This is a genomic window from Kitasatospora sp. NPDC002965, from assembly GCF_040611255.1.
Lineage (GTDB): Bacteria > Actinomycetota > Actinomycetes > Streptomycetales > Streptomycetaceae > Kitasatospora.
Window position 1 is genome coordinate 57,672 of the sequence record NZ_JBEXNT010000010.1, and the last position, 57,671, is coordinate 115,342.

The 57,671-nt window shown below is 73.1% G+C and carries 44 protein-coding genes, 1 pseudogene and 2 riboswitches (2 of these 47 cut by a window edge); of the genes and pseudogenes, 30 read left to right on the forward strand and 15 right to left on the reverse strand.

Annotated features, from left to right (window positions below; genetic code table 11):
* Positions 1 to 533, reverse strand: partial view of an AAA family ATPase gene (locus tag ABZY91_RS06880; RefSeq protein ID WP_355400355.1) — the 5' portion only. The gene continues 214 nt to the left of window position 1, outside the view; 533 of the gene's 747 nt are visible here — the first part of the coding sequence; its start codon is at positions 531 to 533; its stop codon lies beyond the left edge, outside the window.
* Positions 534 to 1,305: 772 nt separating this feature from the next.
* Here ABZY91_RS06880 and ABZY91_RS06885 point away from each other — a divergent pair.
* The 4 genes from ABZY91_RS06885 to ABZY91_RS06900 all read left to right on the forward strand — a co-directional run bounded on the left by ABZY91_RS06885 (position 1,306) and on the right by ABZY91_RS06900 (position 5,188).
* Entirely contained in the window at positions 1,306 to 2,856 is a 1,551-nt protein-coding gene (locus ABZY91_RS06885) for an AMP-binding protein (RefSeq protein WP_355400357.1), read from the forward strand.
* Positions 2,857 to 3,004: 148 nt separating this feature from the next.
* A complete protein-coding gene (locus tag ABZY91_RS06890; protein WP_329950555.1) occupies positions 3,005 to 3,190 on the forward strand; it encodes a hypothetical protein in 186 nt (61 codons plus the stop codon).
* A 140-nt stretch (positions 3,191 to 3,330) separates the two neighbouring features.
* On the forward strand, positions 3,331 to 4,299 hold the full coding sequence (locus tag ABZY91_RS06895) for an aldolase (RefSeq protein ID WP_355400359.1): 969 nt from the start codon (positions 3,331 to 3,333) through the stop codon (positions 4,297 to 4,299).
* Between the two features lies 1 nt (position 4,300).
* Positions 4,301 to 5,188 carry a dihydrodipicolinate synthase family protein gene (locus ABZY91_RS06900; protein ID WP_355400361.1) on the forward strand — a complete coding sequence of 296 codons (888 nt, stop codon included), beginning with the start codon at positions 4,301 to 4,303 and terminating at the stop codon, positions 5,186 to 5,188.
* 66 nt (positions 5,189 to 5,254) lie between these two features.
* Here the strand turns inward: ABZY91_RS06900 and ABZY91_RS06905 are convergent, their stop codons facing one another.
* The 4 genes from ABZY91_RS06905 to ABZY91_RS06920 form a co-directional block, all read right to left on the reverse strand.
* Positions 5,255 to 5,830, reverse strand: coding sequence for an XRE family transcriptional regulator (locus ABZY91_RS06905; protein ID WP_329875733.1), 576 nt, complete (start codon positions 5,828 to 5,830; stop codon positions 5,255 to 5,257).
* 83 nt (positions 5,831 to 5,913) lie between these two features.
* Positions 5,914 to 6,852, reverse strand: a complete 939-nt coding sequence (locus tag ABZY91_RS06910) for an ABC transporter ATP-binding protein (RefSeq protein WP_329875821.1) — start codon at positions 6,850 to 6,852, stop codon at positions 5,914 to 5,916.
* A 133-nt stretch (positions 6,853 to 6,985) separates the two neighbouring features.
* Positions 6,986 to 9,796 carry an FtsX-like permease family protein gene (locus ABZY91_RS06915; protein ID WP_355400363.1) on the reverse strand — a complete coding sequence of 937 codons (2,811 nt, stop codon included), beginning with the start codon at positions 9,794 to 9,796 and terminating at the stop codon, positions 6,986 to 6,988.
* Positions 9,793 to 13,167, reverse strand: a complete 3,375-nt coding sequence (locus tag ABZY91_RS06920) for an FtsX-like permease family protein (protein ID WP_355400365.1) — start codon at positions 13,165 to 13,167, stop codon at positions 9,793 to 9,795. Before ABZY91_RS06920 ends, ABZY91_RS06915 begins: the two co-directional genes overlap by 4 nt.
* Positions 13,168 to 13,504: 337 nt before the next feature.
* Here ABZY91_RS06920 and ABZY91_RS06925 point away from each other — a divergent pair, with 337 nt between their 5' ends.
* From ABZY91_RS06925 to ABZY91_RS06935, 3 genes are all read left to right on the forward strand, one after another.
* Positions 13,505 to 14,218, forward strand: coding sequence for an ABC transporter ATP-binding protein (locus tag ABZY91_RS06925; RefSeq protein ID WP_355400367.1), 714 nt, complete (start codon positions 13,505 to 13,507; stop codon positions 14,216 to 14,218).
* Positions 14,219 to 14,894: 676 nt separating this feature from the next.
* On the forward strand, positions 14,895 to 15,677 hold the full coding sequence (locus tag ABZY91_RS06930) for a sulfite exporter TauE/SafE family protein (protein WP_355400369.1): 783 nt from the start codon (positions 14,895 to 14,897) through the stop codon (positions 15,675 to 15,677).
* A gap of 351 nt (positions 15,678 to 16,028) precedes the next feature.
* Positions 16,029 to 16,430 (forward strand): SAV_915 family protein, encoded by a 402-nt coding sequence (locus tag ABZY91_RS06935; RefSeq protein ID WP_355400371.1) that lies wholly within the window; start codon positions 16,029 to 16,031, stop codon positions 16,428 to 16,430.
* Between the two features lie 163 nt (positions 16,431 to 16,593).
* Here ABZY91_RS06935 and ABZY91_RS06940 read toward each other — a convergent pair whose 3' ends face one another.
* Positions 16,594 to 17,136 (reverse strand): EF-hand domain-containing protein, encoded by a 543-nt coding sequence (locus ABZY91_RS06940; RefSeq protein WP_329875720.1) that lies wholly within the window; start codon positions 17,134 to 17,136, stop codon positions 16,594 to 16,596.
* A 423-nt stretch (positions 17,137 to 17,559) separates the two neighbouring features.
* Here ABZY91_RS06940 and ABZY91_RS06945 point away from each other — a divergent pair, with 423 nt between their 5' ends.
* The 6 genes from ABZY91_RS06945 to ABZY91_RS06970 all read left to right on the forward strand — a co-directional run bounded on the left by ABZY91_RS06945 (position 17,560) and on the right by ABZY91_RS06970 (position 24,842).
* Positions 17,560 to 19,482 (forward strand): prolyl oligopeptidase family serine peptidase, encoded by a 1,923-nt coding sequence (locus ABZY91_RS06945; RefSeq protein ID WP_355400373.1) that lies wholly within the window; start codon positions 17,560 to 17,562, stop codon positions 19,480 to 19,482.
* Positions 19,479 to 19,640 carry a hypothetical protein gene (locus ABZY91_RS06950; protein ID WP_329875716.1) on the forward strand — a complete coding sequence of 54 codons (162 nt, stop codon included), beginning with the start codon at positions 19,479 to 19,481 and terminating at the stop codon, positions 19,638 to 19,640. The genes ABZY91_RS06945 and ABZY91_RS06950 overlap by 4 nt, the downstream gene beginning before the upstream one ends.
* Before the next feature lie 79 nt (positions 19,641 to 19,719).
* Positions 19,720 to 21,666 (forward strand): RiPP maturation radical SAM C-methyltransferase, encoded by a 1,947-nt coding sequence (locus ABZY91_RS06955; protein ID WP_355400375.1) that lies wholly within the window; start codon positions 19,720 to 19,722, stop codon positions 21,664 to 21,666.
* Complete coding sequence (locus ABZY91_RS06960) at positions 21,647 to 22,318, forward strand: DUF5825 family protein (RefSeq protein WP_355400377.1); 672 nt, start codon at positions 21,647 to 21,649, stop codon at positions 22,316 to 22,318. Before ABZY91_RS06955 ends, ABZY91_RS06960 begins: the two co-directional genes overlap by 20 nt.
* 30 nt (positions 22,319 to 22,348) lie before the next feature.
* On the forward strand, positions 22,349 to 23,548 hold the full coding sequence (locus tag ABZY91_RS06965; RefSeq protein WP_329875710.1) for a cytochrome P450: 1,200 nt from the start codon (positions 22,349 to 22,351) through the stop codon (positions 23,546 to 23,548).
* The gene (locus ABZY91_RS06970; protein WP_355400379.1) at positions 23,541 to 24,842 is read left to right on the forward strand and encodes an MFS transporter; all 1,302 of its coding nucleotides are present in this window, start codon (positions 23,541 to 23,543) and stop codon (positions 24,840 to 24,842) included. The genes ABZY91_RS06965 and ABZY91_RS06970 overlap by 8 nt, the downstream gene beginning before the upstream one ends.
* A gap of 250 nt (positions 24,843 to 25,092) precedes the next feature.
* Here the strand turns inward: ABZY91_RS06970 and ABZY91_RS06975 are convergent, their stop codons facing one another.
* Complete coding sequence (locus ABZY91_RS06975; RefSeq protein WP_355400381.1) at positions 25,093 to 25,488, reverse strand: helix-turn-helix domain-containing protein; 396 nt, start codon at positions 25,486 to 25,488, stop codon at positions 25,093 to 25,095.
* Between the two features lie 53 nt (positions 25,489 to 25,541).
* Here ABZY91_RS06975 and ABZY91_RS06980 point away from each other — a divergent pair, with 53 nt between their 5' ends.
* From ABZY91_RS06980 to ABZY91_RS07005, 6 genes and pseudogenes are all read left to right on the forward strand, one after another.
* Entirely contained in the window at positions 25,542 to 26,429 is an 888-nt protein-coding gene (locus ABZY91_RS06980; protein ID WP_355400383.1) for an NAD(P)-binding domain-containing protein, read from the forward strand.
* Positions 26,430 to 26,607: 178 nt separating this feature from the next.
* Positions 26,608 to 26,775, forward strand: a pseudogene (locus tag ABZY91_RS06985) (hypothetical protein); the annotation flags it as partial.
* 343 nt (positions 26,776 to 27,118) lie between these two features.
* A riboswitch (cobalamin riboswitch) is annotated at positions 27,119 to 27,324 on the forward strand.
* 88 nt (positions 27,325 to 27,412) lie between these two features.
* On the forward strand, positions 27,413 to 28,399 hold the full coding sequence (locus ABZY91_RS06990; protein WP_355400385.1) for an ABC transporter substrate-binding protein: 987 nt from the start codon (positions 27,413 to 27,415) through the stop codon (positions 28,397 to 28,399).
* Positions 28,396 to 29,475 carry an iron chelate uptake ABC transporter family permease subunit gene (locus ABZY91_RS06995; RefSeq protein WP_355400387.1) on the forward strand — a complete coding sequence of 360 codons (1,080 nt, stop codon included), beginning with the start codon at positions 28,396 to 28,398 and terminating at the stop codon, positions 29,473 to 29,475. The genes ABZY91_RS06990 and ABZY91_RS06995 overlap by 4 nt, the downstream gene beginning before the upstream one ends.
* Positions 29,472 to 30,290, forward strand: a complete 819-nt coding sequence (locus ABZY91_RS07000; RefSeq protein WP_355400389.1) for an ABC transporter ATP-binding protein — start codon at positions 29,472 to 29,474, stop codon at positions 30,288 to 30,290. Before ABZY91_RS06995 ends, ABZY91_RS07000 begins: the two co-directional genes overlap by 4 nt.
* Entirely contained in the window at positions 30,287 to 31,027 is a 741-nt protein-coding gene (locus ABZY91_RS07005; RefSeq protein ID WP_355400391.1) for a (2Fe-2S) ferredoxin domain-containing protein, read from the forward strand. Before ABZY91_RS07000 ends, ABZY91_RS07005 begins: the two co-directional genes overlap by 4 nt.
* 159 nt (positions 31,028 to 31,186) lie before the next feature.
* Here the strand turns inward: ABZY91_RS07005 and ABZY91_RS07010 are convergent, their stop codons facing one another.
* Positions 31,187 to 32,047, reverse strand: coding sequence for a CbtA family protein (locus ABZY91_RS07010; protein WP_355400393.1), 861 nt, complete (start codon positions 32,045 to 32,047; stop codon positions 31,187 to 31,189).
* A 17-nt stretch (positions 32,048 to 32,064) separates the two neighbouring features.
* A complete protein-coding gene (locus tag ABZY91_RS07015) occupies positions 32,065 to 32,289 on the reverse strand; it encodes a CbtB-domain containing protein (RefSeq protein ID WP_355400395.1) in 225 nt (74 codons plus the stop codon).
* Between the two features lie 61 nt (positions 32,290 to 32,350).
* Positions 32,351 to 32,437, reverse strand: a riboswitch (cobalamin riboswitch).
* A gap of 176 nt (positions 32,438 to 32,613) precedes the next feature.
* Between ABZY91_RS07015 and ABZY91_RS07020 the strand changes: the two genes are divergently transcribed.
* From ABZY91_RS07020 to ABZY91_RS07035, 4 genes are all read left to right on the forward strand, one after another.
* On the forward strand, positions 32,614 to 33,222 hold the full coding sequence (locus ABZY91_RS07020) for a histidine phosphatase family protein (RefSeq protein WP_355400397.1): 609 nt from the start codon (positions 32,614 to 32,616) through the stop codon (positions 33,220 to 33,222).
* 415 nt (positions 33,223 to 33,637) lie between these two features.
* Positions 33,638 to 35,038: a hypothetical protein gene (locus tag ABZY91_RS07025; protein WP_355400399.1), complete on the forward strand. Its 1,401-nt coding sequence runs from the start codon at positions 33,638 to 33,640 to the stop codon at positions 35,036 to 35,038.
* A 241-nt stretch (positions 35,039 to 35,279) separates the two neighbouring features.
* Positions 35,280 to 36,428 carry a three-Cys-motif partner protein TcmP gene (gene tcmP, locus ABZY91_RS07030; RefSeq protein WP_355400401.1) on the forward strand — a complete coding sequence of 383 codons (1,149 nt, stop codon included), beginning with the start codon at positions 35,280 to 35,282 and terminating at the stop codon, positions 36,426 to 36,428.
* Between the two features lie 360 nt (positions 36,429 to 36,788).
* Complete coding sequence (locus ABZY91_RS07035) at positions 36,789 to 37,016, forward strand: hypothetical protein (protein ID WP_355400403.1); 228 nt, start codon at positions 36,789 to 36,791, stop codon at positions 37,014 to 37,016.
* 19 nt (positions 37,017 to 37,035) lie between these two features.
* On the opposite strand, the gene ABZY91_RS07040 is transcribed toward ABZY91_RS07035, so the two are convergent.
* Positions 37,036 to 38,391: a hypothetical protein gene (locus ABZY91_RS07040; RefSeq protein ID WP_355400405.1), complete on the reverse strand. Its 1,356-nt coding sequence runs from the start codon at positions 38,389 to 38,391 to the stop codon at positions 37,036 to 37,038.
* A gap of 372 nt (positions 38,392 to 38,763) precedes the next feature.
* Here ABZY91_RS07040 and ABZY91_RS07045 point away from each other — a divergent pair, with 372 nt between their 5' ends.
* The gene (locus tag ABZY91_RS07045; protein WP_355400407.1) at positions 38,764 to 40,554 is read left to right on the forward strand and encodes a prolyl oligopeptidase family serine peptidase; all 1,791 of its coding nucleotides are present in this window, start codon (positions 38,764 to 38,766) and stop codon (positions 40,552 to 40,554) included.
* Here the strand turns inward: ABZY91_RS07045 and ABZY91_RS07050 are convergent.
* From ABZY91_RS07050 to ABZY91_RS07060, 3 genes are all read right to left on the reverse strand, one after another.
* Positions 40,532 to 41,866, reverse strand: a complete 1,335-nt coding sequence (locus ABZY91_RS07050) for a helix-turn-helix transcriptional regulator (RefSeq protein WP_355400409.1) — start codon at positions 41,864 to 41,866, stop codon at positions 40,532 to 40,534. The genes ABZY91_RS07045 and ABZY91_RS07050 overlap by 23 nt on opposite strands.
* 288 nt (positions 41,867 to 42,154) lie before the next feature.
* On the reverse strand, positions 42,155 to 43,354 hold the full coding sequence (locus ABZY91_RS07055; protein WP_355400411.1) for a hypothetical protein: 1,200 nt from the start codon (positions 43,352 to 43,354) through the stop codon (positions 42,155 to 42,157).
* Between the two features lie 207 nt (positions 43,355 to 43,561).
* Positions 43,562 to 45,151 carry an FAD-binding oxidoreductase gene (locus ABZY91_RS07060; protein WP_355400413.1) on the reverse strand — a complete coding sequence of 530 codons (1,590 nt, stop codon included), beginning with the start codon at positions 45,149 to 45,151 and terminating at the stop codon, positions 43,562 to 43,564.
* 360 nt (positions 45,152 to 45,511) lie between these two features.
* Between ABZY91_RS07060 and ABZY91_RS07065 the strand changes: the two genes are divergently transcribed.
* The 5 genes from ABZY91_RS07065 (at position 45,512) to ABZY91_RS07085 (ending at position 53,633) form a co-directional block, all read left to right on the forward strand.
* Complete coding sequence (locus ABZY91_RS07065) at positions 45,512 to 46,033, forward strand: MarR family transcriptional regulator (RefSeq protein WP_329875677.1); 522 nt, start codon at positions 45,512 to 45,514, stop codon at positions 46,031 to 46,033.
* A gap of 223 nt (positions 46,034 to 46,256) precedes the next feature.
* The gene (locus tag ABZY91_RS07070) at positions 46,257 to 46,724 is read left to right on the forward strand and encodes a hypothetical protein (protein WP_355400415.1); all 468 of its coding nucleotides are present in this window, start codon (positions 46,257 to 46,259) and stop codon (positions 46,722 to 46,724) included.
* Positions 46,725 to 46,810: 86 nt separating this feature from the next.
* The gene (locus ABZY91_RS07075) at positions 46,811 to 47,677 is read left to right on the forward strand and encodes an NmrA family NAD(P)-binding protein (protein ID WP_355400417.1); all 867 of its coding nucleotides are present in this window, start codon (positions 46,811 to 46,813) and stop codon (positions 47,675 to 47,677) included.
* A 369-nt stretch (positions 47,678 to 48,046) separates the two neighbouring features.
* Positions 48,047 to 52,102, forward strand: a complete 4,056-nt coding sequence (locus tag ABZY91_RS07080) for a Pls/PosA family non-ribosomal peptide synthetase (protein ID WP_355400419.1) — start codon at positions 48,047 to 48,049, stop codon at positions 52,100 to 52,102.
* Between the two features lie 154 nt (positions 52,103 to 52,256).
* Entirely contained in the window at positions 52,257 to 53,633 is a 1,377-nt protein-coding gene (locus ABZY91_RS07085; RefSeq protein WP_355400421.1) for a M1 family metallopeptidase, read from the forward strand.
* A gap of 96 nt (positions 53,634 to 53,729) precedes the next feature.
* Here the strand turns inward: ABZY91_RS07085 and ABZY91_RS07090 are convergent, their stop codons facing one another.
* The gene (locus ABZY91_RS07090) at positions 53,730 to 55,040 is read right to left on the reverse strand and encodes a DUF3533 domain-containing protein (protein ID WP_355400423.1); all 1,311 of its coding nucleotides are present in this window, start codon (positions 55,038 to 55,040) and stop codon (positions 53,730 to 53,732) included.
* A 161-nt stretch (positions 55,041 to 55,201) separates the two neighbouring features.
* On the reverse strand, positions 55,202 to 56,830 hold the full coding sequence (locus ABZY91_RS07095; protein ID WP_355400438.1) for a carbohydrate binding domain-containing protein: 1,629 nt from the start codon (positions 56,828 to 56,830) through the stop codon (positions 55,202 to 55,204).
* 430 nt (positions 56,831 to 57,260) lie between these two features.
* On the opposite strand from ABZY91_RS07095, the gene ABZY91_RS07100 reads away from it, so the two are divergent.
* Positions 57,261 to 57,671 carry the beginning of a serine hydrolase domain-containing protein gene (locus ABZY91_RS07100; RefSeq protein ID WP_355400425.1) on the forward strand. Its footprint extends 969 nt past the window's final position, so the window shows 411 of its 1,380 coding nt (coding positions 1–411); its start codon is at positions 57,261 to 57,263; the stop codon falls past the right edge of the window.

Here is a 57,671-nt window from a genome sequence, read left to right on the forward strand (position 1 = left end):
TGCTGCCCGGCCAGGGCGGTGGCGGCGCCGACGTCGAGCAGGACGAGGTGCAGCTCGCGTCCCTGGCGGGCGGCCGAGCGGGCGAGCCAGCGGCGCATCCACGCCCGGCTGCCGCAGTCGTGGACCAGCAGCGGCCCGCCGCGGGAGACCGACCGGCGGAGCAGCCGCACGTGCTCCAGCCGTGCCCACGGCCGGTAGACGCCGTACGGCAGGCGCGCGGGCATGACGGCGGCGCAGGCCTCGTGGACGGCCCTCGGGTCGACGGTGGCGGCCGACGGCGCCCCGGCGGACCACCGGCGCAGCAACGTGCTCTTGCCGCTCCCGGGCAGGCCGGAGACGACCACGACGGCGTCGCCCGGGTACTCGACGGCGAACGGCTCGCCGGCTTCGCCGCGCAGGTCGACCAGCCCGCGCGGTGCCATCGTCACGCCCACGCCCACGCCCGCCGCCGGGGTCGGCCCCGTCCGGCTGCCGGTCCGCGGCCGGACCGCCGTCGGGCCACCCGCGCCGGTCGACCCGTCCACGGTGCTCACCGGCGCTCTCCCGGGAGACCCCCGCCGCCGGGCCGGGGAGACGGGGGTGCCCCCGTCCTCAGCGTGGCGGCGGGTCCTCGGCCCGGATCCGGGGAGCGGCGGAGCGGACGCCGGGACCGTGGACGGACCGCGTCGCCGGTCGGGGCCGCCGGTGGGACTGCCGTGCCTGTGGGGTGTTCCATGATCCTGACCTCAACGCTGCTCGAAGCATCCTGCCCGCCGGGCAGGCGGACGGACTGTACGCCCATCGAGGGCCGGCACGTCCTCGCGTGGCGATCGCACGCCGAATTCGGGCCGAGGAACGGGAACCCGCCCCGGCGAACCGGCCGAGGGCGCGCGTCCGTCCCGCAGGACGGGAGGAATCCCCGACCTGGGGGGCGGGAAGGGTGCCGGCCCTCCCGTCCGTGCCCGACCCGGCACGATAACAATCCACAACAGTCCACGTCGGAGGCCGGGTCCCCGGTTCCGGTGGCGTGCCGCGGTGTGCCGCGGGCCGGCCCCACGAAGCCGGTGCGGTCCGCCGGACCGGCCACGGACGGACCGGCCACCGACGGACCGGCCACGGACCGGCGCCTCCGCCGCGACGGCCCGGACATACCGGGCAGGCGCGCTCTATGGTGGTGGCCGACATGATGGTCCATCAGTTCACCGACCCGCTCGGCACGGTGAGCGGCGGGCCGACCGGGGCCGGGCTCGGCACGACGGGCGCACGGCGGACGGGTGGCGGGTGCACGGCGGTGCACGGCGGTGCACGGCGGGCGGAGGGCTGGACGTGGCGGGGACACTGCGGGAGGCCGCGGGGGCCGGTGCGGGGACGGCGACGTACACCGGGCTGGTCCTGGCCGGGCTGACGCGCGATCCGGGGCGGGTGGCACTGCGTCACGGGGCGGAGGCGCTCACGGCGGCCAAGTGCCTCGCCGGGGTCTACCGGCTGGCCCGGGCCCTGCTGGCGACCGGCCTTCGGCGCGGGGACGGCGTCACCGTCCTGGCCGGGAACCGCCCCGAGACGGTACTGGTGCGGCTGGCGGCCAACCTGATCGGCTGCCGGGTCGCGATGCTCTACACCGACCGCCCGGTGGCGGACCAGATCGCGATGGCCGAGTCGGCGGGAACGGCGGCGTTCGTCTTCGATCCCGCGCGGTTCGGCGCGGCCGCCGCGCGGATCGCGGCCGAACTGCCCTCGGCCGAACTGCTGGCGCTCGGACCGACCGGCCCGGGCACGGACCTGCTGGAGCTGGCCGCGCCGCTGCCGGCCGAGCCGGTGGCGCCCCGGTTCCGGCCCGAGGACGTGATGGCGGTCCGGTTCACCGGAGGGTCGACCGGGCGGCCGAAGGGGGTCCTGCGCCGGTTCGTCCGCCCGCCGCGGCCGGAGCTGGTGGCCGCCACGTGCTTCCTGCTCTGCACGGCGCTCTGCCACGGCGGCGGCACCACGGCCGACCTCGCGCTGGCGGCCGGCGGCACGGTGGTACTCCAGGACGGATTCGCGGCGGAGGAGGTGCTGGCGGCGGTGGAGCGGTACCGGGTGTCCCGGATCTACCTGCCGCCGCACCTGCTGTACCGGCTGCTGGACCACCCCGCGCTGGACCGGGCCGACACCGGCAGCCTGCGCCGGGTCACGTACACCGGATGCCCGGCGACGCCCGGCCGGCTGGCCGAGGCGACGCGCCGACTGGGCCCGGTCCTGCACCAGACCTACAGCCTGACCGAGTGCGGGCCGGTGACCAGGCTGACGCCGGACGAGCATCGCGACCCGAGGCTGTTGACCACCGCCGGGCGGCCCTTCCCGGACACCGACGTGCGGATCCTGGACGCCGAGGACCGGCCGCTGCCGCCGGGAGCGACCGGCCGGATCTGGGTGCGCACGCCCACCGCGATGCAGGGCTACTGGCGCGACCCGGAGCTGACCGCCAGGGTCCTCCGCGACGGCCTGCTGGACACCGGCGACCTGGGCAGTCTGGACGGGGCCGGCTACCTGACGGTGGCGGGGCGGCGCGATCCGATGGCGATCGTGGACGCGCACAACGTGTTCCCCCGCGACGTCGAGGAACCGCTGCTGGCGCACCCCGCGGTACGGACGGCGGTCATGTTCGCCACGACCGGACCGGACCGGCTCCAGCGGGCGCACGCCGCCGTGACCGTGCTGCCGGGCAGCGGGGTGACGGCGGAGCAGTTGCACCGGTGGGTGCGGGACCGGAGCGGGCCGCTCTGCGACCCGGCGACGATCCTGGTCCTGCCGGGCATCCCCCTCACCGGGACCGGCAAGCCGGACCTCGGGGCCCTGCGGGCGCTGGCCGTCCCACCAGGGGCGCACGTGCCGGAATAGTGCGCCTCCCGCGCTTCGACCGCCCGCGCACGCCACCGTTCGCGCGGCGGACGCGATGCGGAACCGCCCGTGAACACTCGACCTGGCGGGCCGGTCTGCCGATATCCCCGGCGGTACCCTTCGCGCCGCCCTCCAGGAGGCACCTTCCGTGACCTGGCTCCGCGTCCTGACCGCGCTCGGCATCCTCGCCGTGGCGGCCAGCGCCCTGATCGTCTTCGCCCTCTGCACGGCCGCGGCCCGGGGCGACCGCACCGACCGCGGCGCCCCCCGGGGCGGTCTCCGCGAGGACGCCGAGCAGTCCGGACTGATCCGGCGCACGGGCGGGGAGAGCTGACCACCGGTCCGGCCCCCGCCGGGTGACCCCGGCAGGCACCTCCGCCGACCGTCACCCTCGGTGGCGGCGCCCGGGCACCCGGTACGCCGGCCGGTACGCCGACCGTTCGGCGTCGACACGAGGACACAAGGTGTCCTAAGGTGAACGACGTGTCCTTCGTCGATCCTCCGGCGCACGACACCGACGCGCCGCACGCCGGCGGCGCGCCGCACCCCGGCGTCCCCGACGGACCCGGTGTCCCCGCACGAAGGAGAAGCACCGTCATGGCCGAGACCCTGACCGCCGCCAAGGCGGACCTGGTCGACCTCGCACACCGCAGGATGCAGAGCGCCATCCCCGACAACGACTGGACCGTCCGCCAGAAGCTCGCGCTCACCTGCCGGATCCTCTTCGACGCCGGCCACGACTCCGGGCTGGCCGGTCAGATCACCGCCCGCGCCGAGCGGCCCGGCACCTACTACACCCAGCAACTCGGGCTCGGCTTCGACGAGATCACCGAATCCAACCTGCTCCTGGTGGACGAGGACCTCAACGTCCTCGAAGGCGGGGGCATGGCCAACCCGGCCAACCGCTTCCACAGCTGGGTGTACCGGGCCCGCCCGGACGTCAACTGCATCATCCACACCCACCCGCTGCACATCTCCGCACTGTCGATGCTGGAGACCCCGCTGGTCGTCTCCCACATGGACCTCTGCCCGCTGTACGACGACTGCGCGTTCCTCGAGAAGTGGCCCGGCATCCCGGTCGGCAACGAGGAGGGCGAGATCATCTCGGCCGCGCTCGGCGACAAGCGGGCGCTGCTCCTGGCCCACCACGGACAGTTGGTGGCCACGGGCACCGTCGAGGAGTCCTGCACCCTCGCCGTGCTCTTCGAACGGGCGGCCCGGCTCCAGCTGCTGGCCTCCGCGGCCGGCCGGATCCAGGAGATACCGGAGCTGCTCGCCCGCGAGGCCCACGACTGGACCTCCACCCCCAAGCGGGGCCAGGCCAACTTCGCCTACTACGCCCGGCGCGCCCTGCGGGCCGGCCACGGCGACGCACTCGTCCCGCCCGGCTCCCCCGACTCCCCCCACGCCCACGACACCCACGACACGAACGGCGGTGCCTGAGATGACGAGCCTCACCCTGGAAGGGATCATCGCCTACCCGGTGACCCCGTTCGCCGCCGGTGACGGCGGCGTGGACACCGACGCTCTCGCCGCCCTCGTCGACCGCCTGATCGTCTCCGGCGTCCACGCCGTCGCACCGCTCGGCTCGACCGGCGAGAGCGCCTACCTCGACGACCAGGAGTGGTACACCGCCGCCGAGACCGCGCTGGCGGCGGTGGCCGGACGGGTGCCCTCGGTCGTCGGCGTCGCGGACCTCACCACCCGCAACGCGGTCCGGCGCGCCCGCTTCGCCGAACAGGCGGGCGCGGACGCGGTGATGGTGCTGCCGGTGTCGTACTGGAAGCTGGACGAACGCGAGGTGATCCGGCACTTCACCACGGTGGCCGAGGCCGTCTCGGTGCCGGTGATGATCTACAACAACCCCGCCACCAGCGGGATCGACCTCTCCCCCGAGCTGATGGTCTCCCTCGTCGACCGGGTGGAGAACATCACCATGGTGAAGGAGAGCAGCGGCGACGTGCAGCGGATGCACCGGCTCTCCCAACTCACCGACGGCGCACTGCCGTTCTACAACGGCAGCAACCCGCTGGCGCTGGAGGCGTTCGCCGCCGGCGCGGCCGGCTGGTGCACCGCGGCGCCGTGCCTGATCCCCGAACCGGTGCTGGAGCTCTACCGTGCCGTCCGGGCCGGCGAGCTGGACACCGCCCGCAAGGTGTTCTACCGCCAGCTGCCGGTCCTGGAGTTCATCCTGCGCGGCGGCCTGCCCACCACCGTCAAGGCCGGCCTGGCGCTGCGCGGGCTGGACGTCGGCACGCCGCGCCGCCCGCTGCTGCCACTGGACGAGGAGCGGACCGGCCGGCTGGCCGAGCTGCTCGCGGCGGTCGGCTGACGCCCGTCGCCCCCGGGACCCGCCCCCGGGACCTCGCGTGAGGGCCGTCGCATCAGGGTCCTCGTGTCAGGGCAGGGTGGGAACGCGGTCCGCCGGGCCGGCCGGGTCGTCGTGGATCACCACGAGGACCGCGGCCGGCCCGGCGCCGGTGGAGCGGCAACGGTGCGGCAGCGCCGAGTTGAAGTAGACGCTGTCGCCCGGCTCCAGCCGCACGGTCTGCTCCGGGAACTCCAGCTCGACCGTCCCCTCGTGGACGAAGAGGAACTCCTCGCCCGCGTGGGACTTGAACGGCGAGTCACCCAGCTCGGTCGGCGGGTGCATCATGAACGGCACCATCTGCTTGCCGGTCAGCCCGGTCGCGATGCCCTCGTAGTGCGGGGTCCCCGGGCCGGTGCCCCCCGCCATCGGCGTCCGCTCGCCGGCCCGCACCACGGTCACCAGCTCGGGCTCCACCTCGTCCGAGAACAGCCGGCTGACGTCCACGTCCAGCGCGTGCGCGAGCTTGAGCGCGGTGGAGATCGACGGGTCGCTGAGGCCGCGCTCCACCTTGGACAGGTAGCTCTTGGTCACCCCGACCTTGGCCGCCAACGCCTCCAGGCTGAGCCGGTTCTGCTTCCTCAGCACCCGCACCCGGCTGCTCATCGCGCCACCTCTCGCCCCGGAACGTCCCGGTCCAGTATCCCATCCGCGCCCGCCGCGACTCCACCGCGCCCGCGCCGCGGCCCTCAGTGCCCTTCGAGGTCGTCCGGGCGGACGGAGATGTGGTCGGGAGCGAGCTCCACGGCCACCCGGTGCTCCATGCCGAGCGCCTCCAGGAACTTCGCCGGCAACTGCACCCGGCCGGTGCGGTCCAGCATCACGTACTCGGTCTCGTTCACCGACTCCTCGCCGTGCTCGTCGGTGAGCGTGCGGCGGAGCACCTCGCTGCTGGTCCGGCCGTCGCGGATCGCGACGGTGCGCCGCACCTCGCCGGCCACCATCGGGTCGTGGGTGACGATCACGACCGTGGCGCCGAGGTCCCGGTTGACGGTGCGGAAGGCCTCGAAGATGCTCGCCCCGGTGTCCGAGTCGAGCTCACCGGTCGGCTCGTCGGCGAGCAGCACGGGCGGGTTGTTGGCCATGCCGACCGCGATGGCGACCCGCTGCTGCTGGCCGCCGGACATCTCGGAGGGGCGCCGGTGGGCGAGGTCGCCGATCTCCAGGGCCTCCAGCAGTTCGGCGACCCGGGCCGCCTGGCGGCGGGAGGCGCTCCGGGTGGAGCGGCTGCCGCTCAGCTGCATCGGCAGAGCGATGTTCTCGGCGGCGGTGAGGAAGGGCAGCAGGTTGCGGGCGGTCTGCTGCCAGATGAAGCCGACCACCTCGCGGCGGTAGCGCAGGCGCTCGCGGGCCGACATCTCCAGCAGGTCGCACCCCGCCACCGTCGCGGTGCCGGCGGTCGGCACGTCGAGGCCCGCCAGGATGGTGAGCAGCGTGGACTTGCCGCTGCCGGAGGCGCCGACCAGGGCGACCAGGTCGCCCTTCCGGATGGTCAGTTCCAGGCCCTGGAGGGCCTGCACCTCGACGCCCTGGGCGCTGAAGATGCGGACCAGGCGGTCGCAGACGATGGCCGCGTCCGCATCTCCGAAGGCCTTGGGCGCGGCGGCGGCACGCGCCCGTTCCTGCAGTTCCTGGAAGGTGGGGACCGGGACGGCCGTCTGTTCCTGGGCGCTGCTGTTCACCCCTGCACTCCTCTCGTCGACGCTGTGCTTCTGTCGCGGTCACACTGTCGTGCTTCCGTCGTGTGCCGGACCGGGACGCTCATTGCTGGTCCCCCGCCCGGAGTTCGGTGGCGATCTGGCGGCGGCCGGAGACCAGTGCCTCCGCGACCACGCCCGCCGAGACGAGGGCCGCGAGGCCGACCGTCTGGAGCAGGACCGGCGGGACGGCGACCGGCAGGCCGGCCGGGATCGCCGCGCCGACCAGGGTGGACAGGTCGAACGCCGGGCCGAGCAGGGCGACCGCGGCGACCGCGACCAGCCCGCCGCCGACCGCCGCGACCAGCGTCTGCGGCAGGGTCTCCACCAGGATCAGGAAGAGGCCCTGGCGGGGGCGCAGGCCCATCGTCCGCAGCCGGGCCAGCAGGGCGGCCCGTTCGGGCGCGGCCCGTACGAGGGTCAGCAGGACCGCGAGCAGGGCGAGCACCCCGGCGCCGAGCACGGCGACCCAGAACAGCCGCTCGGCGGACTCCTGGAGCGGATCGTCGCCGAGCTCGGCGACCACGCCCGCACCGGTGCGCACCGTGTACCCCGCGGGCAGTGCGTCCTTCTCGGCCGTCGCGCCGGTGACCCGGCCCTTGGTCGCCGTGGCGGCGATCAGTTCGCGCACCAGCCGCTTCAGCTCGGCCTCGTCGACGGAGCCGGCGGCGAACCAGAGGTTGGGGCGGCCGAGTTCCGGTGCGCGGGCGACGGCCGGCGCGGCGGGGAGGACGACGAACATGCGGCCGTCGCCCTGGAGGGCGGGCGTGCCGTCGACGGTCCCGACCGCCCCGACGAGCAGTTCGCCGCCGCCGGGCAGCCGGAGCCGGTGCCCGGCGGCGTCCCCGGCGAGCTTCTCGGCGAGGGCGGTGGAGACCAGCGCCGGCAACGGGGCGTCGGGGCCCTCGGATCCGCCGGCCAGGACGGCCGGGTCGAACGTGCCGTGGCCGAGCGAGCGGGAGATCGCCGCGTACGCGACCGGATCGGCGACCACCGCGGAGATCCGGGTGGAGCCGCTGCCCGTGCCGAGCAGGAACACCTCGGTGTCGGACCAGACCGGGGCGGCGTCCCGGACCCCGGGGAGCGCAGCCGCCGCGGCGGCGAAGGCGGGCGTGACGTTGACGCCGATCGGGAGCAGGACCGAGGCGTCGCCGCCTACGGTGAGCCGGGCGGCCCGGGTCCGGGCCGACTCGACGGCGTCGAGGACGGTGGCCCCGAAACCGGCGGTGGTGACGGCGAGCAGGAGGGCGAGCAGCGGCAGGACGGAGGGTCGCGGCCGGGTGTCGGTACCGCGGGCGGCGCGGGCCAGCCCGAGGAAGCCGACCACGCCGGGCCGCCGGCCCGCGGCCCTGGCGAGGGCCCCGACCAGCAGCGGCTGGATCCGGGCCAGCACCAACCCGCCGGTGAGGGCGAGCAGCAGCGGCGACGCGACCAGCAGCGGGTCCAGGCCGTCGCCGACGGGCGCGACACCGCGCCGCCGGACCTCGGCCACGGCCGCCACGGTGAGGGCCAGCACGGCGAGTTCGCCGACCAGTCGGCGCCGGGCGCCGGCGGCGCGGGGCCGCGACCAGAGGAGTGCGGCGCGGACCGGGAGGGCGAGCAGGGTGAACAGGCCGACGCCGAGCGCGGCCAGGACGGCTCCGCCCCAGCGCGGGGTGGGCAGCAGCCACAGGGCCAGCGCCGTCGCCAGCGCGGCGGCGGGCAGCACCGTGACGGCGCCCTCGCCCAGCAGCCGTCTCGTCACACCGCCGCGCGAGCCGCCGCGGGCCTGGAGCAGCCGGAGTTCGGCCGTACGCCGGTCGGAGGTCAGCGCGGCGGCCAGACAGAGCACCACCACACCGACCCCGGCCAGACCGGCCGGGCCGAGCGCGGCGAGCGGAGCGACGGCCTGCTGCCGGGCGGTGGCCTGGGTGAACAGCTGCGGCAGCTGGGAGTTGATCCGCAGGTCCGGGTGGTAGGTGGCGGCCATCAGCGCGGTCGCGGTGGGACCCGTGAGGTAGGAGGCGATCTCCTGCTGGACCCGGGGCAGTTGGTCGGCGCGCAGGCGGTCGACGTCGAGCGGCAACCGCCAGAAGTCCTGGGCGCCGCTCTCCCAGCCGTCGACCCGGTCGAGGGCGCCCCCGGCGACCATGCCGGTGACCCGCCAGTAGGCGTCCGGGAACTTGCCCGTGGTGTAGGCCAGGCAGGCCTGCACGGGGCAGGGCAGCTCGGTCCAGTACGGGTCCTCCGGGGCCGGGGCGGTGAAGAACCCGACGACCTCGGCCTGGGGTGCCTGGCCGGTGACGGACTCCGTGGTCCGGAGTACGTCACCGAGGTGGATGCCGACGGTGTCCGCGGCGTTCTTGCTGATCGCGATCCGCACGGGGGCGCCCTGCGGGCCGACCTCCGGCCAGCGGCCCTCGACCAGCGTGGTGCGGTCGCCGAGGCCGTTCACGTAGAGCAGGTCCATCATCGGGAGGACGCCCTCGGGCATCGCGAGCCCCGGGTTGGCCAGGGTGCGGGGCTTGCCGCTGCGCGCGCCGTAGACCGGGCCGCCCGGGGCGACGCCGAAGGTCCTACCGGTGTGGGCGGTCAGCTGCGCGGCGGCGTCGTCGAGGTCCTTGGCTCCCCCGCTCAGGCGCGAGGTGGCGAACAGGCTGGTCGCGGCGGGGCCGCGGTCCTTCAGGAACTCGCGCAGCCCCTGGTCGGCCGTCCGGTCCAGGATCCTGGGGAAGGCGGCGGCCAGGAAGACGGTGCCGAAGGCCAGTGCCGCGGTGAGCAGGGCGGCGAGCGGCGTCGCCCGCAGCCTGGTGCGCACCCAGGGCGCGGGGCGGTGGGCGGCCGGGGGGAGGGCTGTCGCCCTGCCCGTGCCGTCCGTTCCGGTCGGGCTGGTCACATCTCCTCCATGTTCCGGAGCCGTTGGGCCACGTCCCGGCGCCGGCGGCCGCCGAGGAGGGCCGAGAGCAGCGGGACGGCGGCGATCACGACGGCCAGGAGCACCGCGGTGCCGACCGGCAGGTCGACCACGGCCTCCGGGACGGGACGGCGGGCCGCCGGGGTGAGCACCACGAGCGGCACGATGAGGTGGACGATCAGGGCGCCGAGGCCGAGTCCGACGAGGCTGCCGAGGCCCACCAGGACGGCCTGTTCGGAGGCCGCGGTGCGAACCAGACGGCGCCTCGGCGTACCGAGGGCGAGCAGCAGCGCGAACTCACGGGACCGTTCGCCCGCCGCGGCGGCCGAGGCGGCGCCGAAGCCGATCGCGGCGAGCACCGTGGTGACGACCGCGATGGCAGCGAGCGCGTTCTGCGGGGCGGCGCTGAGCGGGTCGCCGGTCAGTGCGGCGGCGACCTCCTCGCGCAGTTTCAGGTCCGGCGTGCCGGGGGCGGCGCGCAGGGCGGCGGCGGCCCGGGCGGGTGCCGGGTCGTCGGAGCCGGTGGCCGGCAGCCACCACTCGGCGGGGACGGGGGTCTCCCGGCCCTCGGCGGCGAGCGCCCGGCTGACGGTGGCGAGGTCCAGCAGGAGGGACTTGTCGCCGGCGACCGGCAGGGACTCGACGACCGCGCTGATCCGCACCCGCAGGACGGTGGGGCCGACGGGCACCCGGACGGTCTCGCCGACGGCCCCGCCGTTGGCGGTCAGGAAGCCCCGGGTGGCGACGCCTGCGACCTCCTGCGGCGTGCCCGCCGCGGCGGCTCCGGCCGCAGCCGCCGCGACCGGCGTGTAGACGCCCCGGACGCTGCCGGAGGCTCCGTTGACCGGGCGGTAGCGCACCTTGAACAGCTGCTGGGCGTCGGCCCCTCCGAGGCTGCCCTCGGTGGCGAGGACGCCGCTGACCGCGGAGCCGGTGGGGGCCCAGGTCAGACCGGCCGGGACCTCGGCGGGCACGGCGGGAGCGTCCGCCGCGTCGGCGGCGGAGATCCGGCGGACGGTCAGCTCCCCACCGTCCCGGACGTCCGCGGAGACGATCAGCCCCACGACCGAGAGCGGTGCGGACGCCGTGCTGAGCGGGGCGTCCGTCAGGGCGCGCAGGTCGGCGGTGGCGCGGCCCTCGCCCGAGGCGGGGACGCCGATGAGGGGGGTCTGGAAGGTGAGGCCGTAGCGGTCGCGCAGCAGCACCCAGACCTCCGGTCGGCCCTTGGACGGTATGACGTAGCTGTCGCGCGGGTTCTCGGCCTGCTCCCTGGGCACGAACGTGACGTCGGCGTCGATCCGTTGCGGTCGGCCGGGCAGCGGTACTCCGGCCGCCGCCCCGGTGGGCGCGGCCTGGGCCAGGGGGTCGAACAGCGTGTGCGGGTCCTGGTTCTCCAGGAGGTCGGAGCGGACCGGCACGCGGTCGGCGAAACCGGCGGCGTCCAGGATGAGCACCTGCCCGTAGCCGTTGTCGGGGAGCGACTGCTCCTGCCGGACGACCGGGAGGACCCGGTCTCCTCCGGGCAGGGCGCTGTAGCGGCTGCCCTGGCCCATCGGAGCGGTCTTGGAGTTGTAGATCCTCAGCCCGCCGGCGGTGGTGAAGCTCGCCTGGTCCTGCTGGGAGGTGTTCCAGGTGGCGTGCTGGCCGAGTGCCAGGACGCCGGTGGAGACACCGAGGACGAGGAGGAGGACCGGCCCGCTGGCGCGGCCGGGCCGGCGGGCCAGCTGCCAGCCGACCAGCGCGGGCGCCAGGCCGCGACCGCGGGCGGCCAGCCGGGCACCGAGCCGGGCGGCCAGCGGCAGCAGCCGCAGCGCCAGGAGGGTGCCGGCGCAGAGCGCGAGGGTGGGGGTGGCGACCAGGACCGGGTCCAGGCCGAGCCGGCCGTCGGAGTCCGGGGACAACCCGCCGCTGTACTGCGAGAGTTGGTGGTAGGCGAGCACGGCCAGGGCGAGCAGGGCGAGGTCGGCGCCGGACCGGGCGGCGCCGGAGGCCAGGGCCTGGCGGCGGCCGGCCCGGCGCAGCACGGCCGACCCGGCGCCGCGCAGCACGGCGGGTACGGCGGCGAGCAGGACGCAGCCGAGCGCGCAGAGGACCGAGACCGGCCAGAGCGTCCAGCTGAGACCGGTGTCCAGCGGCACCCGGCGCAGCGGCCCGAAGCCGCCCAGGACGCGGAGCAGCGGCGGGGTGAGCAGGGGGGCGAGCAGCGCGGCGGGCAGGGCGAGCAGCGTCGCTTCCAGGGCGGTGAAGGCGCCGAGCCGGGCGCCGGACGCACCACGGGCGGCGAGCAGGGCGTTCTCGGACTGCTGACGGGTCGCGATCAGGTGGACGACCAGTAGCAGGGCGGCGGCGGCGAGGACGATCAGCTGCAGGGCGCCGATCAGCAGGGTCGACCGGGCGACCAGCGCGCTGGACTCCAGTTCGTCGAGCAGGTCGGGGAGTTCGCTCCGGGCGATCAGGCCGCCGTTCTTCGCGAGCTCGTCGCCCAGCCCGGCGGCCCGGGCGCGCAGGGCGTCGACGGTGGCGGGGGCGGTGCCGGCGAAGTCGGCGTCGAGCAGCCAGCTGCGGCCGTTCTGCGGGACGCCGGCGGCGGTGAAGACACTGTCGTCGACCAGCAGGGGGCCGTAGGTGGTGAAGCCGCCGGCCTGGATCTCGCGCCCTTGCAGCGGATCGAGCCGCCAGTAGAGGTCGGCTGCGTCGGTGGCGCGGTAGAGGCCGGTGATCCGCACGGTGAGCGGCGCGCCGCCGTAGCGGTCGGCGAGCCGGACGTCCGCGGGCAGCGCCTCGGCGGTGAGGCCCAGCCGGGTGAGGACGGTCTGCGGCACGGCCGCCTGGACGGGGCCGCCCGCGCCGCCGGCGGTGGCGACGGCGGGCAGGGCGCCGGCGAGCACGGTGACGCGCTCCCGGTCGAGGGTGGCGAGGAGGGTGAGGTCCGCTTCCTTGCCCCCGGGCTGGCCGGTCGGCTGGCCGGTGGCCTGGCCGCTCGGCTGCCCGGTGGCCGCACTGCTCGGCCGGCTGCCTGACGGGCTGCCCGACTGCGTGTCCGGCAGCCCGTAGGAGCGGCTGCGGGCCAGGCTGTGGACGGTGGTGGGGAGTTCGCCGAAGAGGGCGCGGTTGTAGTCCGCGACCGCCGCCTCGTCCTTGGCCCGCTTGTCCAAGCCGTGCTCGGAGTTGACCACCACCGTGGTCCGCGGGTGGCCCGCGCCCTGGAGCGCCTGGCGCTGACCGACCTCACCCACGGTGCGCTGGAACGCCACCAGTGCGGTGAGCACCGCCGTCGTGATCAGTACGGTGAGCAGCGCCGCACTGGCCAGGGGCAGTCGCCCGCGCAAACGGCGCACGACAAAGCCGAGCATCCTGATTCCTCCCCCGGTCCATCATGGTCCCCGCGCCGCTGCCCCTACGGGCAGACTTGTCCCATTACGCGGATGGGCGCCCTCGGCGCACCGATACGGTGATCACCGGCACTTGATCACCGGATAGCGGACGATGCTGTCAGATCCGGCCAAAGAAAGGAAGGGACTTGCGCGAATCATGTAAGTAATGAGCAAATGCTCCGCACCGCAGCACTGTTGCGGCTGACAACAGGTCAAGCCGCTCGGCTTTTGCGTGACCGATAGCCATGAACACCTCAGCCCTTTGCCCCCGGCAAGGAGCCCCGTAGGAACACCCGAACACCGAGGGGACGTCGTCATGACGCAGCAACCGGTCGGCACCGTCACGGCTCCCATGGTGGCCGTGACCGATCTCCGACGCAGTTTCGGATCCGGTGAGCGCGCCGTCCACGCGCTGCGCGGGGTCAGCTTCTCCATAGGCAAGGGCGAGCTCACCGCCCTCAAGGGCCGGTCCGGCTCCGGCAAGACCACGCTGCTCAACCTGGTCGGCGGCCTCGACAGCCCGAGCGGCGGCACCATCACCCTCGACGGCACCGACATGGGAAGCCTCGACGAGGAGGGCCGGCTCGCCCTTCGCCGCGACCGCCTCGGCTTCGTCTTCCAGTCCTTCGGCCTGCTCCCGGTGCTCACCGCCGCCGAGAACGTCGGCGTACCGATGCGGCTGCGGAAGGTCCCCGCGGCCCAGCGCGAGGAGCGCGCCCACACCCTGCTCGCCCTGGTCGGGCTCGCCGACCACGCCAACCAGCGTCCCGGCGAACTCTCCGGCGGCCAGCAGCAGCGCGTCGCCATCGCCCGCGCCCTGGCCAACGAGCCCGACCTGATCATCGCCGACGAGCCGACCGGCCAGCTGGACTCGGAGACCGGCCGCGCGATCATGCAGCTGCTGCGCGCGGTGGTGCGCAGTGAAGGGGTGACCGTCCTGGTCGCGACCCACGACCCGACCCTGATGGAGCTCGCCGACCGGGTGGTCGAGCTCCGCGACGGCCGGATCGTCGAGGAACCCGCCGTCTGAGCCCGGACGCCACCTGCCGCCGGTCCCGCCGTCGACCACTGTCGACCACTGTCGGCCGCTGTCGGCCGCTGTCGGCCGGTGGCGTCCGGTCGCCCTGCCTCCGCTCGGACCGGCGGCAGGGCGACCGACCGCGTGTGGCCACAGCGAATGCCCGCTCGGACAAAAGGCCGGGCAACGCAATGCGCCGGGACGGCAGACCGGGGAATCCGGCCCCACCGGCCAGGAATAGGCAGAGGCCCCGCTCACCAGGGATCCGCCACCGGCGCGGGAATTCCCCGCCGCGCCCGCACAAGGCGAAGCGCATCGAGAATTGTCCGGCCGGCGAGGTCGGGCGGCTCCGGCGACGAACCGCGGCGGTGAGCACGGAACCGCCGGCGAGCAGGACGTGCCCTGCCACCCGCAATTCGTCGAGGGCCGCCGATGCCGCCACGAGCGCGGTGACCGCGCAACCGCTCGGCGGCCAGGGCCACACGGGCCGTCGGCCGGGCCCTGCCCACCCCTGGGCGTCACCCTGCTCGCCTTCCTCGCAGCCGACGTCCTCCCCGGCCTGGTCCGCCACACCGGCGCGGACCGGTCCGGGCGCTCCGGTCCGGTCCGGTCCGGTCCGTGGACACGCTCCCGACGGGTGCGCGGGCATGGCGGATACTGCCCCGAGGACTGACGGAGGGGGCTCGCGGTGGGCTGGTCTTCGAGCCTGCTCGGGTTCGGCACCGGACTGCTGATCTCGACGGTGACGGCGCCGGTGGGTGTCTCGGGAGCGGTGTTCCTCCTGCCGGTCCAGGTCAGCGTCCTGGGGGTGCCGAGCCCCGCGGTGACGCCGACGAACCTGCTGTTCAACGTCGTGGCCGGCCCGGGTGCGCTCCTGCGCCACCGCAGGGCCGGACGACTGGGCGGGCCGCTCACCCGGCTGCTGGTCGCGGGCACCGTTCCGGGTGTCGTCATCGGCGCCGCCGTGCGGGTGTTCGCGGTGCCCGGGCCGGAGGTCTTCCGGCTGCTGGTCGCCGCCCTGCTGCTGCCGCTCGGCGGCTGGCTGTGCCTCCGCACCCTGCGTCCTGCCCGGGACCGCGCCGCCACCGCGCCGACGGCCCGGACCACGACCGGACTCGCCCTGGCCGTCGGTGTCGTCGGCGGGATCTACGGGATCGGCGGCGGTTCGATCCTCGGCCCGGTCCTGGTCGGCCGCGGCGTTCCGATCGCCGAGGTGGCACCGGCCGCACTGGCGTCGACGTTCGTGACCTCGCTCGTGGGTGCCGGCACCTACGCGGTGCTGGCCCTGGCCGCCACCGGCGACATCGCCCCCGACTGGGTGCTCGGTCTGTCCTGCGGGCTGGGCGGCCTGGTCGGCGGCTACCTCGGCGCCCGCTTCCAGCCTCGTGTGCCCGAGACCGCGCTGCGGCTGCTGCTCGGTGTTCTGGCCGCCGCCGTCGGCCTCCTCTACGCCGTGCAGGGCCTGCGCTGACCGGTGCCCGCCCGTCGGGGCGAGCGTGGCGGCGAGGTCCTCGTCGACGGCGCCGGGGACGAGAGGCTCGCGGGCGTGTTCACGGCGTGGCGGCAACGGCTGCACGTACGGGTGAACCGACCGGTGGGCCGTGCTGCGCGCCGCCTCGCCGATTCCTCGGCCGCACGGCGGCGACCGCGTCAACGCGGCGTCAAGGCCGCGTCAAGGACGAGGGCGGCCGGATCATGAAAGCGTCAGGGACGGGGACGGCGCGGGCGCGGGCGGGCATACGGTCATGGTGCGAGCCCGGCCGGCGACGGCGCCGAGGACCGGGGCACCGTCCGTCCGTGTCGTCCCTGCCTGGAGGCAGTCATGAACCGCCGTTCACTCGCCGAGGACCCCGAGCCTTCCGAACCCGTCCCGGCCGGACTCCTCCTGGTCCCCGTCCGGCCGGGTCCGCTGGGCCACGCCGCCAGGCTCTTCCGCACGCCCCTCGGCGACCGCACCGCCGTCGCCTTCACGACCGAGCAGCTGCTCATCACCGTCCTGGGCCCCGCCCAGCCGTGGGTCACCCTCGCCGAACCCGCCCTGCGGGCCCTCACCGAACCGCTGGGCGTCACCGTGCTCACCGTCGACCCGCAGCTGGCCGCAGTCGCCGCCCGGCCCCGGCGCGAGGGCACCTTGGAGCGCCCCCTCCTCATCACCCCGTCCTTCGCGGGCGCTCCGGGCCGAGGGCCCGCGCCCGACGTGCTACCGCACCGGGCCCGCCGGTAGAGCCTCCGCTCCGACGGGCGGCCGGGCGGCACGGCCGGGTGACCGGCCCGGTGGCACCGCGAAGCGGCAGCCCGAGCCGATCCGCGTCAACATCGGCGTCGGCGTCAACCTCGCCGTCGGCGTCGGCAGGCGGGACTTCAGCGCTGCCCGCCCCGAGTTCCGGTCACTGCTCCGGGATGCGGCCGCACATCGCGTTGCCGGGCTCGGACGGGTCGGCACTGATCCAGAACTGCGCCCACAGGAGGGCGAATTCGGGCCGGCTGAGATACCCGTCGCCGTCCAGGTCGAGCAGGTCGAAGACGTCGTCGGTCTCCACGCTCCGCCCGTGCCAGATGTCGACGAGGCGGCGGTGCTCGGCGCGCGAGATACGGCCGTCCCCGTTCTCGTCCACGGCGTCGAAGACCGTGTCGGCGGTCGCCGTCACGACCTCCCGCAGGGCGGGGAGCCGGTCGACGAGGGCCAGGAACTCGTCCATGTCGACCGTGCCGTCGTGGTCGGTGTCGGCGACCGTGAGCAGGTGGTCCCACCAGCCCGTCATGAGCGCCTCGACCCTGGCCCCCAGCCCGGCGTCCCGCTGGACGGCCGGCAGCCGGCTCCAACGCTCCGCCAGGGCACCGAAGTCGCTCTGCCGCAGGCAGCCGTCCCCGTCCGCGTCGAACGCGGCGAACACGTTGCGGAGCTTGCGCTGCTGGAACTCGCTGGCCATGGACGGGCCTCCCCTGTGCCGACTGCCCCACCACGTGTGGCGACAGGCTGGTGACTTTAAGTGCGCAGCGCGGGCGTCGCCGGGTTTCGGGGGAAGAACCGAGGACTCCCGGCGCGGCCACCCGGAGTGTGCTACGCATCGCCCGCCGGATCCGGCGCGGCCCGTGACCACCGGGGCGCGGCCCGCCGCCGCGCCGGATCCGGCGGCCACGAAGGGCAGGCTCCCGAGGCGTGGAGCATCGCGGTGGGCCCGGGCAAGCGACATGTTCAGATAAATTGCGTCGCCTTCTGTTCGTATCCGCGACACCCCCCTACAGTGGACCGCGATCCCCCGAGATGTGTCCTTCCCCACATGCCGGTTCACTGGCTCCCGGAACGTCCAGCGCAGCGTGTCCCCCACCGTCGAGCCGGAAGGGCCGGGTCCGTGACGCAGGCGTTCCAGTCCCCCGGCTTCGCCGCGTTGGCGGCCGACCGCGCGGTCGAGACGCGGCTCGTCGACGAGCGCTGGCAGGCGGTCGCCTGGGACCTGGGGACGGGTCGGCGCCGGGTGGTCACCGACCGACCGGGGGGCGTCCACCTGAGCGAGATCGAGCCGGACGGCGATGCCATCTGGTGGTTCGACGCCGACGGTGCCGGGGAGGGGCGGTGGCAACGCGAGCCGTTCGCCGGCGGACCGGGCGGCGCGGCACTGCACGGCGTGCCGCACGGGCGGGCGTACGGCGTCGCCTTCGACCGGACGGGCTCGCTCGCGGCCGTGGTCGTCGGTGTCCACGACGCCTCGCACCTCTATGTCGGGCCGCCTGCGGGCGAGGCGCGACCGATCGGGTCGGCGCCGGGGTACCTGGGCCTGGCCGACCTGTCGCCGGACGGTCGGCTACTCGCCCTCGGCGGGCGGCCCGACGGGGACGACGCAGCGGTCCTGTGGCCGACGGACGCTCAGGCGGGCAGTCCGTTACGGCTCGCCGGGGACCGGCGACTGCGGCTCTGGCCGATCGAGTTCAACCCGCTCGCGGTACTCGAACCGGAGCTGCTGCTGGTGGTCGAGGAGGACGAGCGGTACACCGTCGCGACCTGGCGGGCGGGCGCGGGGCTGAGCAGGTACCCGAGACTGTCGTTCGACTCGCAGATATCGGCCGGCTGGTACCGGGGGCCGCGCGGGGTGCTGATCCAGCACGAGCGGGCCGGGCGGAGCCGGCTGCTGCTCGCCGACCTCGACCCGCCGGTGGGGCCGGGGGCGGCGCGGCCGGGGCCTGCGGGCCGGGCAGCGGTGGGCCGGGCAGCGGTGGGCCGCGGGATGGCGGGCCAGGGGGTGAATGCCGACCAGGAGCCGGCCGAACAGGCCCCGCCCGCCCGGGAGATCGACACACCCGGCGGCACGATCCACGACCTCTCCTGCGCCCCGGACGGCACCCTGCACTGCGTCTGGAGCCGGGAGTCGACGCCGCCCCGCCCGTTGGTCCTGCGGCCCGGCACGGAGGTCGCGGACCACACCGGTCCGGAGCAGGGCGACACCTCCCGCAGCCGGCGCTGGACGCCCCGGCCGTACGGGAGGATCCACAGCTTCGTCAGCACCCCCGTCGGCGGGGGCCCGTGGCCGACCCTCTTCCTGGTGCACGGCGGCCCCGCCACCCACGACCGGGACTCCTACGACCCGCGGGTGAACGCCCTGGTGGGCCACGGCTACGCGGTGGTGCGCACCAACTACCGCGGTTCCACCGGCTACGGCGCCCGCTGGCAGCACGAGTACGGCCACCGGGTCGGGCTGGCGCAGATCGAGGACCTGGCCGCCGTCCGCGCCGAGCTGGTCGCCGACGGCACGGCGCTCGCGGAGCGCACCGGCCTGTGCGGATTCTCCTGGGGCGGCTACCTGACGCTGCTGGCGATCGGTGCGCAGCCGGAGCTGTGGTCGCTCGGCATGGCCGCCCAGCCGATCGCGGACTACCCCGCCACCTACCGCACCACCACCCCCGCGCTGCGCGAGCTCGACCGGCAGCTGTTCGGCGGGACCCCGGACGAGGTTCCCGAGCGCTACCGCGCGGCCGACCCGCGATCCTACGTGCACCAGGTCCGCGCGCCCGTCCTGCTGGCCGCCTCCCGGACCGACGAGCGGTGCCCGCCCGACCAGGTGGCCCGGTACGCCGCGGACCTGCGCCGGCTGGCGGTGCCGCACGAGCTGCTCTGGGTGGACGGCGGGCACTACAGCAGCCGGACCGCCGACCACCGATCCGTGCTGGCCGCGATGGTCCGGTTCGCCGGGCACGCCTGGCCGGCACCGCTCCCCCGAGCACCCCGGGGCGGTCGTCCCGGGGTACCCGCCGATCTGACGGAAGGAGGTGAACAACCATGAAGCGACGCAGCATCCAGAACGACCCGATCAGCACCCCGGAGCGTGACCGGGGCGCCGTCGTGGTCCAGAACTTCGCGCTCGACATCACCAAGGCCACAGCGGTCGCGCCTGCCCTCAAGGGGCAGCCGAAGCCGAAGCCGGAACTCAAGGGCAAGTGACCCACGGTCGCTCCGGGGCATCTGCGGTGCCCCGGAGCGACACCTCGCCGACCGCCTGCGGACAACAGAAGTGGCCATCATGCGTATCGTCCTGCTGCACATGCCCTGGGGCGCGATCGACGTGCCGTCGCTGGCGCTCGGGATCCTGCACACCGCCGCCGCACGCGCCGGCCATCAGGTCGAAGTGCGGTACGCCAACCTGGACTTCGTGGACTGGGCGGCCTCGACCGCGGGCTTCGGCGTGGACGACTACCAGTACTTCTCCGAGAAGTCCTACTTCCAGGGCGCGGGCGACTGGGCGTTCGCCGGTGCGCTGTACGGTGACGACGGCCCGGCCCCCGGCGTCGACGGCGGCCTCGACGGCGACAGCAACGGCGCCGGCGACAACGATGTCGAGTTCGCGAGCTACTTCGAGCACCTCGCCGCCAACGGCGCGAGCGAGCAGGACATCGCCCTGACCCGGGCCACCCGCACGATCGCCCCCGCCTTCATCGACCGACTGGTCGACGAGCTCGCCGCCGACCCACCGGACCTGGTCGGCTTCACCACCACCTTCCAGCAGAACACGGCGAGCCTCGCCGCCGCGAGGGTGCTCAAACAGCGGTGCCCGCAGGTGCGCACGGTGTTCGGCGGCGCGAACTGCGACGGTCCGCAGGGCGCCGCGCTGCACCGCAACTTCCCCTTCCTGGACTACGTGGTGCGCGGCGAGGGCGAAGCCGCCTTCCCGGCGCTCCTGGAGGGCGGCGACCTCTCCGCCGTCCCCGGGCTGTGCTGGCGTGACGACTCCGGGACGTCGACGGCCAACGAGATGACGAAGCGCCCGCTGCCGCCCTCGGCGATCCTGACGCCCCGCTACGACGGCTTCTTCGAGCGGCTCGACGCCTCCGTCGCCGCCGGCTGGGTCGATCCCAAGCTGGTCCTCGAAGGCTCCCGGGGCTGCTGGTGGGGCGAGAAGCACCACTGCACCTTCTGCGGGCTCAACGGCTCCTCGATGGAGTTCCGCTCCAAGCCGCCGGCGGACTTCCTCGCGGAGGTGCTCACGCTCGCCGAACGCCACCAGCTGCTGGACGTCTACGTGGTCGACAACATCCTGGACATGGGCTACTTCGACACCGTCCTGAAGTCGCTGGCCGAACTCCCGGTCGATCTGCGGCTGCACTTCGAGATCAAGGCCAACCTGCGCCGCCACCAGTTCCAGCTTCTCGGCGACTCGGGCGCGGCCCAGGTGCAGCCCGGCATCGAGAGCCTGAGCACCCGGGTCCTGCGGATCATGGACAAGGGGGTGACGGGCTGCCAGAACGTCCGCGCGCTGCGGGACGCGCAGAGCGCCGGGGTCTCGGTCAGCTGGAACTACCTCTACGGCTTCCCGGGCGAGCAGCCGGCCGACTACGAGTCGGTGATCGGCCAACTTCCCGTGCTGCACCACCTGGACCCGCCGACCGGGGCGGGACGGATCGCGATCGAGCGGTTCAGCCCGTACTTCGACCGCCCCGAACTGGGCTTCGCGATCACCCGGCCGGCCTTCCAGTACCGCGCGACCTATCGCCTTCCCGAGAGCGAACTGGCCCAACTGGCGTACGTGTTCACCGCACCGCCGCGCGGGATCGGCGGCGACCTCGCGGAGCGTCTGAGCGCGGCGGTGGACACCTGGATCGCGCGGTTCCCCGACAGCCGGCTCAGCTACCGGGACGCGGGCGGGCGAATCGTGCTCGTCAACACCCGGCCCGGGTACGACTGGCGGGTGGTCGAGCTGACCGATCCGGTGGAGCTCGCCGCCTTCCGGCTGCTGGCCCAGCCCCGCTCGACCGCCACGCTGGCCGCCAAGGTCCCCGGCGGCGCGGCGGCGGTCCAGCCCGTGCTGGAGCGCTTCACCGCGCTGGGCCTGCTGTTCCACGACGGGGACAGCTTCCTTCAGGTCGCCGTCGAGTCCGACAACCAGGTGCTGATGCGGATGCAGCACCGGCACGGCCCGGCCGCCGCCCGTCCTCGTACCGAGGAGGTGCTCGATGCCGTCACGATCGGCTGAACGGACCGACGCCGCCTGGCGCGCCGCCGACCCGGAGGTCGAGCTCTGGCTCGACTACGACCCGGCCGCCAGGGAGTTGCCGGGCTTCGCGCTCGGTCGCCGCACCCTGTCCGGCCCGGCGCAGGCGGAGGTGACCGAGCTGCACCGCGCCGGGGTCCGCTGCCTGCGGCTGACCGAGCCGGTCCGGCTCTGCGCGGACGCGTCGGCGGCCTCAGCGCGGGCGCTGATGCTGCTGCGCGAGGCGACCGGACAGGGGTTGGCCGTGCTCTGGCAGGCGGTCTGCACGGACGGCTGCGCGGCGCAGCGCCGCTTCCACCACCTCTACCCGCCCGAGCGGTTGACCGGCGCACCGGAGGACGTCGTCGCCGACTGGCGCGCCACGTACTTCCCGAGCAAGTGCGTCTTCCGGCGCGGGCCCGGCTTCGTCGAGGTGCGCGACCGCCGGTTCGGGATGCTGGAGCTGTTCACCATCGACGAGCCGGGCCACCTGGCACAGGTGGACGCGCTGGCCGAGGGTGTCGAGATCGGCCGGCTGCCGGACGCCGTCCACCAGGACTTCGCCGTGGCCGGTCTGATCGCCGAACAGGCGGGCCGCGCGTGGTTCCTGCCCATGCGGGTCCGCCGCTGGCCCTTCCCGTCACTGACCGTGTAGTTGCGAGAGTTCGAGTCCGAGGAGAGATCCATGACCACCGCGGTCGACGACGCCGCCTCACGGATGTCCGCCTTCATCCGCGACCCCTACCCCACGCTCGCCCGGATCCGCGAGGCCGGCGCGGTCTCCGTCGTGGAGTTCGGCGAGGGCCTGCCGGTCTACCTGGTGACGCGTTACCAGGACGTCCGGGCCGCGCTGATGGACCCGCGGTTCGGGCAGGACGTCCGCCGCAGCCAGGCGATCGCGAGCGGGCGGGGCTCCGGCCTGACGCTCGGCTCGGAGGTCGTCCACATGCTCAACAGCGACCCCCCGGACCACACCCGGCTGCGCCGGCTGATCCAGGGCGTCTTCACCCGCCGGCGCGTCGATCAGATGCGACCGCTGGTCGAGCGCATCACCGACGGCCTGCTCGACGGGCTGCGCGGGCGGGAGACCGCCGACCTGGTGACGGACTTCGCCTTCCCGCTGCCGATCATGATCATCTGTGAGCTGCTGGGCTTCCCCCCGGAGGACATGCAGGACTTCCGCACCTGGTCGACGGCGATCCTGACCCAGGGCGGGGACATGTCGTTCCACCAGGCCACCACCGAACTCAACGACTACTTGCGGGAGTTGATGAAGGACCGACGGGCGGCGCCGCGCACGGACATCCTGACCGACCTGGTGCAGGCGTCCGACGCCGGCGAGCTCACCGAACAGGAGGTGTTCTCGATGGTCTTCCTGCTGCTGATCGGCGGTCACGAGACCACCGTCAACCTGCTCGGCACCGCCACCCTGGCACTGCTCCACCACCCCGACCAGCTCGCCCGTCTGCGCGCCGACCCGGCGGCGATGCCGGTCGCGATCGACGAGTTCCTGCGCTACGAGTCCCCGGTGAGCATGGCCACACTGCGGTTCACGAACGCCGACGTGACGGTCGACGACGTGGAGATCCCGGCGGACGAGCTGGTGCTGCTCTCGCTCGGCGCGGCCAACCGGGACCCGGCCCGCTTCACCGATCCCGACCGGCTGATCCTCGACCGGGGCGATCCGGGCCACCTGGCCTTCGGGCAGGGCCTGCACCGGTGCCTCGGTTCCTTCCTCGGCAAGCTGGAGAGCGAGGTCGCGCTGACCGGCCTCCTGGAGCGCTTCGAGCGGATCGAGCTGGCCGCCGCGGAGGAGACCCTGCCCTGGCGCAACACCATCATGCTGCGCGGCCTGGAGTCGCTGCCCGTCTCGCTCGATGGCTAGCGGCGCGGGGACGGGCGGTACGGGGGCGGGCGGCGCGGGGACGGGCGGTGCGGGGGCGGGCGGTGCGACGGGGCTGTTGCGGTTCCGCCCCCGGATCGGCGTCGCGCCGCTGCGCTCGCGCGGCTACCGGCTGCTGGTGATCGGGCAGGGCACCTCGGAGTTCGGCAACGCGTTCCAGGTGGTCGCCCTGCCACTGCTGGTCTACTCCCTCGCCGGCGGCGCCCGCCAGTTGGGCCTGGTGGTGGCCGCCTACGGCGCGGGACGGCTGGCCGCCACCCCGCTGGGCGGGGTACTCGCCGACCGGTTCGGCGCCTGGCGGGTGATGCTGGCCGCCGACCTCGTCCGGCTGCTCGCCACCGCCGGGCTGTGCGCGGTCGCCGCCGGCGGGGCGGCGAAGTTCCTGCTGATCGGCGGGCTCGCGCTGCTGGTCGGCCTCGGGGCCGGGGTGTTCCTGCCGGCCGCCTGGGCGATCACCCCGACCCTGCTGCCCGCCGAGGACCTCCACGCGGGCAACGCACTCAGCAGCACGGTCACCTTCGGCGCCGGTCTGCTCGGTCCGGCGGCGGCCGGCCCCCTGGTCGCCTGGCTGGAGCCGGCCGCCGCACTCGGCCTGGACGCGGCGACCTTCGCCGTGTCGACCGTCACGCTGCTGCTCATCGGTCGCGGCAGCCTCGCCGCACCGCCCCGACCGATCTCCGAACGTTCGTCCGTGCCGAGGAACTTCCGCGCCCTGCTGCGGGAATCGCCACTGCTGCGCGCGGTACTGACGGTGACGGTGATCGCGAACCTGACCGTGGGCGGCGCCACCAGGGTCGCCCTGCCGACCCTGGCCACCGACGGCTTCGCCGCCGGTGCCGTCGGGCTGGGCATGCTGCTGGCCGCGTTCACCGGCGGCGCCCTGGTCGGCGGCCTGTTCGCGGCCGGTCTCACGGAGTTGCGCTCGCGGGGCCGCACGGCGATGCTCTCCGGCCTGGTGATGGGTGCGGCGATCGGCCTGGTGCCGTTCACCGGCCTCGTCGGCGCGGTGCTGCTGCTCTGCGTGGCCGGCGGCGCCAGCACGGTGACCAACGTCCTGGTCGTCACCGGCGTGCAGAAGAACACCCCGCCCGCGCTGCTGGCCCGGGTCATGGCGGCCATCACCTTCTGCGCGCTGGGGGTCTTCCCGCTGTCGGTGATCGCGGCCGGCGCGGCGGTGGAGGCGTTCGGGAGCCGGGGGGTGTTCGCGACGACCGGGCTCTGCCTCCTGGGCGCGTTCGGGTACGCGCTGACCAGGCGCGAGATCCGCGCGCTGTGAGGCCACCACCCCCGCCGGCGTCGACCGTCGACCGTCGGCGTCGTCAGTCGACCGGAGCGGTTTGCCCGGCCCTCCTCCTCACCGCGTACGGCAGGAACTCCCTCGACGGCGAGGGCGGCCCGCCGGGGCCGCGGATGTGAACCCGCCGCCCCTCGGCCCCGGCCGGTAGCCACCTTTTTGTGCGTACTGGGCAACGACGTGCGGCGCGACGAGACTGGTCCCCAGGAGGACGGAAGGAGATGACAGCAGGTCAGGAGGCCGACAGTTCGACCTGTCCGACCTGTCCGACCTGTCCGACCCGCCCGGCCTGCTCCGCCGTCATGCGGTCGAGGCGCTCGTGGCCCAGGTCGGAGACCGGGCCGAGGGCGTCGGAGAGCCGGCGGCCGAAGTCGGTCAGCGAGTAGACCGTCTTCAGCGGAAGGACGTCGTGCACCTCGCGGTGCACCAGGCCGTCGGACTCCATCTCACGCAGGGCCTGGGTGAGGACCTTCTCGCTGATCCCGGGCAGCCGTCGACGGATTTCGGCGGGGCGCTGCGGTCCGGCCTCCAGTAGCCAGAGCAGGGACGTCTTCCACTTGCCGTCGATCACGGCAATCGCGGCGGTCACCCCGCACACGTTCGGGTTCACGGCCTGGCTGCGCGTCATCTCTTCCCCCCGGGGTCGTCGTTGTCCACCACCATGTCTACAGGAGATGAAGTATGCCCACCAACCACACCCGTCCCACCGTCACCGTGCTCGGCCTCGGGCCGATGGGACGCGCCCTGGCCGGTGCCTTCGTGGACGCCGGCGTCCGCACCACGGTCTGGAACCGCACCCCCGGGCGGGACGCCGCGCTGGTCGCCCGGGGCGCGGTGAGCGCGGCCACGGCGGAGGAGGCCGTGGCGGCGAGCGAGCTCACGGTCATCTGCGTGGTGAACTACGACGCCTCGGACGCCGTGCTGCACCGTGAGGAGGTCGGGGCCGCGCTCAAGGGCCGGGCGGTGGTCAACCTGACCGCCGACTCGCCGGACCGGGCCCGGTCCACGGCCGCGTGGGCGGCGGAGCACGGCGTCGAGTACCTGGACGGCGCCATCATGACGCCGGCCCCGAGCATCGGCACGCCGGAGGCGGTCTTCATCCACAGCGGGCCGGCCGACCTCTACGAGCGGTACGCGCCGGTGCTGGCCGTGCTCGGCGGTACCCACACCCACCTCGGCGAGGAGATCGGCCGGGCGGCCGGCTTCGACATCGCGCTGCTGGACATCTTCTGGACGACGATGGCCGGGTACGTGCACGCGCTGGCACTGGCCAGGGCGGAGGGGATCAGCGGGCGGGAGCTGGCGCCGTTCGCCCAGGGGATCGGTGCGATCCTGCCGCCGCTGTTCGCGGAGTTCGCCGAGGACTTCGACAGCGGCAGCTACTCGGGCGCGATCAACCCGCTCACCTCGGGGGTCTCCACCATGGCCCACGTCGTGCACACCGCGGAGTCGCACGGCATCGAGTCCGGGGTGATGCGCGCGGCCGAGGGTCTGGTCCGCCGGACCATCGCCCTCGGCCACGGCGAGGACGGGGTGAGCCGCCTCGCCGAGGTGCTGGGCCGACGCTGAACCCCGGCCCACCCGCGCGACAGCAACCGCAAGGGCTCCGGGCCCAGGCTGCGACGCACCCGGCCGATCACGGCGGTCGTGGCACCCGCCACGACCGCCGGGCCCGGCCCCGGGCCCGGACTCGGCGGCGGCAAGGACACGAAAGCTGTCGTTCGACATTCCGGCCTCGACGTCACCGCTGGTCAAAGACGCCAACTGGCAGACCGATGTCCAGGGTGGCCAGTGGAAGCCGGCGCCCGGTACGACGGTCCACCGGGTCAGCACGACGCTGGACTACTGCCAGATCATCCCGGCCGGGAAGTCGCTCGACCTGCCGATCATCTACTCCCTCCCGATCACCGGTCCGGTGAACACGAGCCTGTCGACCGGCGGTACGGCGTACGCGCCGGTGACCGACAACCTCAAGAGACTCGGTACGGCGACCCCGCCGGCCGGTGGCTGCAGTGCCGGGAACCGGGACGCGACCAAGATCTACTCCCCGGCCGGCCGGCCGATCCCGGAGGCGGCCCGGAAGGCCGGGTGGGAGACGAAGGGAAGTGCCCCCGGGCGCCGGGGCCGACGCCGACCACGAGCCCCGAAAACTGCTCGGCGACGCCGACCGACCGTTCTCGGCCACCCGGGCGCGCTCGCCGACGAACCATCCGAACGATCACCCCAGGTACCGGCCGACACCGACCTGACCACGCCTGATACCTTGCAGTGGCCATGGTGTTCGGGAAACCGGTCTGAGTCCGGTGCGGCCCTCGCCACTGTTGCCGCGGAGTGCCGCGGCCCTCGCTGACCGGCTCTGCCAGCGGTCAGGGCCACTGGGTCGGCTGGAAGAGCCACCCGGGAAGGTCGGCTGCGGCGTGTCGATGCGGAAGCCAGGAGACCGGCCACGGCGCGACATGTTCCACGAGGGTTTTGGAGAACACGTGCCCAGCGCTCTGCCGTACCCGTTCCGTTCCATACGTTCCGTAGGTGCCGCAGGTCCCACAGGTCCGGTGCGCGTCGGCCGCGCGGTCGCGGCCTTCCTGTTCACCGGTGTGCTCGGCGCCTGCGCGGGCGCCCCCGCACCCGACGCGCCCAGTGCGACGGCCGGCAGTGCCGGGCCGGTCACCGTGAACAACTGCGGGACCACCGTGACGGTCGGCGCGCCGCCCGAGCGGCTGGTGACGCTCAATCAGGGTGCGACCGAGGTGGCCCTGGCCCTCGGCCTGGAGTCCCGCATGGCCGGTACCGCCTATCTCGACAATGCCGTCCCGGAGAAGTGGAAGGCGGCCTACGACTCCGTGCCGGTGCTCTCCAAGGACTACCCGACGAAGGAGAAGCTCCTCGCGGCGCGGCCCGACTTCCTGTACGCCTCCTACTCCAGCGCGTTCACCGACAAGGTCGCGGGCACCCGGGACGAGCTGGGCGGCCAGGGCATCCCGTCGTACCTGTCCCCGTTCGGCTGCTCGGACAAGAGCCAGGTGCCGCCGCCGACCTGGCAGGCGATGTGGGGCGAACTGAACGACGTCGCCAGGGTCTTCGGCGTCACGGAGCGGTCCGCCGCGATCCAGCGGCAGCAGGAGCAGCAGCTGGCCCAGTTCACGGCGACGGCCGCGGGCAAGGGCCTGAAGGTCCTGTGGTTCGACTCGGACACCAAGGCACCGTTCGTCGGCTCCGGCCATGGCGGGCCTCAGCTGGTGCTCGACGCGGTGGGGGCCCGCAACGTCTTCGCAGACCTGCCCGGTGCCTGGCAGAACGTGAGCTGGGAGCAGGTCGTCGCCGCGGACCCGGACGCCATCGTGCTCGCGGACGCCGACTGGGACACGGCCCAGTCCAAGATCGACTATCTGCAGGGCGACCCGGTGCTGAGCAAGCTCACCGCCGTGCAGCGCAAGGCCTTCGTGGTGGTGCCGTTCTCCGAGTCGACCCCCGGTGTGCTGCTCGCCGACGGTGCCGCCCGGGTGTCGGCGGGACTGGGCCGACTGCACCCGGGATCATGACCGCCACGTCCCCTCCCGCCGTGCGGCTCACCGGTCCGGGCCGCACGGCGGCGGCCCTGGCCGTCGCCGCGGCCCTGCTCCTGGCCACCGTGCTCCTCGGTCTGGCCGTGGGCTCGCACCACGAGCCGGTCCGGACGGTGATCGACGTCGTGGTGCGCCGTCTCGGGCTGGGCGACCCGCACGTGACGCTGCTGGACGACCAGATCGTCTGGCAGTTGCGGCTGCCCCGGGTTCTGGGAGCGGCTGCCACCGGCGCCGGTCTCGCGGTCTGCGGTGCCGTGCTGCAGACACTGACCGGGAACGACCTGGCCGACCCCTTCCTGCTCGGGATCTCGGACGGAGCCGCCGCCGGCGCGGTCACCGTGATCGTCCTCGGGGTCGGCGTGTCCGGCGCCGTGGGAACGGGCGCGGTGGCGACGGCGGCGTTCGCCGGCGCCCTGCTCGCGGCCGTCGTCGTGCTGGCCCTGGCCGGTGCGCGCACCCGGACGCTGCCGACCACCCGGACCGTGCTCGCCGGCATCGCCGTCGGGCAGATGTGCGGGGCCTACACCTCGTTCGCCGTAATGGTCCTCGGGGACCGCGACGCGGCGCGCGGTGTCATGGAGTGGACGCTGGGCTCGGTCGCCGGCGTGCGGTGGCCCACCGCCGTCTTCCTGACCGCGGTCGCGCTGGCCGGGGTCACGGTCCTGGCATCCTCGGCCCGCGACCTGGACGCCTTCGCCTTCGGCGAGACCGCCGCCCGCTCCCTCGGCGTCCACGTCGAGCGGACCCGCTGGGTCCTCGTCGCCGTCGCTGCGCTGGTGACCGCGTGCCTGGTCGCCCACACCGGCGTCATCGGGTTCCTCGGCCTGGTCGTACCGCATGTGGTCCGTCTCGTCTGCGGCCCGCGCCACGCCGTCCTGCTACCCGTGTCGGCGCTGATGGGTGCGTCGCTCCTGGTGGGCAGCGACATCCTGGCGCGCTCGGTCCTCCCCGACCGGGAGATTCCCGTCGGCGTCATCACGGCCGGGCTCGGAGCACCCTTCTTCGCCTGGCTTCTGTGGCGCCAGGGCCGGGCCGACGGGAGGGGGCGGTGACGGTGACACACCCCGTCGAACTGCGCGCGGAGGGACTTCGTGTGCGCATCGGCGGAGCCACCCTGCTGGACGCGGTGTCGCTCACGTTCGGCCCCGGCCGGATCACGGCCCTGCTCGGGCCCAACGGCGCCGGGAAGTCCACCCTGCTGCGCGCGGTCGCCGGACTGACCCGTCCGAGCGCCGGTCGGGTCCTCCTGGACGGCGAGGACCTCCACGCGCTCACGGCCCGCCGACGGGCCCGACAGGTGGCCTTCCTGGAGCAGCAGGCGGACACCCGGCTGTCGCTGCCGGTCCGTCAGGTCATCGAGCTCGGCCGCACCCCGCACCGCAGTCGCTGGCCCGTGCCGGCGAACACAGCCGCCGACGCCCACGAGCGGGCCGTGTTCGCCGACGCCGTGGCCGCAGCCGACGTCGGCCATCTGCTCGACCGCTCCTGGCCGACGCTGTCGGGTGGCGAGCGGCAGCGGGTCCAGCTCGCGCGGGCGCTGGTGCAGGAGCCCGGCGTGCTGCTGCTCGACGAGCCCACCAACCACCTCGACCTGCGCCACCAACTCGGCTTCCTCGACACCGTCCGGGGGCTGGGCATCACCACGGTGGCGGCCCTGCACGACCTCGAACTCGCCGCCGCCTACTGCGACGAGGCCGCCGTCCTGCTCGACGGCCGCCTGGTCGCCCACGGGAGCGGCTCCGAGGTGCTCACCTCGCCCATGATCGCGCGCGTCTACGGCGTCGACGCCACCGTGGAACGGCACCCCCGGCACGACCGACCGCACATCCGGTGGAACGGACTGCTCCACGAGAGGAAGACGCCATGACCTCCCCGGTCCCCGAAGCCGACGCCCGCCGCAGCGCCGTACTCCTGGTCGGCATGTCGATCGCGGAAGCCGTCCGCCGTGACGAACTCCTCAGGACAGCGGCCTCGCACCGGGCCTCGATCGCGTTCCTGCAGCAGGCCGACCCCTCGCTGTCGGCCGAGCTGACCAGGCTGGCCGACGCGGGCACCGAGACCGTGGTCGTGATCGGCGTCCGGCTCACGGCCTCCGGCCCGGCCCAGTCCTGGCTGCGGCGGATCGCCGCGCACTGGTGGCGCGAGCGCGCGGGCCACCGCCCCGAACTCCTCGTCGCGACCCGCCTCGCCGCTTCGCCCGACGAGGTCGCCGCGGTGGCCGCGACGACGAAGGCCGTCACCGGCAAGGAGCCCGGCCTCACGTCCGCGGCCTGGGAGGACGTCACCGGCCACCGGCACCAGGTCCTGGTGTGCCGCGGCCCGCGCTGCGCGGCCCGGGGTGCCGAGGAAGGCCTGCGCGCCCTGGTGCAGAAGCTGACCGAGCAGGGTCTCGGCGACGACGACGTGCTCGTGACCCAGACGGGATGCCAGTTCCCGTGCAACCAGGCACCCGTCGTCAGCGTGCAACCCGACGACGTCTGGTACGGCGGGGTCGACCCGGCTGTCGCAGACCGCATCGTCACCGAGCACCTCGCCGGCGGACGACCGGTGGAGTCCAACCGGCTCCCCCGCCACCGGAAGGAGCAGACGGGCCACCACGGCTGATCGCGATCACCGGCACGGGAGCGGGGCCGCGCCCGCGCAGAGCCCCCCGAAGGCGTGGGCGAGCGTCGCGCCTGCGGCCCCGCAACGCAGCCGCGCACGACTCGACCCCGCCTGCGCGCCTTCGGCGGGGTCGAGTCGTGCGCGGCGGGGAACTGCCCGTCAGACCGCCGGAGCGGGGACGGCCGTACGGTCCTCGGCAGGCGCGGCGGGGGTGAGGGCCCGCTGTGCCAGGGCTCCGAAGACCAGGGCGAACCCGGTCCAGAGCACGACCTGCAGACCGATCGAGGCGAGCCGGAAGTCCCACATCAGCCCGGCCGGGAAGCCGTCCGGGATCGCGTCGTCGTTGGACGGCAGGACGACGGCGAGCACGGCCATCACCACGGCGTAGCCGAGACCGGCCGCGACAACGGCGTTCCAGGTGCCCAGACGCGGGGCCAGGCGCTTGCCGAGGATCACCGCGGCGACGCCGATCAGCACGCTGAGGGCGATCATCAGGAAGAACAGCGCCGTGCGCTTCCCGATGGTGTCCGGATTGCCGACCGCCGGCGGCATCGCCGGGTACTTGAGGAACGGCACCAGGTAGATCGTGGTGAACGCGGCGCCCGCGACCAGCGCGGCGGTGGCCCGGGGGCCGAACCGGCCGATCCGGCCGAGGGCGAAGCAGAACGCCAGCGCCGCGACGCCGCCGACGGCGACGCCGTACACCAGCACCCCGGTGGCGAGGCCGGCCGTGGACTGCAGGTCGCGGCTGACCAGTTCCTCCTCCTCGTCACCGGAATCGGCGGTGCCGGCGGCCTCGTGGGAGTCCTCGTGGCCGGCGGCGGGTTCGGCCTCGCTCCCGTGGTGGTGCCCGGCCGGGGCGGACTGTGACTGCTCCTGGGCGATGGCGTCCGAGACGGGGCCCTCGCCGACGGTGTAGGCGAAGAGGAAGGCCACCAGCCCGGCGAGCAGGCCCGCGAGCAGGCCGCGCAGCAGCAGCTTTCCGACGGTGCCGGAGGAGACGGTTGCGGAGTTGTTCATCGGTGCTCGGTCTCCGCTCAGTGGCACGGGAAGCCGAGCAGGTGGCGGCCGTCGTGCACCCACTCGTGCACGGTGGCCCCGGAGAAGACCGAGGTGGCGCCCTGTTCGGCACCGACGAAGTACAGCAGGACCAGCATCAGGGTGCCGAGGAACAGCGCCCAGGGAAGGATGGCGCGGATCGGCAGCGCGGCCGGGGCGGAACCGCCCACGGGCAGGCTGGGAGAGAGTACGGACTGGGCCATGGCAGGACCTCCTGGGGGAAACACGCGTCCCGTTCGGTGGAGCTCTGACGACGGCGGTCGGGTCTGACTTGCCGGACCCCGCCGTTGCGTGAGGCGGCCGGTTCCGGCTTACAGTGGCGCGACCGTGCCGGATTCCCACCGGACTTCCGTCTCGCCGTCGTCTTCAGTTGTCGCAGCAGACCGTAGCGCCCGGGCGGCGGCGGCGCCAAGGGCGTGCACCGAATCGTTGCCGCGCGGTCACCTGCGCATTTGTCCGCGGGCGGGCGCGGAACGCGGTACTCCGAGGGGCTCCCAAGGGTGACAGGTGTACGAAGGGGGAATGACATGACGGTACGGGTGATCTTCGTCGCACCGGCGATCGGACCCGAGCTGCGGCAGGCCCGGTTCGTCGGCGAAGGATCCTTGGACGAGGGCGATCCGCTCGACGCCGCCGGGATACGCGCCGCCCGCGCCGCCGCACCGGGCCTGCCGGCGGCCGCCCACCGGTTCGTCTCGCCCACCGCCCGCTGCCGCCGCACCGCCGAGGACCTCGGCCTGCCCGACGCCGTGGACGAGCCCGCGCTGCGCGGCTGCGCGACGGGCCGATGGAGCGGGCGGACCCTCGACGAGGTCGCGGCCGAGGAGCCGGCGGCCGTGATGAAGTGGCTGGCCGATCCGGCGGCCGCGCCGCACGGCGGCGAGTCCGTGCGGCAGTTGTGCGGCCGGGTCGGCGCCTGGCTCGACGGCACCGCGGCCGCGCTGGCCGGGCGGGTGCTGGTGATCGCCGAGCCGGACGTGGTCCGGGCCGCCGCCGTGCACGCCCTCGGCATCCCGGACCACGCCTTCCGCCGGCTCGACGTGCCACCGTTGGCGGGCGTCGAACTGACCGGGCGGGCGGACCGCTGGAACCTGCGCCTGGGCCTCGTCCGGCCCATCACGGATGGAGCCGGATGACGGGGGCAACTCCTTCGACCGCGCCGGGGCGCCCGTCACAGCGTTCGCCCAGTGACCGGGTGCAGCTCTACGACCGACCGGCCGACGCCCGGTGGGCCCGCACGGCCACCTCGACCCGGACGGCGTCCGGGACACGCTGGTGCGTGGCGTACCCAACCTCGCCGAACGCCTCGCGACGCTGACCCAGCGGGCCCAGGAAGGCTCCCCGCACTACAGCCTGCTGCCCTCAACGGCTGTCGGCGGGGCACCCGCCATCGACCTCTCGTCTTCCAGCCGTCCCATGTAGTCGCCGACCTGAGACTGCTAGGACCGCCGGGACTGTTCCACACAATCGGCGTCGCCTGACAGCACGCAACCTGATAGCCTGTCCGGCTGCCCTACCGGCGGCTCGCAACCGGACGGAGGGTCAATCGACATGAAACCCAAAGACGAGATCACGTTCAACACTCCTCTCACCGCACCCCACGGGTGGAACGCGCCGGGAGAACCAGTAACCCTTTACACGGGAGCCTTCTCAGGATTCCCTGGAGGCGTTCGACTGGGGAAGGTCGAGCTCACCTTTGGGGTAAAGCCCGGTCTGAAATGGTCCGTTGAGCTTCGCGACGAGGACTACCTGGGACTGCTGCCGGACCATGCCGTCGCCACGGTCGGCCGGACGCTGCCCGCGAAGTTCATGGCAAGTCACCGCCGTAACGGTAGTGGCTGGACCCAGTCCGCCGAAGCCGGCGACCCAGATACGCCCCTACAGCGAATCGTGGCCCAATGGATGAACCTCCCACTCTCGGTCGGCAACGCGCACTTGGAGGAAAAGACGGCTGCGGGGGTTCGACGCTCAAACGGCCGGTCGTTCATTGAAGTCGAAGGCTGGACGGTGACCATCGACCAGCGCTTCGATCTCTCAGCCGTTCTTCGGACCGCAGCCGACGACACCCAGTCCGTCCTGACTCACGTCATGGAACTCAGACGCACCGACGACAAGCCGTTCTCCGTTGCCGAGGGACGGGATCTACTGGAGTGCCTCCGGGTCAGCCTGTCGTTCGGCTTCGGCCGCAAGGTAGCCCCCGTACTTCCCGTGGGTTACGGCTCAGATGGGATGGTCGCATGGGAACAGTGGTTCTCGCCTCTCGTCGACTCGGCAAAAACAAGTGGGATGGAATGGCTCTTTGACGCCAGCCCGGACGACTGCGCCGATCTTCTATCCTGTGCAGTCCGGGCGTTCAGCGACCGCTCACTCATGGGAACCACTCGCCTCCAGATGGCGATGGCGACTCAGGCCGTGTCAACAGGATTTGTCGAGCAACGGATTCTTGCCGCCGCCCCGGTGTTGGAAAGCCTCGCCTGGAGCAGACTGGTCCTGGGCGGGCTGATGACACGGCGGCAATACCGAGACTGCCATGCCGAGGACCGGTTGCGCTATCTACTGGATTCCGCTGGCGTGCCGACCACCATCGACGCGGCCGAGCTCCCGGCACTGGCCCAGTACGCTGCGGCTAAACGAATCGATGGTCCGACGGCAGTCACACGGATCAGGAACCACCTCGTACACCCCGAAGTACTCGCCGACGACCTCTACGCCCACAAAGGTCTCGCCGCCGAGGTCTGGAGACTGTCGCTGCACTACGTGACACTTCTTCTGCTCCACTCGATCGGCTACCGAGGCTCTTACCAGCGGCACCTGAAACTCGACGGCTGGGTCGGCGACACAGAAGCAACACCATGGACCGACCCTGCAACCGCACCCGCTGGCCCGATCCCGCTGCCGACCACCGGCCGACGCGCCCACCCACGTCGGGCATCCCAGGCGCCGACATCGTGATCCGCCATCTGCCTCCTGGCCTCGCGTAGTTCGGTTGGCAAGCCAGAAGGCGCTTCCGAGGCTGCACCAGCGTCAAGCCGCCGGCGCACCGCAGGACCTCGGCCCCGATACGTCGCGGCTCGCCCTCGGGGGATGCGGCGGCTAACGCACGCTCTCCGGGACGGCCTGCTCCCACTGAGTCACGCTCGCCGAGCCTCGCGAGGCAGTCGAGAGCTGCGGTCGCGGCCCCCTTCGCCGCGCTATGTTCCGCTACTCGGCCCTGGGTCGCTGCAGGCGCGGCCGACCCGCGTCGGTACGGGTCGACGGGCGCCGAACACCTGCACGCCGCTGGCCGCCGTCCTCGGATCAGAAGCGGCGGCCAGCAGTGCCTCTCCAGGCCTGGGCACCGATCATGCTCCGCCACAACGAAGTCATCACCTATGCCGAGGGGTTCGCGGGCCCCGGCATCTACAAAGGCGGCGAACCCGGCTCCCCGGTCATCGCCCACCAGGTCTTCGCCGGGGCACTTCGGCGCAATCCCCGGAGCGTGAGGATGGTGCTGGTCGAGGAGCACGCCAAACGCAAGGCCGAGTTGGAACTCCGGATCGCGGCAGCTGCGGGTACGCCCGGGTCCCGGAGCGACCGCCTCGACGTGCGCATCGCCCAGGGCCAATGCCATCCCGATCTCCTGCAGCAGCTAGAGCGCGCCGGCAGTCTTCACCACCCCATGTTCGTCCTGCTCGACGGCTTCGGTGGACCCGAGGTCCCGTTCCACCTCCTCCAGCGAATAGCCACCCAGCGCCGCAGCGAGGTGATGGTCACCTTCCAACCCTCCTTCCACGTCCGGTTCTCCGAGAAGGCCGAACGTCACCGCGCGGCCGGGGACGCCTTCTTCGGCGACACCGAATGGCACGGTGTGTTCCAACAGCCGTCGTCCACGAAGACGCCGTACCTGCGCGACCGCTACCGCGAGTCCCTCGGGCGTGCCGGCTTCCAGCACACCCTTGCCTTCGAGATGATCGACGAGACCGGCCACCTCCTCTATCTGATCTTCGGTACCCGCCACGAACGAGGCGTGGAGAAGATGAAGGAGGCCATGTGGGTCGTCGACACCACGTCCGGAGTCCGTTACCGCGACCCCAAGGACCCCAACCAGCAGGCCCTCGAACTCGAGCTCGAACCCGACACAGGACCGCTTCGCCGCATCCTGCTCGACCACCTGGGCTCCGCGCAGACTCTCAGCAGCGTCGACCAACTCAAGAAATACGCCCTCCTGGAAACCGTGTACCGCCCGACCCAGGTCATACCGCTCCTCCGGAGAATGCGCGACGACGGGGATGTCGACATCTCTCCGGGCCGGATCACCGGCACCAGCACCGTCACTTCCCTGCGTCGGAGCACCCTCTTCTGACCATCTGCCCGTCGTCGCAGCAGTACGAAGGAGCGCCCCGGCATAGCCGCCCAGTTCCGCTTACGAGGGGCCGGGCATGGCGGAGGAGGCTGTTAGCACCTTGCGCGGCATCGAACCGCCTACCGGCCCTTCCAATCGATCATGTCTGAGCGACCCCTCCTCTCCCGCGCGGCCGATGAAGTTCCACCACATAGCACGGCTCTGCCGTTTCGTCTCAGGTCAGAGGCCTGATCGACCATCCGGGGTCAGCAAAAGGTCAGCAGACGCCCGGGAGTCGACAACCATGGCCACCATCAACCTCATACGCGGCATGGGCAGCTTCTTCAAGGAGTGCGAGCACCCCGAGAACCGTTGGCCTCGGTGCCCGCACGAGTACACGATCCGCCACCGCGACGCGACCGGGTCATGCCCGGCTGGGACTCCGTCGCCGCACCGGTGCTGTGGCACGACGCCGTCATGGGCGCCGCTCTCATGCTCAAACCCTCCGCCGAGATGCCGGCCGACCTGCGCCCGCTGATCTACCACACCCTCAAGGCCGCCGAGAGCATCAGCGCACTTGCCACCAACCCACCGGCAACAGCCCGCTGAGGCCGCTGGCGGGGAGGTGTCAGACGGCCCCGGATTCTGTCAGCAGGTCAGCCGCGCGACGGACGAGAGGCTCGTGCACCAGGGGGTCGAGGCGCTCGCGGAACTGACGGCCGAGCGCCGGCGGAAGACCACCCGTGACCACCACGACCTGCTCGATCACGTCCGCCGCACGATCGACCTCCCCCAGGGCCAGGGCCGCGTCCAGAACGTTCAGGAGGTAGTGCGCAGTGAAGGGAGGCATCCCGTCGGAGCACGGAACCGCCAGAGCCCGCGTCACGGCGTCGACATGCTGGACCGCCAGCCCGGGACGGCGCAGGTCGACCGCGACCCGGGCCCGGGCGAGGTCCAGACTCAGGCGCTCCAGCCCGGTGTCGGACCCGGCATCCGAGACCGGGGCACGCCCGTGGCCGAGGGCAGCCTCGGCCGCCCGGTCCAGCGACCGGTCGGCACGGACGGCATCACCCTCGCGCGCGAGAGCCATGGCCCGGACGTTGTGCAGCACCGCCGCGAACTCCCTCGGACGGTCCGGATAGGCGGTGCGGGCGGCACGAACGAGCATCCGGGCATCACCGGGATCCCCGGCCTCCAGATGCCGCAGGCCCAGCAGCAGCATCGCCTCGGAAACCAGAGCCCGGTCCCCCGCCACCGCAGCCGCCCGCATAACCGCCAGCGCCTGCCGCTCCGCCCGGGCCTGCTCACCGAGCGCACTGCTGATCCAGGCACACAACAGCCCGGTACGCGCCCCGAGCAACAACAGGGCACGACCGGCGGCCCGGTCATGGCCTGCCGCCGCGAGCAACCGCACGGCCAGCCGGTGCTCGGCCAGCGCCGCCACGTACAGCGCCGCCGGCGCCAGCTGCGTGCGGCAGAACTGCTGCTCCAGACCCGCAACCCGCGCGGAGACCCACTCCAACCCGTCAACCGCCGGGGGCCAGCCGTCCCCGACGGTGCCGCCTCCAGGAGCGGCGGCACGCTCGATCGCCGCCCTGAGGTGGCCGGCCAGCGCAGGTCCGCGGAGGACGAACCCGGACGCGGAAGTGCTCTGCGCCAGGTGAGCCGAACTGCGTAGCGCGGCCGTCGCAACGTCGCCGCTCCACTGCTCGTCCCGCAGTGGGGCATCGCCGAGGGCAAGGTACAGCCAGTGCGGCCAGCCGAGCCGACCGACCTGCCCGGCCGGGACACCGTGGATGTCTGCCATCGCCAGTTGCGCGGTGTACTCGGGCACGATCCGCCCCGACTCCCACCGCGACACCTTCTCCCGCCGCGCGGCCATCCGCCCGTGACCGAGGCCCGCGTGGCGCTCGGCCACAAGACGGGCGTACTCCGGGTGGGACAGACCCATCCCCGTACGCAACAGCATCAACGGATGGACCATGGGCTTTGCCTCAGAACTCTCGACACGCGGCCGGAAAGCCGAGTCCGGCCACGGACAAAAGCCTAGGCACCTCACCCAGCCCCTGCCATGCGGTGAGGCACCCCCGAAGGCACCCCCGTCGACCCGGTCGCCATCCGGGAGGTCACCGCGAGGCAGCGGACGGGACTCACTGCAAGCGCTAACGGCAGCCGCACGCCCATAGCTGCCAATGCGGCTCGGCACTGCCGCACGCGCACAAGATCGGGCGCCAGCGCCGATGGGCTTGAAGAGCCACTTCGTCCTCCCCCTACTTCGGCCCGAACAGCCCACGCCCGAGTACGGGCCTTTCCGTAGTGGTGGCACTTACCCGCGTGATTCGGCAGGATCCGTTCCATGAGGTCTCAGGACAGCAGGCTGTCACCCGCATGGGTTGCGCGGACGACCGTCACCTACGACGAACTCCAGGCGGCGGCAGGCTCACTGTGGTGGCTGCAGTCCGATCCCGATCACGGCGGCGTCCGGCGGGTGATGTGTTCGGACCGCTTCGGCACGGCCAACCCGGTGACGCCGTCCGATGTCCCGGTCGGCGGTCAGCTCCACGCCTACGGTGGCGGCAGCTTCGCCGTGGTGCGAGGCGGGGTGTGGTTCGTCGGCAACGACGGTTCCCTCTTCCATCAACCGCTCGGCGCCGCACCGGAGCGGATCGTATCCGTACTCGGTTCCGAGCAGTACGGGGACCTCGTTCCGGGCCCGGACGGTGGTGTGCTCGCAGTTCGCGGCGACGGCACCACGGACGAGGTCGTCGCGGTCTCACCGGTCGGCGCCGTCCAGGTACTCGTCCGCTCCTCCGAGTTCCTCGCCTGCCCTCGGCGCTCGGGCGACTCACTGGCGTATCTGGAGTGGCCGCGGGACCGAATGCCCTGGGACAGCTGCCGCCTCCTGGTGGGCAACATCAGTTCCGACCTGCCCCGGCCCGGTCACACGGTGGCCGGCGGCCCCTCGGAGGCCGTGCTCCAACCGTCCTGGGGACCGGACGGATCGCTGTACTTCATGTCCGACCGAACAGGTTGGTGGAACCTGTACCGCCTCCACAACGGCGGGGTGGAGGCCGTCCTGCCGATCGACGCGGACTGCGCACCGGCCCCCTGGGAAGGAGGCTACCGGTCGTACGGGTTCGCCCCCGACGGCACCGTGGTACTGACCGTTCTGGACGGCTTCTCCACCGAACTCGTAGCTGCCGATCCCACAGGAGCCCTTCGTCGGCTCGGCCCGAACCTCACGTCCGTGAAGCCCTACCTCGCCGTCGACGGCGACCGGCTCGCCGTGATCGGCTCCACCCCGTCGTCCGCTCCGGGCCTGTGGTCGCTCGACCTGGCGGCAGAAGCGGATGCTCCGGCTCTCCCTGTGACCGCGGCCGTCGACCCGAATCCGTCCTGGACGCCCGTCCCACCGTCGATCGGCACCGCGCGGAGTCCGGGCGGGCCGGTCCGCTTCCTGCTGCATCGACCTCCGACGGCAGCCGCTCCGGCACCGCTCGTCGTGCGGGCGCACCCCGGTCCGACGGACGACGTCCCGCTGCGGCTGGACTGGACGACCCAGTTCTTCGTCAGCCACGGCTTCGCCGTCGCCGAGGTCCTCTACCGGGGCAGCACCGGCCGGGGCCGGACGTTCCGCCAGGTCCTGCACGGTCACTGGGGCGAATTCGACGTCGACGACTGCGCGGCGGTGGCCGAGCACCTGCGGTCGACCGGCGTGGCCCGACCCGACGCGATGTTCATCACCGGCGCGAGCGCCGGCGGGTACACGGCGCTGCAGGCAGCGAGCCGCCCCGGACCGTTCGCCGGCGCGACGGCCGTCTCGGCGATCATCGACCCCGCGCAATGGGAACTGTCCGTACCGGAGTTCCAGCGCCCTCACGCGGCCGTGCTGCGGGGGCCCGCCGGCGCCGCGCTGCCCGAGCGGATCCGTTGCCCCGTGCTGGTGGTCCACGGGACCGCCGACACGATCACGTCCGCCAAGGAAGCGATGCGGTTCGCCCAGGAACTCTCCGCCCTGGGAAACGACCACGCCGCGTTGTTCCTGGAGGACGGCGACCACTACCTGTCGGCACCCGCAGCACGGGAGCAGGCGCTCCGCGCCGAACTCGACTTCTACCGACGCATCATGAGCCGCCCAACAACATGAGAGCCACCCCGTCGGCCTCCGGCAGCACGGCCCGGGCGAACTCGTGCAGCTCCCGGGCCGGGGCATAGTCGATATGGCTCCGCAAGGCCACCAGGACCCCGGCCACCCGCTCGACACACCGCCCTGATCCCGTTCTGGCCGTGTAGGAGACGGCGACCCGGGCGGCCGCGCACGCCTGGTCGATGTCTCCGCTGCCCAGCCACGTGGCGGCGAGCAGAGCGGCATCGATCGCGCGGCGGCGGACCCTGTCCTCGCCCACACCGCTGAGGGCCTCGGCAAGCCGGCTCCTCGCGGCCGGGGCACGACCGAGGTCGTGGAGGCAGTGGGCTGCCTCGTCCGCGAGGTAGGCGTGGTTGAAGTAGCGGATCCAGGCTGGTTCGTCCTCCTGGTCGGCGGTGTCGAGCAGCTTCTCGGCCTGGAGAATCAGCTTCGTCGCCTCGCCCTCCCTACCCAGCCTGGCGTTGGCACGAGCCACCACCGCGGTGATGGCGGCCCGCGTCGCCGGGCTCGCCATGGTCCCGGTCGCTGCTCCGGCCGAGGCCGCCCATCGCAGGGCGGTCTGCGGATCTCCGCAGTGCAACGCGAGGTGCCCGAGGTTCACAGCCACGAGGTAGGCGCTGTAGGCCTGATCGTTGGTCACCGCCGTCAAGGTGAGGGCGCGCCGGTAGTACGCCTGAGCCTCGACAGGATTACCGGTGTCGACAGCCTGGTAGCCGGCGAGCTCGCAGAATCCGGCGGTCAGTCCCGCCCGGCGGCGAGCGAGCGGCCCGTCCGAAGCCGGGCGGCGGAGCAAGGCCTCGAGTTCGTTGTCGATGTAGGAGCTGACCTGCCGTCGGTACTGCCGGGCGCCGTGCGTGTGGTCGAGCTGACGAAACAGGTCCAGCATTTCCTCCGCAGCACCCACGTCGGCCTCGGTCACCGGAAGTGAGATTGCGGTGGCATGCCGCTCCGAGTTGACGGACAACCAGTCCGTGACCAAGCCGCCCAGCTGTGCCAACGGAGAGGCCGTGGGCAACGCCACCTGCTCACACTGCCCGCGGTGGTGCGACATCTCCACGCCGCTCTCGCCGTCCTTCGGTGAGGCTGCCGGCGCCTCGACGGCATTCGGCCTTCCAGGGAGAAGGGACGGCAGCTCGGCAGCGGCGATGTTCAGCAGCCCGGCGAGCTTCGGCATCTGCCACGGCTGCGGCGTCGCCGTGCCCTTCTCCCACCGATGGACTGTTGTGCGGTCGACGTTCATCAGCTCGGCCAGCTGCTCCTGGGTGTAGCCGGCGGCCCTGCGCTGCGCGGCAAGCGGTCCCCATCGCGTCATCGCGTTCTCCTTGGGCGTTCTCGGTCCACCAACGACGCAGGTCATCGGCAGATCTTCAACATCACTGCCGAGCGGTGCAACAAGTCTGCACTGTCACAACGAGCTTGGCAGGTGTTCCGTATGAGCCCCGAGGATTTCGCACCACGGATCGGGCCCCAGCGCAGCGGCGGTCCCTCGGCCGCGCGCGTCCCGGACGCCTCCTGCCTACGACCCACCGACCAGCATCCGCCACTCGGAACTCACCGAACCGATCGTCGCGCCCATCTTCCTCGGAACACCCCGCCTCGTTCAGCCCGCTTCGCGCCGATCCCTCCCTCTCGCGGCAATACGGACGGAGAAGCGGGAGTCGCCGAGCAGAATCTCCCGAACCGAGCGCACCGCCTCACTCAGTTCCTCGGGTGCCCGGGAAACCTCCTCTGCCAGCACACGCCGTACGCGGGGGTTCACATCCTTCGCGAGGCGCATCAGAGTCCCTCGATATCGGTGCGGGTTCCGCGCGGAGAGCACCGAGGCAAGCTGTCTGACGTTCGCGTGCTGGTGAATGGACAGGAGATCGGCATCCAGATCCGTGGTGAAAGCCCTGGGAAGGCCGACAAGGACGCGAGTCGCCGCCTGCACATCGTCCTTGTCATCGCTGTGCAGCATGTCCACGGCGTGGTCCCGAACCTGGGCATGCTGGTCGTCCGTGGAAACAGCGGCGGCAGCCAGCCGAAGTCCACTGCCGCGGAGGGAGGCGGATCCCATCTTCATCTTGAACGAGCTGAGCGGATGCGGTTCCCCGGCCAACTCGTCGAGTCGGCTTCCGTCCCACGCGCCGAGCGCAAACTGCTCAGCCACCAGAAATGCCGGGCCGGTGTCCTCCGGGCCCAGGCCGAGGACGAGATTGCGAGCCGCGATCAACGCCTCCTGCCTGTTCGAGGCCACCTCACCGAGATCCTCAGCGATCGCCAACAGCCTGGCCAGGCAGCGCCTCCGGTCCTCAGCGTCGAGACCACCGACCAGAGATGAGTCCTCGACCATCAGGGTGCCGAACTCCACCCCGCTCGGATCGGGAGTGGGGCGGTTCAGAATCCGGTCCTTCGCCTCGTACCTGCGAAGACGGAGTCCGGGACCACCGGTATCGAATTCGTCGTGAATCAGAGGGACCAGGTAATGTCCACGCCCGAACAGTCCACGTACCCGATCGTGGAGCACGGCAAGGGTTTCCGCGGGAAGCGTCTCGTACCGAACCGACGGGTACGGACCCATCTCACGGGCCGACGAAGCCCCAAGCAAGCTGCGTACTCGAGTGTCCAGGACGAGTACGAGCGCACGATCCACGCCCTGGTCCGCCAGATCAAGCAAGCGCATCAACGCGGCCAAGGCGAGCTCAGGGTGTGCCCCGGCGATCTCGATGCACGCGGCGGCATGTGCGTCGTCGGACTGACGATATTGGCGCGCCCGTGGCCGGCGAATCCCGCCTGACTGACCGTCGGTCGAGGTCAGCAAAAGTCAGCATCAGTCCGATTGCACCCTCACAAACCTGCGTGCACCTGGGAACGCTGACCCTGGCCCGTCGAGCTCGTTCCGACCTCTGCAAGCGTGCCCGGCAGGCCCACTGCGATCAGCAAGTCGTCACTTTAAGCTCTTTACTCACACCCTTTTATCCCGATATCGTCTGCTTACCGGATGGTCGACATCGCTCTGCGTGTGTGGTCAGGAGGGCAGGGTGATCGACTGGGCGTGGTGGAAGACGTTCTTGGGATCCCAGGTCTTCTTGGCCCTCTGCAAGCGGCTGTAGTTCTGCTTGTAGTAGAGGCGCTGGTAGGCGGGCCGGTCGTCGCCGGCCACGCCCAGGTCGATGTCCGGGTAGTTGATGTAGGCACCGTCGGTGTCGGTACCGATCTCGGGAACGCCTCCGGTCGCCCGGTACGCGTCCCGGTAGAGGCCGCGGAGGAACGCCAGGTGGTCGGCGTCCGCGGCCGGGTCCGTCCAGTACGTCTGGTACTGGAGCTTCATGACCGAGTCGCGCTGGGGTGCGGCGGTCTCGGTGGGCCCGCGGTCGTTCACCCGGCAGCCGTAGGAGTCGATCTGGACCAGCGTGTTCGTCAGGTCGACACCGGGGACCTCCCTGGTCAGCCACGTCCAGAACGACTCGATCTGCGCCGGGGTGAAGGGTCGCCGGTGATAGGCCGACTTGTACTTGCCGCGCTGGTTGGCACCGGAACCGTTGACCGTCATCGTGGCCTGGAACCACGGCATCCGGCGCCGCTTGTCCGGGTAGGGCAGGTAGAGCCTCCCCGCGCTCCGGGTCTGGACGGTCGACCTGGTCCTCATCCCGGACTCCACCAGCGCGAGGAACTCGTCCAGCGGCGCCGGATCCTCCTCGTCCCACTGGCTGAACAGGACGACGTTCCCGTTCGACCGGTGGGTGAGGTGGAGGATGGAGAACAGTCCCTGGTACACCGTCTCCTTCCGGCCGCTGTAACGGGCGAAGAAGGCACCGAAGTTGTCGAGCAGGGTCCGGAAGTCCTCCGGGCGCCGGACCAACTCGTCCCACGGCCAGGCGACACTGCTCAGCCACACCTGCGGCGGCGGCTTCGGCAGGGCGTGGGCGAAGTGGTAGCGCAGGACGATGCCGAAGTTCCCGCCGCCGCCCCCGGTGTGCGCCCAGAACAGCTCACGCTCCGGCGAGCCCTCCGGATCACCCCGGTGGGCCGTCGTCACCTCCACCCGGCCACCCCGGACGGTGACCACGTCGACCTGGACCAGGTGGTCGACCGTCAGCCCGTGGCGCCGGGAGAGCAGCCCGTACCCGCCTCCGCTGATGTGACCGCCGGCTCCGACCGAGTAGCAGGAACCCGCCGGGATCGTGACGCCGTACGTGCGGAAGAGGGTGGTGTAGACGTCCCAGTTGGTGGCGCCGCCCTCGACGCAGTAGGTGGCCGCGCCGAACTTGTCGGTCCCCGTGCGGACACCGCGCAGGGTGCTGAGGTCGAGGATGACGCCCTTGTCGTTGTCGACGAATCCCTCGTAGCAGTGGCCGCCACCGCGGACCGTCGGCCGCAGCCCGCGGTCGAGCGTCGTCCGCAGCTCCGCCACCGCGTCTGCCTCGTTGCCGACCAGCCGGATGTGGTTCGGCCGGCTCCGCCAGCGCTGGTTGAAGCCCTGGCTGAGCGTCTCGTAGCGGGAGTCCGAGGGGAAGACCGTCCGCCCCTCCGGGAGCTCGACCGGATCGGCCTCCGCACGGCCGGCGGCGCCGGCGGTCAGGCCGAGCGAAGCCGCGGAGACGCCGGCGGCGGTCATTCCGGTGCTGCCGAGAAAACCTCGACGGGAGAATTCACGGCTCATCGACTACCCGCTTTTCCGACTCCGATATTCCGGCACGGGAAATCTACCACCGGTTCCTGACGATGTGAATCCCTGCACGAACTAGTGTGACTGTATATTCTTTCCGGCCCCTTTCCGGAATCGACTCGGGACCCCGCCCGGCAACCCGGCAACACCGCCGACCGACACTCCGGGGAGGTCTCGGCGGACGCACGCCGAAGGAGAGGGGCACCTCCGCGACGCCGGCCGCACCACCGCGAAGGCCGCACTCCGAGACCCGCCGCACCGCCGGGACCCGACTTGACGAGCCATCTAGTTAGGCACCATATTACTGCCATGACCCCACACCACGAGGTCGACGGCGGCGCACCGACGCTCGACCAGGCACGCAGACAGCTCTCCCGGTACGGCCTGGCGGCCGATCCGCAGGCGGTCCTGGTCGCTGCACGCCTGATGGCCGCCGCCTCCCGACTGGGACAGGCCGGCGAGGCGCACTTCGCACGGTTCGGCCTCTCCACCGGGCGGTACCGGCTGCTGGCCGACCTGGAGGACCACGGCGGCGAGAAGTCCCCCTCCCAGCTGGCCGCTTCGCTCGGCGTCTCCCGGGCGACCGTGACCGGCCTGGTCGACGGCCTCGAACGCGGCGGCCTGGTCGCCCGCCGACCGTCCACCGAGGACGGCCGGGGCAACGTGGTGGTCCTGACCACCCGCGGATCGGAGCGCCTGCGCGACATGGCGCCGGAACACTACGAGCGGATGCAGGCCATGGTCGGCGGCCTCTCGATCGAGGAGCGCACGGTGTTCCTCGACCTGCTGGCGAGGCTGGTCGAGGGCATGGAGGCCCTGACCGCCGACTGACCGGCCGCGGACCGACCGGCTGCCGACCGGCTGCCGACCGGCCGCCGACCAGCTAGGGCCTCCGACCGCCCGACGGCCGACCCCGCACCGGTCGACCACCCCGACAACAGCGCGCAGCATCGGACCGCCCGGCGAGAGTCGGCGGCCCGACCGCTCCACGGCCACATAGTTAGTCGCCTAATCACTAATACTTAGCCACCTAAGTATATTCTAGGGAGTTTCCATGCCCAACAGGCAGAAGATGCCCACCGATCCGGACGACGCCCGGCCGCCGTTCGTCCTCTGGCGCGAGGTCCTGGTCGCCTACGCCATGCCGGCCGCCATGGCCGGGGCCGGCGGCCTGGCGACCGGGCAGTCCCAGCTGCTGATCGCCGCCGCGACCACCATCGCCGGCACCTCCGCCGTCGTGGCCGCCCTGGTCGGCGCAAGGCTGCGCCGACGTCCGGCCGATTCGTGGAGCACCCATGCGCCGCGCACGCTCCTCGCGGCCGGCGCCGGACTCTGCGCCGCCGCGATAGGCCTGGCCCTCGGCTGGTCGGGCGCCCACTGGCTGCCCCGGGTGCCTGCCCTCGCGGACAGCCCGTGGCCGGACCGGCTCCGGATCGACCTGCCGGTCTCCGCGGCCATCGCCGCGACCATGATCACCTGGCGCTGGCGCAGCACCCGCCCGCGCCGCCGCCGGGCGCACTGAGAACCGTCCGCCCCCTTGACCCGCGCGGCACGGGCACCCCGCCGCGCGGACCGGTCCCACCCACACCCACGGAAAGAGATCCAGAGATGATCGTCATCATGGGCGCCACCGGCGCCACCGGCGGAGCCACCCTCCGCAGCCTGACCGCGCGGGACATCCCCGTCCGCGCCCTCAGCCGCGACCCGGCCCGGCTGCTGGCCGGACTCGACGACCGCACCCGCCCGCTGGTCGACGCGGTCGCCGCCGACGCCGGCGACCCGGAGTCGCTGGCCGCCGCCTTCAAGGGCGCCCGACAGCTGCTCCTCACCATGGCCAACGGCCCCCAGCAGGTCGAGCACGAGCTGCGGGCCGTCGACCTGGCGGCCAGGAGCGGTGTGGAGCACATCGTGAAGATCTCCGCCCCGGCCGCCGAGCCGGACTCCCCCGTCGCCGTCTCCCGGGGCCACCACCGGATCGAGGAGCACCTGCGGGCCTCCGGCGCCACGGCCACCGTCCTGCGCCCGTACGCGTTCATGCAGAAGCTGCTGCTGCTCTCGCCCGGCATCGCGGCCGCCGGGCTGATCCACGGCGCGACGGGCAGCGCCCGCTGCAACTACGTCGACTGCCGGGACATAGGCGACGTCGCGGCGGCCGTCCTCACCGACCCCAGGGCCGCGGGCGGCGTCCACGAGCTCACCGGTGGACGGGCGTACAGCCACCAGGAGATCGCCGAGCTGCTGAGCGCGCTGCTCGGCCGGCCGGTGCGGTACATCGACCTGGCCCCGGCCGAACTGCACGCCCACCTGGTCTCACGGGCCGGGATGCCGGACTGGCTCGCCACCCACGTGGTGGAGATCCAGCGGCTCGCGGTGGAGCGGCCGGAGTCGCCGACCGACGCCGCCACCAGGCTGACCGGTCGCGCTCCGCGTACCCTGGAGGCATTCCTCCGCGAGCATCTCCACCGGTTCCACTGACCCCTGCCGGACACCCCGACGGGCCCGCCGATCCCCGGACGGCGGGCCCGTCGCCCCGAAAGGAGCCAATCCGATGTGGCGTGGGTCACGACCGGAAAATACATCTGACGGTCCGTCAAAATGACTGATTGGCCGTCACATCAATGAGCCGGTCGCGCAGTTGTTGACTGACGGTCAGTCAGATTCGGTCATTTCAGCGCCAGTTGGGAAGAGTGTCGGTCGGTACGCCGTTCATCACCCGGGGCTACCATCGGTCGGGTTGTCCGCTCCGGCCCCGGAGTGGGGTCACCCCGTCAGGCGGTTGCTCCCACCGCCCCCAAGGGTCGAGCATCGGTCGGGACGGGGCAGGACAAGGAGCGCACGGCTGTTATGACAGCTGAACCGAACCAGACGGAGGCGGGCGACACGGCTGCGAGCCGGACCGCCGCGGACCACACGGACCCGGCGACCGCGGACCGGCCCTCGCCGGAGCCCACGGCCCCCGGGCCGCACCCCGGCGACGGACCGCACGCCGTCGACGGACCGGACACCGCCGGCAAGCACGCCCGCTACCCGGGCCGCCCCGCGCCCGCCCCGCGCACCCTGATCGACATCCTCGACGCCAGCGTCCGCGACCACCCGGCCGAGCCGGCCCTCGACGACGGCCACACCGTCCTCAGCTACCGCGCGCTCGCCGCCGAGGTCGAGCAGCTGCGCCGCCGCCTGGCCGCCGCCGGCATCCGCCCCGGTGCCCGGGTCGGCGTCCGCGTGCCCTCCGGCACCAACGACCTCTACGTCTCCGTCCTCGCCGTCCTCGCGGCCGGGGCCGCCTACGTCCCGGTCGACGCCGAGGACCCGGACGAGCGCGCCCAGCTGGTCTTCGAGGAGGCCGCGGTCGCCGCGGTCCTGGGCGCCGACCGCTCGCTCACCATGACCGCGGGCGCGGCCACCCCCGAGGCGGCCACCGCCGGCACACCCGGATCCGGAACGCCCGCCGCCGACCTGCCCACCGAGACCCGCCCCTCCCCCGCCGACGACGCCTGGATCATCTTCACCTCGGGCTCCACCGGCCGCCCCAAGGGCGTCGCCGTCACCCACCGCAACGCCGCCGCCTTCGTCGACGCCGAGGCCGCGCTCTTCCTCCAGGACGAGCCCATCGGCCCCGGCGACCGGGTGATGGCCGGGCTCTCGGTCGCCTTCGACGCCTCCTGCGAGGAGATGTGGCTCGCCTGGCGCTACGGCGCCTGCCTGGTGCCCGTCCCCCGCTCCCAGGTGCGCAGCGGCGCCGACCTCGGCCCGTGGCTCGCCGAGCAGGAGATCACCGTGGTCTCCACCGTGCCGACGCTGGCCGCGCTCTGGCCGGCCGAGGCGCTGATCGAGGTCCGGCTGCTGATCTTCGGCGGCGAGGCCTGCCCGCCCGAGCTGGTGCAGCGCGTCGTCACCGAGGGCCGCGAGGTCTGGAACACGTACGGCCCCACGGAGGCCACCGTGGTCGCCTGCGCCGCGCTGCTCACCGGTGAGGGGCCGGTCCGGATCGGCCTGCCGCTGGACGGCTGGGACCTGGTCGTCGTCGACGAGGCCGGCGAGCCGGTCGCGCCGGGTGGCACCGGCCAGCTGGTGATCGGCGGCGTCGGTCTGGCCCGCTACCTCGACCCGGAGAAGGACGCCGAGAAGTACGCGCCGCTGCCGTCGGTCGGCTGGGACCGCGCCTACCGCAGCGGCGACCTGGTCCAGGCCGACCCCGAGGGCCTGCTCTTCCTCGGCCGCGCCGACGAGCAGATCAAGCTCGGCGGGCGCCGGATCGAGCTGGGCGAGGTCGACGCGGCGCTCCAGGCCCTGCCGGGCGTGGCGGGCGCGGCGGCGGCGGTCCGCACCGCGCGCGGCGGCAACCAGCTGCTGGTGGGCTACCTGGTGACCTCCGAGGGCTGGGACCGCGAGCAGGCCGTGGCGCGGCTGCGGGCCGAGCTGCCGGCCGCCCTGGTCCCGTTGCTCGCGACGGTCGACACGCTGCCCACCCGGACCTCCGGCAAGGTCGACCGGAACGCGCTGCCGTGGCCGCTGCCCGGGCTGCAGCCCACCGGCCCGACCGAGGAGCTGTACGGCACCGAGGCCTGGCTGGCCGAGCAGTGGACGGAGATCCTCGGGGTGCCGGTGAGCGGCCCCCGGGAGGACTTCTTCGCGATCGGCGGCGGCAGTCTGGCCGCCGCCCGGCTCACCACCCTGCTACGGGCCCGTTACCCGAGCGCCGCGGTGCTGGACATCTACCAGAACCCGACGCTGCGCAAGCTCGCCCGGCACCTGGAGCGCTCGGCGGCGGAGCGCAACGAGGTACGGACGATCGCGCCGGTCCCGACCCGGGCCAAGGTCCTGCAGCTGCTCCTGCTGGTCCCGCTGTTCACGGTGGTGGGGCTGCGCTGGACGGTCGCCCTGCTGGCGCTCGGCAACCTGCTGTCGCACCTCGACGGTTTCGCCTGGGCCCCGACCGCCTCCTGGTGGGCGGTCGGGGCGGGGGCGCTGGCGCTGTTCAGCCCGCCCGGACGGCTCGCGGTCGCGGCCGGCGGCGCCCGGCTGCTGCTGCGCGGCCTGCGCCCGGGCAGCTACCCCCGTGGCGGTTCCGTGCACGTGCGGCTCTGGGCCGCCGAGCGGCTCACCGAGGTGACCGGAGCGACCACGCTCTCCGGGGCGTGGCTGGTCCGGTACGCGCGGGCCCTCGGCGCCAAGGTCGGTCCGGAGGCGGACCTGCACTCGCTGCCGCCGGTGACCGGTCTGCTCAAGCTGGGCCGCGGCTGCGCGGTGGAGGCCGAGGTCGACCTCTCCGGGTACTGGCTGGACGGTGACCGGTTGGAGGTCGGGCAGATCAAGATCGGCGCGGGCGCCGTGATCGGCACCCGCTCGACCATGCTGCCCGGTGCCCGGGTCGGCAAGCAGGCCCAGGTGGTGGCCGGGTCCAGCGTCACCGGGCAGATCCCGACCGGTCAGCGCTGGGGCGGCGCGCCCGCCGTCAAGCTGGGCCGCACCGAGCGGTTCTGGCCGAAGGGGCGCCCGGTCCGCCACGCGCGCTGGTCCGCGCTGTACGGGGCCAGCGGCACGGCCCTCGGCCTGCTGCCGCTGCTGCCGGCCGTGGCCGGTGTGGCGGTGCTGTCCCTGTTCGTCGATCCCGCGGACGGTCTGGGCGGGGCGCTCGGCGGCGCCCTGCTGGGCCTGCTGCCCGCCACCCTGGCGTACGGCGTGGTGTACGCGGCGCAGCTGGTCGCGGCGGTGCGGCTGCTCTCGATCGGCCTGGTCCCCGGGGTCCACCCGCTGCACGGCCGGGTCGGCTGGCAGGCCTGGTCGGTGACCCAGCTGATGGACCAGGCGCGCGAGATCCTCTTCCCGCTGTACGCGGGGCTGGTGACGCCGCTCTGGCTGCGGGCGCTGGGCATGCGGGTCGGGCGCGGCGCGGAGGTGTCGACGGTCCTGGCGCTGCCGAGCCTGACCACGGTCGGCGACGGTGCGTTCCTGGCCGACGACACCCTGATCGCGCCGTACGAGCTGGGCGGCGGCTGGGTGCGGCTGGGCGAGGCGAAGGTGGGCGAGCGGGCGTTCCTCGGCAACTCGGGGATGACCGCTCCGGGCCGCTCGGTGCCCAAGCGGGGGCTGGTGGGCGTGCTGTCGGCGACGCCGGCGAAGGCGAAGAAGGGCAGCTCGTACCTGGGCATGCCGCCGATGCGGCTGCCCCGGGCGGCCGACAAGGCCGACCAGAGCCTCACCTACGAGCCGCCGGCCCGGCTGCTCTGGGCGCGCGGGCTGGTCGAGGTGGGCCGGCTGCTGCCGGTGCTGGCCTCGGGGGCGCTCGGCGCGCTGATGCTGGCGGCGCTCTCCTGGGTGGCGGTCGAGTGGTCGCCGCTGGCGGCGGCGCTGCTGTCCGGTCTGCTGCTGCTGGCCGCGGGCGGGGTGGCCTGCCTGGTCGCGGTGGCGGCGAAGTGGCTGCTGGTGGGGCGGTTCCGGGCGGTGGAGCATCCGCTGTGGAGCGGTTTCGTCTGGCGGAACGAGCTGGCGGACACCTTCGTCGAGGTGCTGGCTGTACCGTGGCTGGTCGGCGCGGTTCCGGGCACGCCGCTGCTGAACGTGTGGCTGCGGGCGCTCGGTGCGAACGTCGGGCGCGGGGTCTGGTGCGAGAGCTACTGGCTGCCGGAGGCGGACCTGGTCACCCTCGGGGACGGGGTGTCGATCAACCGGGGCTGCGTCGTGCAGACCCACCTCTTCCACGACCGGATCATGCGGATGGATACTGTCGTCCTCGGCGAGGGCTCCACCCTGGGGCCCGGCGGCATCGTGCTGCCCGGCAGCTCGGTGGGTGCGCGCAGCACACTGGGCCCGGCCTCGCTGGTGATGCGCGCCGAGTCGGTCCCCGCGGACACGCGGTGGCTCGGCAATCCCATCGAGGTGTGGCAGACCACCTCCTGACCACCGTTTCCCCCGCCCGCCGCCACGCCGCCCCCCTCCCCCTGTCGCAGGAGCGTACGACCCGGTGAAACCCCGCCCGGTGCAGTCCCAGCAGTCCCCGCAGATCCCGCAGCCCCCGGGTCCTCCGGCCGCCCCCGCGGCGCCGGTGGGCTCCGTGAACGGTGTCCACCGGGGCCCGGCGGCGGCGCCCGCCGCCGGGCCGGACCCGTACTTCCCGAACAGCGGGGACCACCGGTACCGCGTCCACCGCTACGAGCTGGCGCTCGACTACCGGCCCGGCCCGAACCGGCTGGGCGGCACGGCCCGGCTCAGCGCCGTGGCCGTGACCGCGCTGCCCGAGTTCGCACTGGACCTCGCCGAGTTCCGGATCGGCCGGGTGCTGGTGGACGGCCGGGCCGCCCGGTACACCCACCGGGCCGGCAAGCTGCGGGTCCGTCCGGCGAAGGCGCTGACGGCGGGTGCGGCGTTCACCGTCGAGGTGCACTACACCGGCAACCCGAGGCCGGTGCGCAGCCCGTGGGGCGGCCTGGGCTGGGAGGAGCTGACCGACGGCGCGCTGGTGGCCAGCCAGCCGGTCGGGGCGCCGTCCTGGTTCCCGTGCAACGACCGGCCGGCCGACAAGGCGACGTACCAGATAGCGGTCACCACGCCCTCCCCCTACACGGTGGTGGTCGGCGGCCGGCTGCTGACCCGGACCACCCGGGCGTCCAGCACCACCTGGGTGTACGAGCAGTCCGCGCCGACCTCGACGTACCTGGTGACGGTCTCGATCGGCCAGTACCTGCCGGTGGTGCTGGCGGAGCGCCCGAACGTGCCGCAGACCGGGTTCGTGCCGGAGCGGCTGGCCGGTTCGTTCGCCGCCGACTTCGGCCGGCAGCCGGCGATGATGGCGTACTTCGAGGAGGTGTTCGGCCCCTACCCGTTCGGCGAGTACGCGGTGGTGGTGGCCGACGAGGAGTTGGACGTGCCGGTCGAGGCGCAGGGCGTGGCGACCTTCGGCACCAACCATCTCGGGGGCGGCTGGGAGCGGGAGCGGCTGATCGCCCACGAGCTGGCCCACCAGTGGTTCGGGAACAGCCTGTCGGTGGGCGACTGGAGCCACATCTGGCTGAACGAGGGGCTGGCCAAGTACGCGGAGTGGCTCTGGTCGGAGCGGGCGGGCGGACCGTCGGCGGCGGCGAGGGCCGCCTCCGCGCACCGGCTGCTGGCCGGGCTGCCGCAGGACCTCCGGCTCGGCGACCCGGGCCGGAAGCTGATGTTCGACGACCGGCTGTACCAGCGCGGCGGGCTCACCGTGCACGCCCTGCGGCAGGCCCTCGGGGACGCCGCCTTCTTCCGGATGCTGCGGGACTGGGCGGGTTTCCACCGGCACGGGACGGTCACCTCCGCCGACTTCCTGGCGCACACCGCCCGCTACACGCAGGCGCCGTTGGAGGGGCTGTTCGAGGCCTGGCTGAGGCGGCCGGAGCTGCCGCCGCTGCCGCCGGGCTCACCCGGCTCGACGGTCCGGGCCTGGTCCCCGCCGGCCTGACCGGCCCGGCCGGCCCCCGCCGGCCGTTCCCGGCGGTACGCGGCCGGGCCCGCCCGGACGACGTGCCGGGACGTTGCCGCACCACCGTGCCCGGGCTCAGGAGAGCTCGGGCACGGTGCGGTGCAGCCCCTTGCGGTCGTAGTAGCGGGTCATCCCGAAGCCGAAGAGCAGCGCCGCCACCGTGCCGATCCCGATCCAGACCCACGCCCTCGTCAGGCCGGCGTCCGCCTGCGCGTCGAAGAAGAGGATGGCGCGCACGCCGTCGGTGAGCTGGCGCATCGGCTCGAACAGCGCCAGGAACCGGTAGAACGACGGCAGGGCGTCGAGCGGGATCGTGGCGCCGGAGGACGGCAGGCCGAGCACGATGAAGACGAACATGCTGATCAGCAGGCCGATCCCGCCGAAGGCCGCGTTGATGGCCTGGACCCCGAGCCCGACGGCGCTGGTCGCGCAGACCGAGAAGACCCAGAGCAGCGGCAGGTGGGCGGCGTCCATGTCGAGGACCACCACACTCGCGAACATGATCAGCGAGGAGGTCAGCAGCGAGAGCACGACGGACATCGCGCACTTGACGGCCAGGGTGCCGGTGCGGTCGATCGGGACGACCGGGTGGCGGGCGCGCCAGGGACCGATCTCGTTGTCGGCGTAGCCGAGGGCGACGTCGACGCCGTTGCCGATGATGTTGGCGCCCATGAAGCCCGCCAGGACCAGCAGCAGGGTGTAGTAGAACGCGGTGAGTCCGAGCCCGCTGCGGCTGCCGATGGGGTGGCCGACGGCGGTCGTGAGGGTGATCGGGTCGGCGATCAGCAGCCGGGCGGCGTTGTCCAGGCCCTGGGTCCCCGGCAGGGCGGTGAGCGTGCCGCCGAGCCGCAGGGACGCCTCCCGGACGGCCTGCTGGCCGATCTGCGCGGCGAGCGAGGAGCCGAGACTGCCGACGCCCGGGTTGGTGTACTGGACGACGGTCGGCCGTGCGGGTTCCGCACCGCCGCTGCTGCCGAGGGCCGCGACCGCCGCGGTGAAGTCGGGCGGCACCTGGAGGACGCCGTACAGCTTGCCGGAGGCCAGCTGTTCCCTGGCCGCGGCCTCGTCGAGGCGGCGCCAGGAGACCGTGTCCCCCTGGCCGGGGGCGGTGGCGATGCCGGTGACGACCTGCTCGCCGAGGTTCCGCTGCTGTCCGGCGACGGTGGCGCCGCGGTCGGTGTCGACCAGCCCGATCGGGATGTGGTGCAGGTCGGCCCGCGGGTCGAGGATCCCTCCGAGGTAGAGCAGCGACATCAGCAGGCTGAGCAGCCCGACCAGGACGGCGGGGATCACCCAGAGCCGGGGGTTGCGCAGCACCTGCCGGGCGCGGACGCCGGTCGTGGGCGGCGGGGGCTCGGGGAGGTTCGGTTCGGGGACGTCGGGCATGAGTCTCCGTACGTGGTCGGCGGCCCGGCCGACACTAGGAGCGGCGTTCGGCGGGCGCACGCCGCCACGCCGCCGGGTCACCCGCCCGCGCGGCCCCGGACACGGACCGGCCCGGCCCCCCGTGGGTGCGGGGGGCCGGGCCGGTCTCCGCCGGGGTGGCGTCAGCCGGTGAAGCCGGCCGTGATGGAGGTGAACTGCCAGTCGTTCTGGGCGATGCCGGAGCAGGTCTCCTGCAGGCCGCCGCCGGGGCAGCCGCGGTCCCGGTTGACGGACCAGAACGCGAGCCGGGCGATGTGGTGGCTGTTGGCCCAGTCGCGGATCGCGGTCCAGTTCTGGACGGTGGTGACCTCGTTGTTGTCGCTGAGGCCGTTCATGCCGGAGATGCCGATGTGCGCGTAGGCGGTGGCGTCGTCCCAGCCGAAGGTGGACCTGAGCTTGGTCTTCAGACCCTCGGTGGCACTGACGGTGGCGGCGTACATGTCGGTCGAGGCGTTGCCGAAGTCGAACGGCATGATGGTGAAGACGTCGATGTCGGCGTTGAGCGCCTTGGCCTGCTCGATCAGCCGGTTGCCGTGGGAGGTCGGGCCGCTGGTGGCGGTGCCGAAGGTCAGGATGGTGCGCAGACCGGGGTTGTTCTGCTTCACGATCTTGAGCGCGCCGAGGATGCGGTCCTGGACGGCGTAGTTCTCGAACTCGTCGGTGTTCTCGATGTCGACGTCGATCGCCTTGAGGCCGTAGGCGTTGATCACCTTCTGGTACGCGGCGGCGAGGTCGGCGGTGGTGGCGCAGTTGGGGCCGAGCTTGTTGCCGCTCCATCCGCCGATCGACGGGACGATGTCGCCGCCGGCGGCGCGGACCGCGTTGACGGTCGCCTGGTCGACGCCGTTCAGCAGGGGGCGCTGGCTGTCCCAGGTGGGGTTGCAGCCGTTCTGGGCGAGGATGAACGCCATCGTGAACCACTTGATGCCGGTGGCGTTCATGACCGTGGTGGCGGCCGGCGGGTTGCCCCAGCCGTTGTACAGGTAGGGCGCGGCCTGCTTGAAGCCGGTCGGGGTGCCGCCGCCCGGGTCGGTGGTGACGGTGAGCGCGGTGGAGGCGCCCGAGGTGTTGCCCGCGGCGTCGCGCGCCTTGACCGTGAACGTGTACGCGGTCGCGGCGGCGAGGCCGCCGACGGTGGTGGAGGTCCCGGTGGCGGTGGCGACCTTGGTGGCGCCCTGGTAGACGTCGTAGCCGGTGACGCCGGTGTTGTCGGTGGCGGCGTCCCACGCGAGGTTGACGCTGGCGGCGGACTTGCCGGTGGTGCGCAGGTTGCCCGGGACGGTGGGCGCCTGGGTGTCGGTGGGGGTGCCGCCGCCGGGGCCGTCGAGGCTGAGGTCGTCGGCGTAGTAGGTGCCCTGGCCGTACCAGCCGTTGACGTAGACCTCGGCGCTGGTCTGGGTGGCGCCGGTGGTGAAGGAGACGCTCAGCCGGGTGTAGTCGGCGGCGGAGGTCCAGGCGGAGGTGCCCCCGGTGACGCCGAGGTAGACGTAGCTGCCGCGGACCCAGCCGGAGAGCGTGTAGGCGGTGTTGGGCTGGACGGCGACGGTCTGGACGCACTTGGCGTTGTCGCCCGCGGTGGCGGCGCCGGCGAGCGCCTTGGTGCCGCCGTGGACGGGGGTGGTGACGACCGAGCCGAGGCCGCCGGAACAGTTCCAGCCGGACAGGGTGCCGGTCTCGAAGCCCGGGTTGGTGAGCTGGTTCGCCGCGTGGGCGACGGTGGGTGCGCCGAACGCGGCGACGGCAGCGAGCAGAGCGGCCGCGCCGGCGGCGGGCAGTCGGGTGCGCTTGTGCACCGGTGACCTCCAGTGGGGGTGTGGGGGTGGAGGTGCGGGGAGGAGCCCAAAATGGACTGGACCAATTGATGGTGTCAAGGACCGTCCGCCGAACGGACGGTGAAGGCGCGTCGGGAGCCGGGGCGCGCGGCCGACCGCCGGGTCCGGGCCCGTTGCGGGCTCGCGCCGGGTCCGCGCCGGGTCCGCGCCGGGCCGCTCCCAGGTACTTCCCAGGTCCGTCCCGGGTTCCGTCCCGGACCCGGCGACGGGCCCGGACCGGCCGGATCCTGCGACATTCCAGGACGTCCGGGAAAAACCGGTGGAAGGCGACCGCGCTCCCAACTAGCGTGGGCACGCCGTGCCGTCCGCGGCGCATCGATCGCACCATCGATATCAATCAGAGGATCAGATGACCGACCTGTCCGACGAACTGCTCCCCTCCACCCGCCGTGCGCTCACGCACCGGATCGCGGTCGCCCAGGCCGAGGGCCGCACGCCCTCCATGGTCGCCGCCGTGGTCCGCGACGAGCGGTTGGTGTGGAGCGGCTCCCGCAGCATGATCGACGGCCACGCCCCCACCGCCGACGTGCAGTACCGGATCGGTTCGATCACCAAGACCTTCGTCGCCGTCCTGGTCCTGCGCCTGCGCGACGAGGGCCTGCTGGACCTCGCCGACCCGATCGAGCGTCACCTGCCCGGCACGCCCGCCGACGGCGCCACCGTCGCCCAGCTGCTCTCCCACTCCGCCGGCCTCGCCTCCGAGACCCCGGAGCCGTGGTGGGAGCGGACGGACGGCGCGCTCCGCCCCCGCCTCGCCGAC

Excerpts from the sequence above, each read along its gene's own strand:
- ABZY91_RS06965 (WP_329875710.1), top strand. The coding sequence starts at position 22,349 with ATGACCACCGCGGTCGACGACGCCGCCTCACGGATGTCCGCCTTCATC.
- ABZY91_RS07025 (WP_355400399.1), top strand. The coding sequence starts at position 33,638 with ATGAAACCCAAAGACGAGATCACGTTCAACACTCCTCTCACCGCACCC.
- ABZY91_RS07080 (WP_355400419.1), top strand. The coding sequence starts at position 48,047 with ATGACAGCTGAACCGAACCAGACGGAGGCGGGCGACACGGCTGCGAGC.
- ABZY91_RS07045 (WP_355400407.1), top strand. The coding sequence starts at position 38,764 with ATGAGGTCTCAGGACAGCAGGCTGTCACCCGCATGGGTTGCGCGGACG.
- ABZY91_RS06960 (WP_355400377.1), top strand. The coding sequence starts at position 21,647 with ATGCCGTCACGATCGGCTGAACGGACCGACGCCGCCTGGCGCGCCGCC.
- ABZY91_RS07050 (WP_355400409.1), bottom strand. The coding sequence starts at position 41,866 with ATGACGCGATGGGGACCGCTTGCCGCGCAGCGCAGGGCCGCCGGCTAC.
- ABZY91_RS06935 (WP_355400371.1), top strand. The coding sequence starts at position 16,029 with ATGAACCGCCGTTCACTCGCCGAGGACCCCGAGCCTTCCGAACCCGTC.
- ABZY91_RS06950 (WP_329875716.1), top strand. The coding sequence starts at position 19,479 with ATGAAGCGACGCAGCATCCAGAACGACCCGATCAGCACCCCGGAGCGT.
- ABZY91_RS07015 (WP_355400395.1), bottom strand. The coding sequence starts at position 32,289 with ATGGCCCAGTCCGTACTCTCTCCCAGCCTGCCCGTGGGCGGTTCCGCC.
- ABZY91_RS06975 (WP_355400381.1), bottom strand. The coding sequence starts at position 25,488 with ATGACGCGCAGCCAGGCCGTGAACCCGAACGTGTGCGGGGTGACCGCC.
- ABZY91_RS07090 (WP_355400423.1), bottom strand. The coding sequence starts at position 55,040 with ATGCCCGACGTCCCCGAACCGAACCTCCCCGAGCCCCCGCCGCCCACG.
- ABZY91_RS06900 (WP_355400361.1), top strand. The coding sequence starts at position 4,301 with ATGACGAGCCTCACCCTGGAAGGGATCATCGCCTACCCGGTGACCCCG.
- ABZY91_RS07020 (WP_355400397.1), top strand. The coding sequence starts at position 32,614 with ATGACGGTACGGGTGATCTTCGTCGCACCGGCGATCGGACCCGAGCTG.
- ABZY91_RS06925 (WP_355400367.1), top strand. The coding sequence starts at position 13,505 with ATGACGCAGCAACCGGTCGGCACCGTCACGGCTCCCATGGTGGCCGTG.
- ABZY91_RS06920 (WP_355400365.1), bottom strand. The coding sequence starts at position 13,167 with ATGCTCGGCTTTGTCGTGCGCCGTTTGCGCGGGCGACTGCCCCTGGCC.
- ABZY91_RS06995 (WP_355400387.1), top strand. The coding sequence starts at position 28,396 with ATGACCGCCACGTCCCCTCCCGCCGTGCGGCTCACCGGTCCGGGCCGC.
- ABZY91_RS06980 (WP_355400383.1), top strand. The coding sequence starts at position 25,542 with ATGCCCACCAACCACACCCGTCCCACCGTCACCGTGCTCGGCCTCGGG.
- ABZY91_RS07040 (WP_355400405.1), bottom strand. The coding sequence starts at position 38,391 with ATGGTCCATCCGTTGATGCTGTTGCGTACGGGGATGGGTCTGTCCCAC.
- ABZY91_RS07065 (WP_329875677.1), top strand. The coding sequence starts at position 45,512 with ATGACCCCACACCACGAGGTCGACGGCGGCGCACCGACGCTCGACCAG.
- ABZY91_RS07010 (WP_355400393.1), bottom strand. The coding sequence starts at position 32,047 with ATGAACAACTCCGCAACCGTCTCCTCCGGCACCGTCGGAAAGCTGCTG.
- tcmP (WP_355400401.1), top strand. The coding sequence starts at position 35,280 with ATGTTCCGCTACTCGGCCCTGGGTCGCTGCAGGCGCGGCCGACCCGCG.
- ABZY91_RS06940 (WP_329875720.1), bottom strand. The coding sequence starts at position 17,136 with ATGGCCAGCGAGTTCCAGCAGCGCAAGCTCCGCAACGTGTTCGCCGCG.
- ABZY91_RS07060 (WP_355400413.1), bottom strand. The coding sequence starts at position 45,151 with ATGACCGCCGCCGGCGTCTCCGCGGCTTCGCTCGGCCTGACCGCCGGC.
- ABZY91_RS07005 (WP_355400391.1), top strand. The coding sequence starts at position 30,287 with ATGACCTCCCCGGTCCCCGAAGCCGACGCCCGCCGCAGCGCCGTACTC.
- ABZY91_RS06955 (WP_355400375.1), top strand. The coding sequence starts at position 19,720 with ATGCGTATCGTCCTGCTGCACATGCCCTGGGGCGCGATCGACGTGCCG.
- ABZY91_RS06905 (WP_329875733.1), bottom strand. The coding sequence starts at position 5,830 with ATGAGCAGCCGGGTGCGGGTGCTGAGGAAGCAGAACCGGCTCAGCCTG.
- ABZY91_RS07070 (WP_355400415.1), top strand. The coding sequence starts at position 46,257 with ATGCCCAACAGGCAGAAGATGCCCACCGATCCGGACGACGCCCGGCCG.
- ABZY91_RS06970 (WP_355400379.1), top strand. The coding sequence starts at position 23,541 with ATGGCTAGCGGCGCGGGGACGGGCGGTACGGGGGCGGGCGGCGCGGGG.
- ABZY91_RS07075 (WP_355400417.1), top strand. The coding sequence starts at position 46,811 with ATGATCGTCATCATGGGCGCCACCGGCGCCACCGGCGGAGCCACCCTC.